This is a genomic window from Sphingobium sp. CECT 9361 (assembly GCF_918741285.1).
In the GTDB taxonomy this organism is placed as follows: Bacteria; Pseudomonadota; Alphaproteobacteria; order Sphingomonadales; family Sphingomonadaceae; genus Sphingobium.
The window spans coordinates 1,084,180-1,127,786 of sequence record NZ_CAKKNC010000001.1 but is presented as its reverse complement, the minus strand read 5'-3'; the positions used below and the strand labels follow the sequence as shown (position 1 = coordinate 1,127,786).

Below are 43,607 nucleotides of genomic sequence, written 5' to 3'. Positions count from 1 at the left end.
GCCTTGGCGGGCAATTTTTTCAAGGAGGGTTGGGGCTTCATCTTCGTTCCTTCGTCACTACGACGAAGCCCCAACCCTCCTTAAATCACAACCTCAAATCTGTGCCATTGGTGCTGACGGGGAACAACCGACTTCGAGCCGCTTTGGCCGGAGCGCATAATCATCATAGCCATCGGAGTTGACCGGCAGCAGATCGCGATCTTCGGCATAAAGCAGGAACAGCAACCGATAGAGCAGGACCAGCGAGGCGTCGCGCACTTCCTCCAGCGGCGTCTGCGGCGAGGCCCCCGCAACCGCAGTGGTCAGTGCCGGGAAGATTTCGTCGAAAACGAGCTTGGACAGCGACTTGGCAACGCGCTCTTCATAGAACGCAGCTTCAGCCCGTGCGCGTTCGTGGAAGGAGCGGCCATCGGCACCGGTCTTGGCGAACGCGGTGCGCGAGAACACTGCCGCGAAGACGCGCAGGGCATGGTCGCGCGCAATGTTATCGATACTTGTTTGGTCGCGGACATCGAGCGCAAGTGCGCCAGCGAGATCGACCTCCAGAAACTCTTCACTGACTGAACGCGCGCCCGCCCAGTAAAGCCGCCAGCGTGAGCCATTGGTGAGGATGCCCCAACGCAAACCATGCTCGCTGTTGTCACCGATGCGACGGAGATAGCGCAGCATCTGGGTGGAGGGCGCGACCGCATCTTCGCGTCCCACCGCACGATCCAGCGGCCTTGCCCAGCGCTTGCTCTCGACAACCGCAGCGCCATGTTCGTAGCGACGCCATTCCTCTGGCTGGGCGTTGGCGCGATCCTTGGCGCCATCGTCAATGAACAACAGACCATCGGGAACGTCGAGTCTGCCACCAGCAGAGAGATTCTGTTGTCTCAGGCTCTCCGACCAACCCAATTCGGCAAGAATTGGCCAGATGAAATCATCTTCCGTCTGGCTTTCGTTCGGCGATGATTCTCGCGGGAACCGGTCCGCGATGGCGATCAGGGCAGATCGAAGCGCACCAACATCAACCGCCCGGTATTCGGTCGATTGCCGGATGGCTTCTTCAAGATAATCAGTCGTTAGGAACGATCCGGCGAACAATTGCATTGGTATCGACTAGCAGCCAATTTCGTGTGGTTCCACGAAAGGTTTTCCACCAGTGCGCCTATGAGCTGCTTTCGGCTTCGAACGCCCGCTTGCCCTTGCGCTTCCACAGCACCAGCGCCTGCTCCCGTTCCTCGCCACGCAGCTTGGCAGCAACCGTGAGGAACGCGCCGTAGATCGTGGCTCGATCATCGTCGGCGAGTTCGACCAGCCCGGCCTTCACCACCAGGCCGCCCAGTTCGATCAGTTGTCGCGTGCGTTCGCGTCGTTTGACTTGCCATTCGCGCATATCGGTTCGCGCCCTTCGTGCCTCAAGCCGATGCCGAGCCGCCGTCAAGCGGGAGAGCGCCATTCGGCTGGCCTTGAGTTCCGTCGCCACGCTTGCGCGCCTTGCCCTGAAAGAAGGCCGTGCCCCGCTTGCGCCACGCCTCCTTCCTTTGAGCGTCACTGGTTTCAGCAATGACCAGCAGCGCACCGGCCAGCGTTTCCGCGTCGGTGGCATCGGCTCCCGTGGCGATCACCAGTTCGCCGAGTTGCTGCACGCGGCGTTCCTTCAGTTGCTTAGCCTTGTCGGCAAGCGCCTTCAGCTCCGAATCAAAGTCACGTGGTTTACGCATCGAAGTTCTCCATTGAGAGGTGATGCGCTGATGATAATATCGATGCTCTCCCAATGCTGTAGAGTCGTCGAGACGGCCTGATACTGGATAGTCCCGAGCAGGATTTTATCATGGGAGGGCGCGCTTATACGTCGTGCCGACGTGGCGCTCATGGCGTAGATGGATTGCCGTCATGGCGATCTTCCACCTTTCCGTTAAAGTCATCAGCCGGTCGAGCGGGCGCAGCGCCGTGGCCGCAGCAGCTTATCGCGGAGCCGAGCGTTTGCACGACGAACGGCTCGACCGCGACCATGACTTCACCAACAAGGACGGCGTCGTCCATTCCGAAGTGCTGCTGCCGGAAGGCGCGCCGGAGGAATTCGCCGACCGCGAAAAGCTCTGGAACACGGTCGAGGCCGCCGAGAAGCGCAAGGACGCGCAGCTTGCCCGCGAGGTTGAATTCGCCATTCCGCGGGAGCTGACCAGGGAACAGGGCATCGAGTTGGCGCGCGAATTCGCCGAGGCCGAATTTGTCGAAAAGGGCATGATCGCCGACCTCAATGTCCATTGGGACATTGGCGCGGACGGCCAGCCAAAGCCGCACGCCCATGTCATGCTCACCATGCGCGAGGTTGGCAAAGACGGGTTCGGCGCGAAGGTGCGCGAGTGGAACAAGGCCGAACTGGTCGAGCAATGGCGCGAACGCTGGGCCGAGCATGTGAACCAGCGCCTGGCAGAACTCGATATCGACGCGCGGATCGATCATCGCAGCCTTGAGGCACAAGGCATTGCGCTGGAGCCGCAGGACAAGATTGGCCCCGCCGCATCACGCATGGGCGTGCGCGGACTTGAGGCCGAACGGATCAAAGAACATCGCGCTGTCGCGCAGCGCAATGGCGAGCGGATCATCGCCAATCCCGCTGTAGCGCTCGACGCGATCACCCACACCCAGGCCACGTTCACGAACCGCGACCTTGCCATGTTCGTGCACCGTCACAGCGACGGAAAGGAGCAGTTCGATCTGGCCATGAGCGCGGTTCGCGGATCATCCGACCTTGTCGCACTGGGCAAGGACGGACACGGCGAAGAGCGGTTCACATCGCGCCAGATGATTGAGACCGAGCAGCGGCTTGGCCGCGCTTCGGAATTGCTGGCAGAGCACGAGCGACATGGCGTCAAAGGCAATGGCAAGGAAGGAGCGCTGGCGCGGGCAGCGGAGCGCGGCCTTGCGCTTTCCGGCGAGCAACGCGCAGCATTCGAGCATGTCACCGATGGGCGCGGCCTCAGTGTCATTGTCGGCTATGCCGGGACCGGCAAGAGTGCGATGCTGGGCGTCGCGCGCGAGGCTTGGGAAAGCGCTGGCTATACCGTTCGCGGTGTCGCCCTTTCCGGCATTGCCGCCGAGGGGCTGGAGCATGGTTCAGGCATTGCATCGCGCACCATCGCGAGCCTTGAACACCAGTGGGGCCAAGGCCGCGAATTGCTCACGTCGCGCGACGTGCTGGTCATCGACGAGGCAGGCATGGTCGGCACGCGCCAGATGGAGCGCGTGCTCTCCCATGCCGCCGATGCAGGCGCGAAGGTTGTCCTGGTTGGCGACCCGCAGCAGCTTCAGGCCATCGAAGCCGGAGCGGCCTTTCGTGCGATCCACGAACGGCGCGGCGGCGTCGAAATCAGCGAGGTACGCCGCCAGCACGAAGGCTGGCAGAAGGATGCCACCCGGCATCTCGCTACCGGGCGCACAGGCCTTGCCATTCAGGCCTATGGCGAACGGGGTATGGTCAACGCCGCCGAGACGCGGGAGGATGCACGCGGCGAACTGATCGAGCGTTGGGACCGCGACCGGCAGGCCAACCCTGACGATACGCGCATCATCCTCACCCACACCAATGACGAGGTGCGCGAACTCAATGACGCCGCGCGCGGAAAACTGCGCGCCAGTGGCGAGCTGGGCGACGACGTGACCATCCGCGCCGAACGGGGCGAGCGTCAGTTCGCCAGCGGCGACCGCATCATGTTCCTGCGCAATGAGCGGGGTCTGGGCGTCAAGAATGGCACCCTTGGCACCGTCGAACAGGTGACGCCGCAACGCATGGCCGTGCGCACCGACGATGGTCGCAGTGTCGCCTTCGACACCAAGGATTATGCGAACATCGATCACGGCTACGCCGCAACGATCCACAAGGCGCAGGGCATGACCGTGGACCGCGCCCATGTGCTGGCGACGCCGGGCATGGACAGCCATAGTGCCTATGTCGCGATGTCTCGCCACCGTGACGGCCTTGCCCTGCATTATGGCCGCGACGACTTCGCCGATCAGTCGAAACTTGTCCGCACTCTGAGCCGCGAGCGCGGCAAGGATATGGCCAGCGACTACAAGCCAGAGCAGCGGTTCGCCGAGCGGCGCGGCATTACCTTCCGCGAACGTATCGTGGAAATGGCCCGTCAGTTGCCGGAGCGCGCTAAGTCGATCTTCGACGGTTTCCGCCCGCAGGCCAACCGGCTCGAAGCGCTGCCGACCGATCAGGCTGGCCTTCCAAATCAGCGCCGCGCCGTCGAACGCTATGCCCGTGCCGCCGCAGACATCGGGCAGATGCGCGAACAGGGATTGCCGGTCCTGCCCCACCAGCGCGACGCGCTGGAGAAGGCCGGGAAGGCACTCGACGCGATCCGGCCCCATGGTACAGCCGACCTTGCCAGCGCCTTGCAGCGCCACCCCTCGCTCGCCCGAGATGCCGCCGATGGTCGCAGTCAGGGAGCGATGCGGGCGATGCAGCTTGAAGCAGAAATCCGCGTCGATCCCGCGCAGCGCGCCGACCGCTTTGTCAGCGACTGGCAGCGGCTGGGGCAAGCACGGCAAGCGATGCAGCGCGATGGCGACACCAATGGCGCGCAGAGGCTCACCAACCGCATGACGGACATGGCGAAGGGGCTGGAGCGCGACGCGCAGGTCGAATCCCTGCTGCGCGGTCGCACCCGCGAGCTTGGCATCAAGACAGAACTCGGTCGCGATCTGGCCCGCGACCTTGCCGCTTCCATCTCGATGGAGCGGAGCCGGTCAATCGGCATGGGCCTGTAGGAGAAGCGTAATGGATACCGATGATGATGACGTAGAATTGACCTTGGACCTTGAGCCGGAGCCGGACCCCGTTCCCGACGCGCCCGTTCCGGAGGCCGCAGGCGACCCCGCCGCCGAGGCGTTTGCCCGCCTTGAAGGTGAATTGGCTTTGATGCGCCGTGCGGTTCAGCACCTTGCCGCCGAGCGCGCCGACATTGTTATTCCCGACTACGGCGCGACTCTCACCGACATGGCCAAGCGAATGGGCGCGATCAGCGAGAGCCTGAAGGGCATGGCGCGCCATCCCGCATTGCAGATGACCCCTGACAGCATTGGCAATCAGATCGCCGCCGCAGCCGAAGCCGCGCGACGCAGCGATCAGGACAGGATAAGCCAGGCTCGGAGCGACTTGAACCAAGCTACGCAGGAAATGCGCAACGTCACGGCTCATGCGCGCACTGCCGCCGAGCAGCGGCAGCAGCTCTACCAGGTGGCAGGCGGAGCCTTGCTTGCAGGCATCCTGCTTTGGTCCTTTCTTCCTGGCACCATTGCCCGTGTCATGCCGGAAAGCTGGCACTGGCCCGAGCGCATGGCAGCGCGGATGGTTGGCGCATCCTCCCGCTGGGACGCGGGTGCACAGCTGATGCAGAGCGACAGCCCCGAGGCATGGAATGCGCTGGTACGGGCCGCTGACATCCAGCGCGACAACCGCGATGCCATTGACGCTTGCCGGAAGACCGCTGCAACGTCGCAACAGCCAGTGCGATGCACCGTCAAGATTCGTCAAAGCAGTCAAGAAGGGGAAACAGCCGCAACGCAGGTGGAGGCCGCGACACGATCCCAGAAAGGGGCATAACAGCCCATTCCGACCTGCACAAAATGTGGGAACGAATGTGGTTTCGATTTTCCGGAAAAGTCATTTTATCGTTTGAAAACAAAGCAATAAATGACTTGAATGGTAGCGGAGGAGGGACTTGAACCCCCGACACGCGGATTATGATTCCGCTGCTCTAACCAGCTGAGCTACTCCGCCCCGAAATCCGCTTAAAAAGCAGGCCGCGATGGGCAACCGGGCCGCCATTGGCGTCACGGTGAGGCGGCGCTATACGCAGCCTTGTGATGGCGGTCAACCGCTCGTGTAAACATGTCGTGTCACCCCTTAAAGATCGCCGGGACTTGCCTTGCGCATTCTGGCGCGCCAAGGACGGCAGCAACTTGAAAATCACAGGGGCATAGGTGACGGATGAGCTATTATGACGTTCTGATCGTAGGCGCGGGCCATGCGGGCGCACAGGCCGCAATCCAGCTTCGCCAGATGGGGTTCGAAGGCTCCGTCGGCATGCTGGGCGATGAGCATGAGCCGCCCTATGAACGCCCCCCCTTGTCCAAGGAATATCTGGCAGGCGACAAGCCGTTCGAGCGCATTCTTATCCGCCCGCACAGCTTCTGGGGCGAGCGCAATATCGACCTGCTCCTTGGCCAGCGCGTCAAGAAAGTCGATGCCATGGCAAAGATCGTCACCGTCGGCGACGACAGCGAATTTTCCTATGGGCAGATGATCTGGGCGACCGGCGGCACCCCTCGCCTCCTGTCCTGCGCAGGCAGCGATGCCAGCGGCATCCATTGCGTGCGCCGCCGCGACGATGTTGATGCGATCATGGCCCGCCTGCCCGACGTCAATCATGTCGTCGTCATCGGTGGCGGCTATATCGGGCTGGAAGCAGCCGCCGTGCTGACCAAGCTGGGCAAGTCCGTCACATTGCTCGAAGCCCTGGACCGCGTGCTGGCACGTGTCGCCGGCGAAGAACTCTCCCGCTTTTACGAAGCCGAACATCGCGCGCATGGCGTCGATCTGCGCACGAGCACGATGGTCGATTGCATCGAAACCGATGGCGGGCGCGCAACGGGCGTGAAGCTGGCCGATGGCACGATCATCGCGGCGGACATGGTGATCGTCGGCATCGGCATCATTCCGGAAACCGGCCCGCTGATCGCAGCGGGTGCGACCGGTGGCAATGGCGTGGACGTCGATGCGTTCTGCCGCACCAGCCTGCCTGATATCTATGCCGTGGGCGATTGCGCCTCGCACGCCAATGGCTTTGCCAGCGGCGCGCAGATCCGCCTCGAATCGGTTCAGAACGCCAACGATCAGGCAAAGGTCGCCGTGCAGCACATCATGGGTCAGGAAAATGCCTATGACGCCGTGCCGTGGTTCTGGTCCAACCAATATGATCTCAAGCTGCAGACGGTGGGCCTGTCCACCGGCTATGACAGCACCATCCTGCGCGGCGATCCGGCGACACGCAGCTTCTCGGTTCTGTATCTGAAGGCTGGCAAGCTGATCGCGCTCGATTGCGTCAACATGGTGAAGGATTATGTGCAGGGCCGCGCCCATGTCGTGTCCGGCGCGGTGCTGGATCAAGCGCAACTGGCCGACGCCAGTGTGCCGCTGAAGGAAGTCGGGCTGGCCTGAGACGGGTCAGCCGCGAAAACGGTAAGCGCGGATGGCCTCCCACGGGCCACCGCGATACCACCACGCGGCCAGCCCGCTGATAGCGAAAGGCCGGGGCTGAAACGCAGCCTTCAGCGCAATGAACAGCGCACGCGAGTCCTCCGGCGACACCTTGTTCTGGATCGTGACGTGCAAGCGTGGCGGCGCGCTGTCCTGCGGCGTCAGCAGCCCGTGAAACGCCTCCGCCAGATCGCGCCGCATCTCCGCCAGCGCCGGACATTCGATCCGATAGGCCACCCCCCGCCCCAGATGCAGCACATCCGATAAAGTCGCGCTCGGCGGCGGCCCCGCACAAAGCATCTTCAACCGCTCACACAATTCCCCCTCCACCGACGGCGGCAAATGGTGGAACAGCGTGATATGCGCAGACAAAACATTACGCTCCGGCGGGAAATGCGCGCGCCGCAATCCATCGACCCATGCAAAGTCCGCGTCCCCCATCGTCGCTGTCACGATGATCGGCGCAGCCTGCGCCATCAGGCGCTTGACCCTTTTTTCAGCGCCTCCGCCAGCGATACCGTCGCACTCCCGCGCCGCGCGGGCTTGGGCTGCGTCGCATCGGGCTTCCAACCCGAAAGATAGGCTATCGCGAAACGCTCGGTCGTCTTGCCATCAGGATCGGCGGCCTGCGCGAATATCTCGGCCGCCCGCCCCAGCACCGCACGGCTCAACATCGGCGGGCGAGAGCGCAGCATGTTGGACGCCCCCATCCCGCGCAGATCGCCCAGCAACCCAAACAGGCTACCATAACGCACGTTCAGCACATCCCCGTCGGCGACCGGCATCGCCAACCCCGCACGGCTCAACAGGTCGCCCGCCGCCCGCACATCGATCTGCGGATGGATATGCTGCCCCACCCGGTCGCCTTCCGCCGCCAGCAAAGTCGCGCGCAACACGGGCAACGACCCCGCTCCCGCAAATGCCGCCAGCAGCAGCCCGTCCGGCCGCAATATCCGGCGCATCAGCACCAGCGCACCGGGCAAGTCGTTCACACTGTCCAGCGTCCCACACGCCACGATCAGGTCGAAACTATCGTCAGCAAACGGCAATGCGTCCTCATCCGCCTGCACCCCGCCGCAGGCCGCTGCATTGACATAGCCCGGATCGGTGCAGACCACCCGCTTGCCCATCGCCGACAATTGCGCCGCCAGATAAGGCGAAGGACAGCCGACCACCAGCACATCGGCCAGATCGCGCTTCACGTCCGCCAGCCGGTCGATCAGTTCGTCCGCCATGTGCCGATAGAGGAAATCATGCGCGGCAAAATCCCGCGCTGCCCGGTCCCGCCGGATCGCGCGCAGGCGATGGTCGAAAATCTCCGGGGCTTGGGGCGAGTCGGACATAGCTTTTAGAATACCGTAGAAAAAGGAGGCGGCGCGCCTTGTGCTACGCGCCACGTCGGGGAACAAGGGGCTATGCGCGCGCTGTTCCGTTTCGTCCCTTCCCCCGTCCGGCACCTGACGCGCATCGCCGTCGATTATGCGCTGCCCCCGCGCTGCCCCGGTTGCGGCGTCATCGTGGAGGACGATCATCGGTTCTGCCTTTCCTGTTGGCAGGGGATGACCTTCCTCGGCTCGCCCTGCTGCGACTGCTGCGGCATCCCCTTCCCCTTCGACATGGGGCCGGATGCGCTCTGCGGTGCCTGCCTTGCCGATCCACCGGAAATCGACCGCGCCCGTGCCGTGCTGGCTTATGGCGACGTTGCCCGCACCATCGCGCTCAAACTCAAATATGGGCGGCGCATCGGCCTTGCGCGTCTGATCGCGGCGCAGATGGTGCGCCATGTGCCGGAGGGGGATCGGGACACTATGCTTATCGTCCCCGTGCCGCTGCATCGCTGGCGCCTGTGGTGGCGCGGCTTCAACCAGTCGGCGATCATCGCGGACCATCTCGCCCGGTTGAGCGGCATTGCGGTGGACAACGAAATCCTCATCCGCACCCGCCGCACACCCCCGTTGCGCGGCATGGGACCAAAAGCGCGGCGGAAGGCGGTGCGCGGTGCGTTTCGTTTGTCGGGCGCAAACCCCAACCCGCTGAAGGGCCGCAACGTCATCCTGATCGACGATATCCACACCAGCGGTGCAACCGCCGATGCCTGCGCAGCGGCATTGCGGAAAGGCGGCGCGCTATCCGTTACCCTTTTATGCTGGGCGCGCGTTATGCCCGAAACAACGGAGCAGGCCGATTGACAAACGACGCTCCGCTGCCAATCTCTACACAAAGGAGTTTCCCGTTTAATGGCGCACGTTGAAATTTATACAAAGGCGTTCTGCGGCTATTGCGCGCGCGCGAAGTCATTGCTGAATGACAAGGGTGTGGCGTTCGAGGAATTTGACATCACCATGGGCGGGCCAAAGCGGGCCGAAATGCTGGAACGGAGCAATGGCGGCGTAACTGTGCCGCAGATTTTCATCGACGGTAGCCATATCGGCGGCAGCGACGATCTGGGACGCCTCAACCGCGAAGGCAAGCTGGACGCGCTGCTGGGCCTTTGACCGTCATGCGCGCTGCGCTTTTTCAGATGACCAGCGGGATCGATCCGTCGGCCAATGCCGACGCGATCGTCGATGCGGTGTGGCGCGCCAAGGCGCTGGGCGCAGACATGCTGTTCACGCCCGAAATGGCGGGCTATCTCGACCGGGATCGCAAGCGCGCGGCGGATCGTGTCACCAACGAAGTCAACAATCTGGTGCTGACGCGTGTCCGCGAAGCCGCGGCCAAATCGGGCATCTGGGTCCATCTGGGATCGCTGGCCTGTTCCGACGAACGCGAAGATGGCCGGTGGAGCAATCGCTCCTTCATGATCGACGACAGCGGTATGATCCGCGCGCGCTATGACAAGATGCACCTGTTCGACGTCGATCTTCCAACAGGAGAAAGTTGGCGAGAATCAAGTACTTATGCCCCAGGCGAGACCGTGGTAGCCGTCGATACGCCATTTGCGCGTGTCGGCTTATCGGTCTGCTACGACCTGCGCTTCCCGGACCTCTACCGCGCCCTGACCAATGCCGGGGCCACTATCCTGCTCGTCCCCGCCGCCTTCACCGTCCCCACCGGCGAAGCGCACTGGCACACCCTCCTGCGCGCCCGCGCCATCGAAGCCGGCGCCTTCGTCATCGCCTGCGCGCAGGTCGGCCAGCACGCAGATGGACGCACGACCTACGGCCACAGTCTGGTCGTCGACCCGTGGGGCACGACCCTGCTCGATATGGGCGATGTTAGAGAAGTTACGGTCGTCGACATCGACCTTGATCAGGTCGCCGCCGTCCGCGCCCGCATCCCCGCCATCGCCAACCGCCGCCCCGTTCCTCCGGTAGTGACCATCACATGATCGTATTCGACCTCAAATGCAGCCGCCACGGCCACCCCTTCGAAGCATGGTTCGGCTCCAGCGCCGATTATGAGGATCAGCGCACCCGTGGCTTGCTAACCTGCCCTATCTGTGGCGACCCGGACATCGACAAGGCGCTGATGGCGCCCGCCATCCCCGCCAAGTCAAACCGCCGCAGCGATACACCCGCCCTCTCTTCCGTCGCCATGGCGCAAGGCCCGCAAGCTGTGGAGGCCGCCAAGGCCCGCGCCGTCATCGAACAGCTCGCCAAGGCGCAAAGCGAAGCGCTCAAGGATTCGCAATGGGTCGGTCGCCAATTCGCCGATGTGGCGCGCGCCATGCACTATGGTGAGCAGGATCACGCCAGCGTCCACGGCGAAGTCGCCCCTGAAGAAGCCAAGGCGCTGATGGAAGAAGGCGTCCCCGTCGCCCCCCTGCCCTTCCCGGTCATCCCGCCCAAGGCGCAGAACTGACCACCCTGCCTCCCGCCCTGTAAACGTAACAAATTGTTACCTCGCCGTTATAAAGTATAGCGGCGCCGGCTTACCGCATCCAAAACTGTTTTTCGGTGTTATGCGTCCGCCATCTCGGGAGATAAGAGTGATAGTCGATGCCGTTCCACGCATCAGCCATATCGTGCGCGATGTCTGGAAACCCCTGCTGGTTCTCGCGATCTGGGATGTCGCGGTGACCGTCGTTTATTACGTCCTGCCGTTCAAGGCACCTGCACTGCCGCTCACCATCTTCGGTACGGCGCTCGCACTGTTCCTGGGTTTTCGCGACAATTCCGCCTATCAGCGCTGGTGGGAAGGGCGCGTGCTGTGGGGCGCGATGATCAATGCCTCGCGCAGCCTCGCCCGCGCCGCCAACAACTTCCTGCATCGGGAAGAAGCAACCAGCCTGCGCCGCTCCATCGTGCTGCGTCAGGTTGCCTATGTGAACGCCCTGCGCTGTCAGTTGCGCCGCCAACCATGCGATGAGGAAGTGTTGCGCTTTCTGTCGAGAGGCGAAGCGGAGCCTACCCTGGCCCGCGCCAATCCCTCCAACGGCCTGCTCGACGGCACCGGCCATCGCATATCGGAGGCACAGCGCGCCGGGTGGATCGACACCATTCAGCAGACGCAGATGGAACAGGTACTGATCGACATCGCCAATGCACAGGGCGGGATGGAGCGGCTGAAGAACACCCCGCTACCCAATCAATATCGTTTCTTTCCCTATTTCTTCACTCACCTGTTCTGCATCCTGCTGCCCATCGGTCTGGTGGAGACGCTGGGCTTTGCGACGCCGCTCGGCTCGACCGTCGCAGGCCTCATGTTTCTGGCGGTGCTGCGGATCGGCGACGATCTGGTCGATCCCTTCGCCAACACTGTGCACGACGTACCCTTGAGCGCGATGTGCCGCACGATCGAGATCGACTTGCTGCAGGGCATCGGCGAAACCCCGCTTGCCCCAGTCAAACCTGTTAATGGCGTGCTGTGGTAGATGATCCCGCACAGCACACTGTCCTACGCCCCCTTCACCCCTTAAAGGAGATTATTATGCCCACTTCCGGCCAGCCCACCCCTGACGAAGCCCTGCAACGCCTCAAGGACGGCAACGCTGCTTTCATGGCGGACAAGCCTGTCGAAGCGGACGTGTCCCGTGATCGCCGCCTCGAATTGGCGCAGGGTCAGCAGCCTTTCGCCACGCTCGTCGGCTGCTCGGATTCGCGCGTCGGCCCGGAACAGCTTTTCGGCGCAGGTCTGGGCGAACTCTTCATCGTCCGCACCGCAGGTAACAACGTCGACACTGCCGGTATGGGCTCGATCGAATATTCGGTCATGGCGCTCGGCGTGCCGCTGATCGTCGTGCTGGGTCATGAAAAATGCGGCGCGGTTGCCGCCGCGACTGACATCGTGACGAAAGACGCGCGTTTCCCCGGCAGCATCGGCCGCATGGTCGAACCTATCCTCCCAGCCGTCATGGCCGCCCAGCGTGCCCATCCCGACGGCGACCTCGTCGAGCACGCGGTTGAGGAAAACGTCCGCCGCATGGTAGAACGGCTGCAGGAATATTCCGAACCGATGCTGCTGGAACCGCAACAACGCGGTGAACTCAAAGTCGTCGGCGCCGTCTACAGCCTCTCCACCGGCGAAGTCCGCTGGCTGTAACTAAACGAATGGGGCGGCGGGTCGGGTTAAGCATCTGACCCGCCACTCGGTCAGAGCAGGAAGTCCGATGCACTCAAAGTCGGTTTGTTAGACAGCAGCGCAATCTGGATCTGCGCCTCACCGCCAACGCCATCGGGATCATAATAGAGTATCCCGGTCGCCTTGTTATAAATGACATGATGATCCGCCGTCGCCGCCTTCGTCCCCGCGTTGAAATATGCGGCAGGCAACCTTGTGGGAAATTCTACGTCGCCAAGGCCAGTGAAAACCTCATGTGGCAGGAACATTTGATCTCCGCCTACCCCGAAATCGGTGATCGTATCCCGCTCCGCCGATGATTGCAGGGCTTCGAAGTAAAATGTGTCGAAGCCATTGCCGCCAGTAAGCGTATCAGCATCCTCGCCACCAAATATCGTATCGTGCCCATCGCCACCTGAAATATTATCGCGCCCGGTATATCCAAACAGCAAGTTCGATCCTGCATTGCCAACGATCATATTGGCGAGACCATTGCCGGCTCCGGAAATGTCGTCAGCGCCCGTCAGCCGAAGGATCTCAAGGTTGTAGAATAGAAACGTACCGACGCTGGCGAAAACCGTATCCGTGCCTTCCCCATCTTCTTCGATCAGCGATGTGGGGTTAGTATCGATATCAACAAAATAATGGTCGTTACCCGCGCCGCCATGCAACTCGTCGTTACCTAAAGACGCATACAGCTTGTCCTGGCCCTCGCCCCCGAACAGCCGGTCGTTGCCGATCCCGCCTTTCAGGATGTCGCTGCCGCTGGTGCCGATTAACGTGAAATCCTCGAAACCGCTGAACTGGCCGGTTCCCAGTTTGAGCGACCCATCAGCGCCCCATACGACTTTGGCGGAGGCTCCGGCACTCATCTGGAGCGTCAAACGGTCGTTCCCCTCGCCCCCCAGCATGGTCAAGACCGTGCCCGTGAACAAAGGTGCCGTATCGACCGAAACGAAGTCGTCGGACTTACTGAGGGTCAGATACAGTTTTTCGATATTGCGTACGCCATTGCCGCCTACTCTGCCCTGCAACCCGCCCAGACCGTCCGCAACCAGATCGCTGTAACGATCGGCATACACTCCGCTCAGGTTGACGCTGGCAAAGTCGATGCCCGCGCCGCCATCGATCGACATGCCCCGTGGCCGGGTGAGGCGGAACACATCCGCGCCTGCCCCGGAATTGATCGCACCGTTCCACCCTTCGTTCATAGTGATCGTGTCCGCGCCCGATCCCAGCACGGCGTTCACGACTTCAACATTCTTTGCCGTCACCACGCCCGCAATGGACGCAGTGGCTTTCAAGCGGTCATGCACCAGCGCATAGGACGCGATGCTACCGCCCATTTCGATAGACAGCGTGTCCCAATCGTCGCCCCCGTCCACGATATCCTGTCCGCCATGCACGATGATGGTGTCGTTGTGCGCGCCGGTTGCGATGGCGCTTGTTCCCACGCCGACGGACACGATGTCAGATCGCGCACCGGTCGTGATCGTATTGATACCGCCACCGACATACAGCTGAAACGCTTCGAAATTGGTCAGCGTCAGACCAAGATTTTGCGTAACCGCGCCGGTCGCATCCACCTTGAAAGACACGTTGTCGAACGTGGGAGCGTCGAACTTGAAGCTGTCGATACCCAATCCGCCGTCGACAGAAACGACCTTTCCGTTAAACGGCTTCAGGGCCGTAAACTCGAATTGGTTGGTGCCGTTATCCAGCCGCAAATCCAGTGCTTCGATCCGTCGAAAACTGACGAAATCACTGGCCAACGGAAAACCGATGGTGCCGCTCAACGCATCGTCCATCGTGATCCAGGAATAGGATGTCGGCCGCAGTGCGGAATAATCGACGATCAGCTTGTCGTAACCGCCTGCGCCATCCACCTCGTCCGAAAAGCCGGTCAGCGCGTTGAGTATGTCGTCCTGCTCGGTTCCGACAAGTCTGTCGCTGCGTATAGTCCCGGTAATGATGGCCATGACAATCCCCCCTGATCGCGTATCGTCTAGCAACGGCCCGGTGATTGTAAAAGCCTGATTAACCGCCTTTTTCGGAAGGGAGGGAAAATTGCCGGACGCACGATCTGTCGCACGTCCGGCCCGCCATTATTCCGCAGGCATCCGGTGGAGCGCACACAGCTTGTTCCCGGCAGGATCGCGCAGATACGCCAGGTAGAGCTTGCCCATCGAGCCTTCGCGCACCCCCGGCGGATCTTCGCAGGCGGTGCCGCCATTTGCCACGCCTGCCGCGTGCCATGCATCGGCCTGTTCGGGGGACTCCATCGCAAAGCCGATGGTGGCTCCGTTGCCGTAACAGGCCGGTTCCCCGTTGATGGGCTTGGTTACCATAAAGACGCCCGTCGGGGTCATCCAGATTAACCGACCCTTGGGGTCTTGTTGACCGGATTTGGCGCCCAGCACGCCCAGTGTCGCGTCATAAAACCTCTTGGATGCGTCCAGATCGTCCGAACCCAGCATGATATGGCTAAACATAGATTTTTCCTACTTTCGCTTTGTGAATTACAGGACCAACTCAGGCTGCGTTGCCATCGCTTCGATCAGGGGTCTTTCCTCCTCCAGGACCGATGCGAACGCCGGCCGAGTCTTCAGCATATTCAACCACCGGCACAGTCGCGGATGAGTCGCGCTATCCATCGGCGGACAGCAATAGGCCAGGTTGATCAGGGGCGAGGCGACGGCAATGTCCGCAAGGGTCAGCCGGTCCTCGATCAGAAAGCCGCTGTCTGGCAGCACGCCCTCGATATAATCGAGCAGGCGCGGCAACTCGTTGCGCTCGGCTGCGTCGGCGGCAGCCAGATCGCCCGAAATCTTCATAAACTTGGGGGCCACTATCCTGTTGAAGAATATCTTTCCGCCTGTCGCAAACAATACCGTATCCGCGAATTCATCGAACCAGACCGCCCGCGCTCGCGCCTTTGCTTCCGTCGGGATCAGGTTCGGCTCAGGATACAGCGTTTCAAGATAATGGACGATCGCACTGCTGTCGCTGATCGAAAAATCGCCATCGACCAGTGCGGGAAACTTGCCGAAGGGAGACGCCTTGGCGAATTCTTCGCCGCCAATACCCAACCCGGCGGGTCGCAGCTCAAAATCGATGCCCTTTTCCTCTAAATAGAACAGCACCTTGCGTACGAACGGCGACGGCCGCATGCCATAAAGGATCATCGTCTCTCTCCCTGAGATTCCCTGGTCGGATGGTGCAATTCTATTCATTGCGTTGCAAAACACAACCAATATTGCCGGTGAAACGATCGCCGCCATCCGCGACAGACACAAAAAAGGGGGCGGCAAGGGACCGCCCCCTTTTCTAAAGATCAGTTACGCAGGCGCTGTCAGAAACCTACGCGCAACTGAACCCGTGCCGAACGTGGTGCCTGGAAAACCAGTGGCGAACGGTAATTTGGGTTGACGTTGCCGCCGTCGTCTTCGCCGAATTCGTCGAAGTCGAGCGCCGACTTGGAATTGAACACGTTGAACACATCGAAGCGAATGCTGGCGTCGAAATCACCCGGCACCTGGAACGCGGCGGTCAGGTTGACCTCCTTGCGCCAGTCGCTCTTGAACACGGTACCGCGTGGCACCAGAGCACCCCCGCAGAAGTTACCGGCTGCGCCATAATCCGCCGCAAACTGATCGACCGATGTCGGCACGACGCCGATGCAGCCGAACTTCTTGGGCGACTGGATGAACGCATTCACACCCAACGTAACAATGTCGTTCACCTGATAAGACCCATAGACCTTGAACGAGTGACGACGATGGCCCGGCAGATAGCCGTAGGAGCCAAGCGTCAGGCCCGGCTGGTCGAAGTCCTGCGTGGCGCCGGTATCGGCCTGCCCCACATCGGATTTTGCGCCCCCTTCGTAGTTACCCTTCAGGCTCGCCCAGGTATAGGAGCCCGACAGACTCCACTTGCCGTCGAACTCCCGATCGAAGGTGAAGGTAACTGCCTTGTACGTGCGCTTCGCCTTGGGATAGCCGAGTTGCTCGGCGGTGAAGTCCACTACCGGCGTCGTGCCATCGGGCAGGCCCAGCAACTGGATGCTGGCATCCTTGCCGGGATTGACGAGCACATACTGGCTGAAGCCGGTATAGATCTGCCCGCAATCGTCGGCGCTGAAACCCTGCGACGTGCAATAGGCCAGAGCCGCCTGGTCGATCGCGACGTCTTCCAGCACTTCGCCCAGCTTGCGATAGGTGAAGTTGAGGCCCAGCTTGATCCGCGGCCCGAACCGCCTTTCCACGCCGAAGCTGTATTCATCCAGCGATTGCGGCTTCAGGCCTTGAGCGATGAAGGCCGTGGGATCGGTAATTTCCCCGTTGCCAGTGACCACACAGTTGGCAACACCTGTATCTGGACATGGGCGCGCATTGGCGACGCTCAGCACCGGTGCGCCCAGTATCGGCGTGCCATCCGCGTTCACACCGTCGAGCACGTTAAACCGCGTGTAGTCCAGTTCGCGCCCTGCCCCGCGAATATTGGTGTTGGCGGCGATGGGTACGAAATACCGGGAGAAGGTGCCGAATATCTTGGTCCGTCCGTCACCTGCCGGATCGAAGGTAAAGCCCAGACGCGGTCCCCACTGATCACCCGACTCGTAGAACGCGTTGCCGGCGGCGTCCTTGTTGGTGAACCGGTCGTTGCGGATACCCAGTTGCAGCGTCAGTCGGTCGTCGAACAAGGACCAGCTATCCTGCAGATAGAAGGCTTCGTTGCGGGTGCCGAAAGACCCGCCATTCTCGAACGTCCGGGTCTGAACATACTCGGTGCCTACGGGCAGGCCAGTACGGTCCGTCGCACTGGTGACACGCAAATAGGTCGATGTGCCACCGCCGAGACTTGCCGAAATCTGCTTCGCCGTCAGGTCTTCGCGGTCATAGCCACCGCGAATATGGTGCGACCCGAACAGGTTGAAGTACAGATCGACGTCCGCACGATAGAATTCGCGCTTGTCGTCATTGGTCACGACCGACCCAACCGGATTGCCGATTTCGCTCGCGGTGCCGCTGCGCTGATCGATGATCCGCGGATTGACGGTATCGAGCGGCAGCGTGCCTGCACGGTTCTTGTTGACGCCATAGGCAGCCGACAGCGTGACCCAGGGGGCAAAGGTGCCGGTGTAGCGACCGACATAGTTCTCGCCACCCGCACGGATACGGCTGCCGCCTACGGAAGCGCCCCGCTCATTCGTGTCGGAATTATAGATGGTCGTGTTGGTGTTGGTGATCTGGGTCGTATTGAAATAGGTGCCTTCCAGGCGATGCCCATCGGTTATGATCGCGTCGATCTTGCCGCCGTAAAACGGGCTGGTCGTCCGCTGCCGCGTGGACCGGTTGCCCGCCGCGAACAGGTTGCCGTCATCATCGACGGCGCCGGTCGTCCCGTTTTCGACGGTCGAATCGCGGAAATTGTACAGGCCATAGAAGAACAAACGATCCTTGATGATCGGGCCGCTCAACTGGAATACCGTGTCCGTGCGATTGGTGTAGTCGCCGTCATTGTCCGCCTGATAACTGTTGGGCGCATCGTCTGTCAGCGAATTGGGTTCCCAGTTGAAGAGGACGCTGCCGTGAAACTCGTTGGTGCCGCGCTTGGTGGTTGCGTTGACTACACCGCCGGTCGCCCGACCGAATTCCGCCTGGAAGCCGCCGGTCTTCACTTCGACCGTTTCGTAGAAATCGAACGGCACCGACACCGGCGCAAATCCCTGCCGGAATTCAGTGATGTTGAGGCCGTTCACATAATAGGCGTTTTCGGTGAAGGACGAGCCGCTGATGCTCGACTGATTGGCAAAGGCGCTGTTCGACCCTGAACTGCCCTGTGTCGTGCCCGGTGCGAGCAGGATGACCTGATTAAGCGAGCGAGAGACTGGAATCCGTTTCGACAATTCTCCCAGATCGATCACTGCGCCAGTTGTGGTCCGATCGAAATCGGCAACCTGGACGCGTGCGCCCGTCACAACGATGGCATCGCCTCCATCAGCGGCCGCAGCATTGCCCGCCGGGCCATTAAGGCGGAAAGTGTTGCCGCCGCCGCCTGCCGATAAGGTGACGGCCGGATCGGTGAAAGGTGCTTGGCCGGGAGCAGTAATCGTGAAGCTATAGCTGCCCGGCGGCAGAGCCGGAATGCGGTAAGACCCGGTATCGTCCGTGGTTGCCGTGCGCTTGAAACCTTGCGCATTCGACGTGATTTCGACCGTCGCGCCACCGATGCCATTGCCCTGTGCGTCGACCACGCGGCCCGACGCGGACACGTTGGTATAATCCTGCGCAAATGCCGCCGTCGGCATCGTGGTGGACAGCAGGGTGCCGCCGCCCAACACCATCATCGCCTGAAGCACCGAACCGGTGCGCAGGAGGTTGCGGCGCATGTTGTGAATTTTCGTCATTGTCCCTCGCATGAAATGCGGGGTGGCCTTTGCGACCAACCCTGTTGTTTCAGTGTTCAGGAAGGGGCCGACACCCCGCATATTCCCGAACGCCATGCGCAGGACCGTCGCGATAAAGCGTTCGAGGGAAATGATATTACGGTAAATGTTACGCCGGGTTTTGCGCAACATGTTGCTTATTTATGACAGGTGAAATCGCTTGGAAACATTCCAGCGCAGGCCAGAATATCCGGACGACTGCGCATCAACCTTCAACCATTGCTAATCATCGGCGTAGCTTTGCATCGTCGGCCGACCGTCTAAAAACCGAGGAACATAGAACGCGGCTTTAACGTCTTATTGGGGTCGGAGGTCGTGATGCCCTGCCTCCGACCCCTTGCCTCGTTTCAGGTCAGACGGATCGTCAATTCGACTTCGTCGCCAAACGGAATGGACATATATCCGCTCTGGGGCGCCCTCACGCGCTCCAGATAGGCAGGGCAGTGATCGGCATTATCGGCCACGATCAGGGCGCCGGGGCGCAGCCGGACCTCCACCCGGTCGAGTATGTCGGAATATAGCGCTTTCGCCCCGTCAAGCAGAAGTAGGTCTATGCTCTCGGGCAGATCGGTAGCAAGGGTCTCCAGCGCATCGCCCTCTCGAAACTCGACGAGGTCGTCCAGCCCGGCGGCGATGAGATTGTCCCTGGCGCGTGCCAGCTTTTCGGGTTCGAATTCGCTCGTGATGAGCCGCCCGCCACCATTGTCACGCAGGGCTGCCGCAAGATGGATGGTGGAGATGCCGAACGATGTCCCGAACTCGACGATTGAGCTGGCACCTGCAATGCGGGCGAGCATGTAGAGGAGCCTCCCTGTTTCCCGCGACACGGGAAGCGCGAAGTCCTTAAGCGCGCCATAAAAGGCGCGATATTCGGTGCGGCTCTGCATTAGCCGCGCGCTTTCCTCCGCAGAGACATTCGCGAACGCGAGACTGGTCTGGGGACTGGTCGCATCGGCTTCTTCGAAAAGCCGGTCGAGGAGGGGGACGACGGGGATTTCGGTCAGGGTGGACATAGACAACTCCATTTAAGGTGCGGCGTTCTTGCGCGGCTCCAGAAATACGAATAGTTCGTCATATTTGCTATTCGCATTGGCGGGAGCAAGCATGACAGAAGCCCGAAAACCCCTGATTTCCTCACGCAAACAGCCCAAGCAGGCGCGCTCTTCAGGGCTGGTCACTGCGGTTCTCGAAGCGGCTGTTCAGGTTTTGATGAAGGAAGGCGCACAGCGATTTACGATGGCTCGGGTCGCGGAGCGAGCCGGGGTGAGCGTGGGTTCGCTCTATCAATATTTCCCGAACAAGGCGGCTATCCTCTTCCGCCTGCAAAGCGACGAATGGCGTCAGACTAGCAACCTGCTGCGGGCCATTCTCGAAGACAAGCAAAGGCCGCCACGGGAAAGGCTGCGCATTCTGACGCACGCTTTCTTGCGGTCAGAGTGTGAAGAGGCAGCGGTACGCGGCGCGCTGAACGATGCGGCCCCTCTCTATCGCGACGCGCCAGAAGCGATAGCAGCAAAAACGTCCGCCCACGCGGCAATTTCGCAGTTTATGGAGGAAGTATTGCCACACAGATCAGATGCTCAACGGGCGCTGGTCGCCGATCTTTTGAAGACGACATTGAGCCAGGTGGGAAAGCACTTTTCCGAAACGCCGCGCGCCGACGCCGAAATCGACGCCTATTCGGATGCAATGGCGGATATGTTGAGCGCCTATCTGACGGTATTGTGCTGATAAGTCGCACACGGTATGCGGCTCACCCCTGCGCCGGGCCCGATGGCAGCACGGGCGAAGCGACAGCCTCTCGCTGTCGCCACGCCCCCTCAAAATTGCGCCCATGCCACGCAAAAATCGCATGGGCACGCAGGAAGAATGGTGACAGCGCTATCGCAGCCACCGGCTATGCTGGCCCGACAGCGCGTATTACAGCGCAAACCCTACGCCGATGGTAACGCGAGCGTCATCGTTGCCGCGGCCCCAACGGCCACGGCCAGACACGTAACCCGAAACCGGGCCGTCGCCCATCGCAATGCGTAGTTCGGCGAAGGCCGTATCGCGCTCGGTATCGCCCAAAGAGAGCAATGCCGAACCCATGCTGTGCTCCGCACTGGCAAGGCGCACCGCTGCGCTTTTGTCGCCACTTTCCTGTTCGAAGCTATAGCCGCCGCGGATCGCCGGGTGGATCGCGCCGATATCGACGCTCAGTTCGCCGCCCATGCTGATCGTAGCTTTCTTGAAGCTGCGATCGGCGTAAACGATGTTGGAAACCGACGCGCCGCTTTCGGTGTAGCCGTCCAGGTCGAGGTCGGTGTAATCCACAGCGGCAAATGGCGTGACGCCGACACGGCCCACGGGAAAACGCCAACCGATTTCTCCGCTCACGGCCCAGCCTTCACCCTTGGTCTTGCCAGTTGCCGTTTGACCGTAGGCCGAGGCACGCCCGATCTCCCTGAACTTCACGTCGCCGAGCCACGCCGCCGAGATTTGCGCATAGATGCCCATCGGCAACGACGCGCCAGCATAAGCGCCGACCGTCCATGCATCCGCGTCCAGTGGTGCGCCATAGGCCAGTTTGCCGTCCATTTTGCGGTAGCCGCCCATGACGCCAACACGGACGCCAGTGCCCAGCGGCACATCTAAACCCAGCGTAGTCCCCATGGTATCGACGTCGAGTCCCGTCAGCGGGCTGGCACCAGCACCGATCTTGCTCCAGTCCCCGTCCATCCAGAGCTGCGCCCGGGGGCGGACCCCCTCCGGCGCCCCTACGCTGCGCTGTGCATTGAGAAAGCGCATTGCTGGCTGCGTCGCGGTCATGCCCAGGCCGTTCATCGCCATGCGCGTGCCATAGAGGACGTCCGGCGCCATCGCGTTCATCGCTGCAAGCGCCTGCGGATCTACATAGGTAGGCAGCGTCAGCCGATAGACCAGCAGGATGCTGTCATTGTTCCCCGTGCCATCCAGCGCACCGGAAGCGGAGGACACGCCGTTGAAGCGGATGTTGGTCCCCTGGAAGTCATTGTCATTGCCAACGAACAGAAAGAAGTCCTGCGGCGCATTTTCTTCCAGCACGGGCGCCAGCGCCATCGCTTCCCACTTTTCGCCGATCGTGGTCGCATTGGTACGGGGGAGCCGAGTTATATTCATGCCGACGCGCGCAAGCTGCGTCGGGTTCAACATGTTGACCAGTTCGACTTGCTGAACCGGCACGATGGCGGGGATCAGAACGCCGTTACTGGCTATCGGGGTGGTGCCGGTTTCATATGGCGTTCCGGCGAGGTTGGTGGCCCCGGTCGTATCGACCAGGAGGACGCTCTTGAACAGCGGCGTGGTGCTCGTGCTCGCGTTGGCGGCGACACCGCGGCCCAGACTGTCGCGGGCAAGCACAAGAAACTGGTTATCATTCAGCGCCAGCATTTCCGATTGAGCAGCCGTACGATCGGGTGCGCCGCCCGACCCGTTGTTGTTCAGAACCGGCAATTGCAGCACATAATGTCCGACCGGGTTGGTCGGGATGGCGTTTGCGCTGATATCGTAAACCAGAATGCGCGTATTGCTGCGTGTCTGCTGATTGGCGCCATTGGTATCCTGCACCGTCGCCGACTGCAGGATGGTCACCAACTTCTTGTTGTCCGGCGTGATCGCCATCGCCTCCAGGCCCTGGTTATTGCGGCGGCCGGTCTGGCCAGGCGTGGTGCTGTTGAAGTTGATCGCCCCGTTAGTGCGCGGCAACAGCGCAGGTACCGTTTGAATGGCGCCGATCTGCTTCCCGGTCGCGTCGAAATAATAGAGCCCCGCTGCATATTCATCGGAAACGTAGAAAGTCCCGTCCGGCCGGAAAGCAATGGCCTCTGCGTCCAGGCTGATGTGGCCGGCAGCCGTGCCATCTGTCGCGCTGGGATAGACGATGCCCGCCCGGGTAACGGTTTTCGCACCGGGATCGCGGCCGGTCATTTCGATCCCGTCCGTGTCCTTTAAGGTGAAGCCGCCGGTCGGGGTGATCGTCAATTGGCTTTGCGACGAAGGCAATTGCGGCAGGATCGCGGTGCCGTTCAGCGGCGTAAAGGCAATATCATGGGTGTGAACGCGATTGCGATAATCGATCGCGCCATCGAACGGGCCGCGGTCGGGCAAGGTTGCGATGCTGCTCGTATAGCTCCCGTTGGAATTACGCCGCCAGGTCGACAGGTTCATGGCCATGCCCGAAAAGCTGCCAAGGGTTTCATTGCGGAAGTCGAGCGCATTCGCGTCCAGCCGACCGGCACCGGTCAGCCCCTTGTTGGTGAATGTCTTCCCACCGAGCGTGACGCTGCTTGCGCCTTCCACATTCGTGACGTTGGCCGTTCGGATTTGCGCAGACTGCGCAAAAGCTTGGCTCGCTGTAAACAGCATACCGGTCGCTACCGCCGCACCACATACGGTCGAATAAAAGCCCCAAATCTTCATGATACCCCCCACCACGAAACGTGATGGACGTGCTGCTAAGTGACGGATGTTACGGTTTCAGGGCAGTATGATGAAAGTTCGATGATGATGCTCTGCCTTCGAACAGGCATGAAAATCATAGCAGGCGAAATCAACGGCCTAGGCGAATTTATAAATCAACTTGCGAACGTGGCCAAATCGATAAGGACAGGTCGAGAAGAGGCTTAAGACGCGCGCTATCCCATGTGACGTCCTCTTCCTCAGTCCGCGAACCTCAAAGCGCTCAACGTGGGGCTGGAACAGCACTGCTGGGCATTGTGGACTTGGGAATTGGCCTGATCGCGTTGATCCGTATCAGTCGTCCGACACGGTGCTCGTCAAGATCGAGGCCGACCGCTGGGCTTGATAGGGCGCGCCCCCTCAAAGGGCGATTTATCCCTCCGCCGCCATCTTGTATTTCAATCCCAAAGCCTGCGACAAATTCTTCAGCCGCCGTTCCACCGCTTCGCCGTACAGGTCCGCGTGTCGCGCAGGCAGAACCAGGGTCAGCGTTTCGCTATCCGCGTCCAGCCGACCGCCCAGTAGCGGCCCTTCGACCCCACCCGAAAGCCGCTGACCCAGCCTGATAGCCATGCCCCACAACGCCGCCCGCCGTAGCGCGTCCGGCGCCGCCAGCCGCGTCAGTTCTTCCGGCACCTGCGTCCCGCCGCCGAAATTGCTGTGGAGCGCCTGCGCCAGCATTGCCCGACCTTCGACATCGATACCGACCCAGTTGCCATGCAGCGCGATTTCCACGCCCCGCTGCGACCGGAAATCGGGGTTTGCGCGCCATCCGACATCGGCCAGCAGGCACGCCGCGCGCCGTATTCGCCGCCACTTCGCGCCATCCTCCAGAAACAATGGTGCGATCCAATTTTCGATCAGGTCGCCATGCCCCGTAAAGCGCCCCTGCGCTTCGCCCTCGGCTTCAACCGCGACCAGCAGCGGGTCTTCGTCGCGCACAGCCTTGGGCAGTTTCTCGAAAAGCAGGCCTTCGCGCAGCCCATAGGCTGACACTACCAACGTGCTGCTCTTTAACTGCCGCACCATCACGGACAGCAACGCCGCTGCTCCCGGCAAAGTGGGAATGCGCGTCCCGGTCAGTCCCGGTATGTCCTTCAGCGTCTCGCGCTGCATATGGCTCACTACGCGCACCAGACGCGCTGCCCGATCCGCGGGCATCTCATAATGGTGGATCACCGGCAGCGCGAATTGGTTGAGGTGCATGTCCAGCCGTGCCAGCGACCGCCATGATCCGCCCACGAGGTAGAAGGGTAGACCCGGCTCGATCTTGTCCCACCCGGATTTCTTCAGCAGCTTTTTAACGTAACGATCCAGCGCGCCCTGCCCCTTGGCCCGCACTTCTGGCAAGCGCAGCACACCCAGCGGCAGCGAAGTAATCTCATGCACTTCGCCATCGCGAATGCGTACCAGCTCCAGACTTCCGCCGCCCAGATCGCCGACGATACCATTGGCGCCAGGGATGGCCGACAACACGCCATAGCCGGAAGCCGCACCTTCCTGCGCACCGCTCAGCAGTTCGACCTTCAGGCCCAACGCAGAAGCCCGACGGATCAGTTCCCCGCCATTGTCCGCATCACGCACCGCCGCGGTTGCAACGCATCGCAAAGACGCAACGCCCATTTCCTCGCACAGATGCCGGTACCGGGCCAGCGCAGCCAGACTGCGCTTCATGGCACCCGGCTCGATCATGCCGGTCTTGCCCAGCGAGGCCCCCAGCCCCGCCATGACCTTCTCGTTAAACAGGATAAACGGAATGCGCCGCGGGCCATCGTACACCACAAGGCGCACGCTGTTCGATCCGATGTCGATAATCGCCGACCGCGTTTCGATCGACGTGGCCGTATCTCCGCGCGTCGCGGCCGCACGGATCAGGTTAAGCATCGATGCCATGGATCAGCTACGCCGACGCAAGCTGAGGGTTGGAACCGCATCGCTGCTCTGCATGGCAGCACCGCGCCCGGACAGCGAAGGATTGGTCATGAAATAGCGATGCAGGTTGAATGGACGTTCGCCCGGCTCCAGCCTGTGATAGCGTCCATCGCTATCCAGTTCCCAGCTTTGTTCATTGTCGATCAGGTTCGCGACCATCACCTGATCGAGAATCTGATCGTGCACCGTCTCATTCTCCAACGGCAGCATATACTCGACACGCCGATCAAAATTGCGCGGCATCCAGTCCGCCGAGCTGATGAATACCCGTGCGCCGTTATTGGGCAGCGGCTTGCCGTTACCGAACACCGTGATGCGGCTATGTTCCAGGAAGCGCCCGACGACCGACTTAACGCGAATATTCTCCGACAGTCCGGGCACACCGGGGCGCAGGCAACATATGCCGCGCACGACGAGTTCCACCTGCACGCCTGCATTGCTGGCGGCGTAGAGCTTCTCAATAATCGCAGGATCGACGAGAGAGTTCATCTTCGCCCATATCGTACCCGGACGCCCTTCGCGTACATGCACGATTTCCGCGTCGATCAGATCGCACAACTTTCCGCGCAGATCGCGCGGCGACATGATGAGACGCTCCAGATGCTGCGGCTCGACATAGCCGGTGATGTAATTGAACAGCGACGCTGCATCGCGCCCCACCCGCGGGTCGGCGGTGAAGAAGCTGAGGTCGGTATAAATCCGCGCAGTTACCGGATGATAATTGCCCGTGCCGAAATGGCAGTAGGTACGGAACTGCTCGCCTTCGCGCCGCACGACCATCGAAATCTTGGCATGCGTCTTCCAATCGATGAAGCCGTAGACGACCTGCACTCCAGCCCGTTCCAGCGCGCTGGCCCACAACAGGTTCTGCTCCTCATCGAATCGCGCCTTCAATTCGACGACGGCCGTGACGGACTTTCCCGCTTCTGCAGCGTCGATCAGCGCACGGATGACAGCGGATTGCTTGCCCGCGCGATACAGTGTCTGCTTGATCGCCACGACATCGGGATCATCCGCTGCTTGTTTCAGGAACGCGACCACCACGTCGAAACTCTCATAGGGGTGGTGGATGACGATGTCCTTGGCCCGAATCGCGGCAAAGCAATCCCCGCCATATTCACGGATTCGCTCCGGGAAGCGCGGCGCATAAGGCTCGAACTTCAGATCGGGGCGATCTTCGTCCACGATCCCCGAAAGATCGCCGATCCCCACGAACCCGTCGATCTCCGCGATGATCGATTCGTGCCCCTGCAACATATCCTGCAGCATGTCCTCGACCGCCGCAGGAATGCCTGCCTCGACTTCCAGCCGTATCACGCGACCGCGACGACGCCTTTTGATAGCGCTGCGGAAATAGCGGACGAGGTCTTCGGCTTCTTCCTCGATCTCGATGTCGCTGTCGCGGATGATGCGGAAGACACCGCTATGCTTCACGCGATAGCCAGGGAACAACTTGTCGCAGAAGCGACGAATCACCGCCTCCAGCGCCATGTACCGCGCCGGTTCGCCAGGCACGCGCACAAACCGCGCGAGCGTCGCCGGTATCATCACCAGTTCGCGGATCGGCTGTTTGTCCGAAAGGCGCACCAGATCGAAAACGATCGACAAACCCTGATTGGGGATGAACGGAAAGGGATGCGCAGGGTCCAGCGCCTGCGGGGTCAGAATCGGGAAAATTTGCGTGAGGAAATGGTTGGACAGCCAGCTATCGGCCTTTTCGCCCAAGCTGACATCGCTTGCCGCGACTTCGATCCCGACAGCCGACAATTCTTCATGCAGTATATGCCAGACGCGCTGCTGCGCGGTCATCAGGCGATCTGTCTCCTGCGCGATTGCCGTCAGTTGCTGCGCGGGTGTCAGGCCGTCCGCAGAGCGCAGATCGACATCCTGCAGCTGCTGCCCCTTCAAGCCGGCAACGCGAACGGAGAAGAACTCATCCAGATTCGCACCCGAAATCGACAGGAACCGCAACCGCTCCAGCAGAGGATGCGCGGGGTTCATGGCCTCTTCCAGGACTCGCTGGTTGAAGCTGAGCCAGCTCAATTCACGGTTAAAGTATCTCTCTGGCGCTGCGGCCAAAGTTGCGGACGGATCGACTTCGGCCAAGGAGGCTTCCTTTTGGGTCACTGCGATATCTGGTTTCACGAGGCTCTCCGCAACTATGGTTCCGGGTCGGACCAGACTATAGGCAGAAAACCTGCGCTTTGCAGGGTCTCTTTAGCGAATGGCACGGAAATCTTTCGTCCGTGTGAAAGGGACGCAGCATGAAGGCACGCGATCACTTCGGTAATGGCAGCATAGCTGCGCTCAATCCGACGATGCAGCCAGTCGGGCAGATCCGGCGACCACAAGGCGGCACCACGCGCAAGCCCACTCTCGATCAACGCACGGACAAGGGCATCGTCGGGCTCCTCGATCCGTACATGCGGCACGGCGGCCAGACGAGAGCGCAAGTCCGGCAAAGCCACCGTCCATCGCTGCGGAGCAGCATCGGCAATCATCAGCAAGGGCCGTCGATCCAGTTGCGCCCGGTTCCAGGCGTGGAATAAAATCTCGTCCCCTGCCCTTTCCGCGTCATCGATCACATTGCCGCCGGACAGCCGCACAAACTGCCGTCCCAGCGTCGATCGACCGGATCGGGGCGGGCCGGAAAGCACACTCACCTGCACAGGCCAGTCGTGCCATCCCTCCAGATGACGCACCGCACGCGCGTTTGCGTCGCTCACGATAAAGCCATCATCCGCCGAAGCGTTCTGGTCACTCCAATCGAAAGGCAGGCTGATCTGGCTCATTGCCCCGTAGCCGGGGCCGCTCCCCGACGGCTGATCCGCAACGTATTGCCCGACGCGGACACCGTGTATCCACGCGACTGAAGCGCCGCGCGAAGGGCGTCTGCCGTGCCATCATATGTCACCGCCATGACGGACGTCCCGCCAAGCGCAAGGCTGGTGGTCGCTGCCGAACGGACGCCGGGGATACCGCGCAGTGCGGTCTCGCTCTGACTTACGGAAGTGGCACTCGGCGTGTCGTACTGGATCGAGAAACTCGCGGTCGTTGCAGTCGTCGCCGGAACGTCGATCACATCCACCGGCGCATCGCTGGCATTCTCGATGGCCAGAGCGTCCTCGTCTACCGGCTCCTCAATGATCAGCGACGGATCGGGTCGCAACGTGCCTTCCAGCAACGCTTGCGTATAAAGGCCATCGATCCGCTGGATGGCCTGATCGATCATCTGCGGGACCGCCGCTTCGTTCGAGGCGCGCAGAGAAAAGCCGCCGATCAGCGCATTGTCCGGCCCGTAGCGCGCAGTAAACCGCCCGGTGACTGGCCCGCCCGGCCATGCCCGTTCCAGCCGCGCAATGGGCACGACGACATCCGCCGCGCCATATTGATCCAGCAATACACGCCACCAGTTACGGCTGCGACGTCCGGCCTGCGCAGCGTTCAGCAGCAACGGATCGGCGGCATTGCCCGCAACGCGCACATAATCGATGGCACTGTCGCCCGTGCGAAAACGTGCCCAGCCCTTCTGCCATTCGTTAATCGTCTCATAGGAGGTCGCCGTGCCGCCTTCCCAAAGGATGGGAATCACCAACAACGGCGGGGAACGCATGGAGCGGCTCTGCACGCCCAGTATCTGCCCGGTCCGCGCACGGTCGAACAGCACGCCCAGCGTCGCGACATAGCGGGTCGGGCCAGCCTGTTCTGACTGTATCTCGATACCCGACACAATGGCTTCAAGCTGAGAATCGGAAAGCCCCGGTGCCGTTGTCCCGCCATTGGTGCGGTTCCACAGCATCTTCCACGCCAACCGCTGCGCCTGCCGCCAGCCAGCATAGCGTGCCGCTTCGGCATTGGCGGCAGCAACGTCGACCTTCACGCCACTCACTTCGAAATCGCCGCCGCTGGCGATGGGCGGAACGCCTCTCTCGCCTTCGATTTGCGCGACCAATATCGCTGCGGCGAGCCCAAGCAGCAGCAGGATTACGATATGCAATGGGCGAATTTGGGGCATGGTCAGGGTCACGGCGCCCTTTTGACGGCATTTGCCGACGAAGCCAAGAGCCAAGTCCCTTGATAAAATCGCCCAAATGACTAGGCGCTTGTCCACATGAGCGACGACACATCCTATAGCTATGCCCAGGCGGGCGTCGATATTGCCGCTGGCAATGCCCTTGTCCGCGCAATCGCGCCGCTGGCCAAGGCGACACGCCGCCCCGGCGCAGATGCCGAGCTTGGCGGGTTTGGCGGTTTCTTCGACCTTAAGGCCGCGGGCTATACCGATCCGCTGTTGGTCGCAGCCAATGATGGGGTCGGCACGAAGCTGAAACTCGCCATCGATCATAATCGCCACGACGGCGTAGGCATCGATCTCGTCGCCATGTGCGCCAACGATCTGATTGTGCAAGGCGCCGAGCCGCTGTTCTTTCTGGATTATTACGCCACCGGCAAGCTGGAAAGCGGCGTTGCCGAGCGCGTCATTGCAGGCATCGCGGAAGGCTGCCGGATTGCAGGCTGCGCGCTGATTGGCGGCGAAACGGCTGAAATGCCCGGCATGTATGCACCGGGCGATTATGATCTGGCAGGGTTCTGCGTTGGCGCAGTGGAACGGTCGCAGGCGCTTACCGGATCGCGGGTCGCTCCCGGCAACGTTCTGCTAGGCCTGGCGTCGTCCGGCGTTCATTCCAACGGTTTCTCCCTCGTCCGCCGCCTCGCCGCTGACAAGGGGTGGAAGCTGGATCGTCCGTCGCTGTTCGACAATGAAGTGCTGTTGATCGACGCGCTGATGGCGCCGACCCGCATCTACGTCAAATCCTTGCTGCCTTTGGTGCGCAGCGGAAAAATCCATGCGCTTGCCCATATTACCGGCGGCGGCCTTCTGGAAAACATCCCCCGCGTTCTGCCCGAAGGCAGCCATGCCGTTGTCGATGCCGATGCGTGGGAACAGCCGCGGTTGATGGCCTATCTGCAGGCCCAGGGGCATATCGAGCCGGAAGAGATGGCGCGCACGTTCAACTGCGGCATCGGTATGGTGCTGGCAGTCGACGAATCGGAAGTTGCCGGGGTGACCGCAGCGCTGACCGAAGCGGGCGAAACCGTGTACCGCATCGGGCAAGTCGAAGCAGGCGAAAAGGGCTGCACTGTTCGGGGTTCTGTAGAAACATGGAGCGCCAAAACGGCATGGGTCGCAACGCATAAGGGATGATGACTGTCCGCCCGCATGCCGTATGTTGGTGAAGTCATGAGAGGCGTTTCCCGGATGACCAAAGCCAAAGTCGCCATTCTGATTTCCGGTCGCGGATCGAACATGATGGCGCTGCTCTATGCCGCCAAATTGCCGGACTGTCCGTACGAAGTCGTCCTCGTGGCATCAAACGATCCGGACGCCCCTGGCCTTGCGCTGGCCGCTGCGGAAGGCGTCCCGACCTTCGGACGTAGTCACAAGGGGCTGGATCGCACCAGCTTTGACGCAATCATCGATGCACAACTCAAAGAGTCCGGAGCCGACTATGTCGCGCTCGCAGGCTACATGCGTATCCTGTCCACCGAGTTTGTTCAGAAGTGGGAAGGTCGGATGCTCAACATTCACCCTTCCTTGCTGCCGAAATACAAGGGGCTAGATACGCATGCGCGCGCTATCGCTGCAGGGGACAGCCACGGCGGCTGTTCCGTCCATCTCGTCACCGCCGAATTGGACGATGGCCCGGTCCTCGGCCAGTTGCGCATCGCCATTCTGCCGGAAGAAACCGCAGAAAACCTCGCAAATCGCGTGGTCTTTGCCGAACATCAACTTTACGCCCGCGTTCTGGCCGACTTCGTAAGTCGCGAACGCAACCCCGAATGGCTATTGGGCAAAGTGCGGGAACTGGCGCTTGCCCTACCCGAAGCGAACGAAAAAACTTCGCATGGCAGCCCCGGCTTCTTCGTCGAGGGCGGCAAGTTCTTCGCATACTTCAGCTACGACCATCATCATGACGGCATTATCGGATTGCTCGTCAAATCGAGCGGGGTGGAAGAGCAGGCCATGCTGATCGAGCGCGATCCCGATCTCTATTATCGCCCTGCCTATCTTGGCCCATCCGGCTGGATCGGCATCGATCTGGGGAGTGGCAGTATGGATTGGGAGCATATCGGCGAATGGCTGCGCAAAAGCTGGCGCTTGTCAGCGCCCAAGCGCTTGACCAAAATGCTGGATATCGCCGACCAATTCTAAGCCAAAGGCCGCGCCATCACCTTGTCGTAAAAGGTTTGGGCACCAACCGTAAATCGCCGGTCGCCAATCATGTCGAAACCCATCTTGCGGTAGAACGCGATGGCGCGGTGGTTTTCACCATATACACCCAGCAACATGCGCTGCTTTCCCATCGCTGTCGCGGCTTCAACAGCACGTCCGACCATCTGTTTAGCCAAACCACCGCCATGATAGCGTGAGAAGATATAGATGCGCTTGAGTTCGACATCCCCCGCAACCGCAAGGTCGATGTCAGGCGTCGTCAATACCTGATAACCGATTGGCGCCTGGGTGCCGGGCAATTCCGCCAGCCAGCATCGCGTATCAGGATCGCCGAGCAGCGTTTCATAATAAGCGACGCCATGCGGCCCCTGCGCATGCGCAAGGAGATTCGCAGCATCGATGCTGTCACCGAATGTCTCAAGAAAAGTAGCGCCGCCGATGAGCGAGAGAATCGCGGCATCGGCGGCGTCACATGCCCTTATGCAGGGCGCAGTTTCGACTACGTCGCGCAAATCAGCCGACGATTTCTTCCGGCTTGAAGAAATACGCGATTTCGGTCGCGGCATTTTCTTCGCTGTCCGAACCGTGGACGGAATTGGCTTCGATCGATTCGGCCAGTTCCTTGCGGATCGTGCCCGCATCGGCATTGGCAGGGTTGGTTGCGCCCATGATGTCGCGGTTGCGCTTCACGGCGTCTTCGCCTTCCAGAACCTGTACGACCACAGGACCGGAAATCATGAAGGACACCAGATCGGCGAAGAAAGGACGTTCGCTGTGAACGGCATAGAAGCCTTCAGCCTGTTCCTTGGTCATCTGGATGCGCTTTGACGCGACGACGCGCAAACCGGCGTCTTCCAGCATCTTGGTGACGGCACCGGTCAGGTTGCGGCGCGTTGCGTCCGGCTTGATGATCGAGAAAGTGCGGGTCGCGGCCATGGCGATAAAACTCCGAAGATATATGGGGATTGGGTGGGCGCGCTTTAGCGGCGCAATGCGAATGTCGCAAGGTTGTTAAACGTCATGCATCCTGCAACCATTTGCCGCCCTCCTGCCGGAAGAAACGCGCTTCCACGCCTTCCCGCCCACGAAGCGCACGCCAGCTTTGCCGTGCACCGTCGATGGTCAAATGATCGAAGAAGTAAAAAGCACGGTCGAAGCCCAGAACTTCCTCGCGCCAGGTTCCGTCAGCCAGCGCAACAAAGCGCGCCTGATTGGTTGGTTCGCAGATCTCGGAAAGCAGGATTGGCTGTAGCGCGTCATTGCTTTCGTCGGCTTCAGCATGCGCTAGGAAGCTCGCCGGATCTGCTCTCCAAAGCCCTTGCGAGATTGCTTCCCTTCGCTCAGCCTCTGCCGCAACCACCAGCAGCCGTTCACCGGTGGCAAGCACCTTCGCCGCAATCGCGGGAAGCACCTTGTCCACCGGATCGCGGCTCAACTGATAGAAGTCGACTTGCATTACATCTCGAACTTGTCGGCCACCAGACGATCCAGCAGGCGCACCCCATAGCCGGTCGCGCCCTTGTCGCACACCGGGCCGGGCTTGTCCGCCCACACCATCCCGGCAATGTCGAGATGCGCCCATTTCACGCCTTCGTCCACAAAGCGCTTGATGAACTGCGCCGCGGTGATGGACCCGGCAAAACGCGGTCCGATATTCTTCATGTCGGCAATCGGGCTGTCGATCAGCTTGTTGTAAGCATCGGACAACGGGAAGCGCCAGAGCGTCTCGCCTGCGGCTTTGCCTGCCGCGATCAGATCGTCGGCCAGACCGTCGTCATTGGCAAACAGCCCGCCGTTCTGATCGCCCAGCGCGATCATCATTGCACCCGTCAGCGTGGCGAGATCCACGATGACATCGGGCGCGAACTGCTTCTGGGTCCAGGTGATCACATCGCAAAGGACCAAACGTCCTTCTGCGTCCGTATTCAGAACTTCGATGGTCTGCCCCGACATAGATGTGACGATGTCACCGGGCCGCTGCGCGTTACCGTCGGGCATATTCTCCACAAGACCGCAGATCCCGACCACATGCGCCTTCGCCTTGCGGCCCGCCAGAGCCTTCATCGCACCCGCAACAGCGCCAGCGCCGCCCATGTCCCATTTCATGTCTTCCATGCCGGGGCCAGGCTTGATGGAGATACCGCCGGAGTCGAACGTCACGCCCTTGCCGACGAAAGCAACCGGCTTGGCTTGTGCGCCGTTCGTCCCGTCCCAGCGCATGGCGATGATGCGCGGCTTGCGCGCCGACCCCTGCGCTACGCCCAGCAGGGAACCCATGCCCAGTTCGGTCATCTGCGCTTCGTCCAGCACCGTGATCTCGACGCCCAGCTCGGTCAGATGCTGGCATCGTTCCACGAAGCTTTCGGGATAAAGGATATTGGCCGGTTCCGACACCAACTCGCGCGTGAAGGCCACGCCATCGGCCACGGCGGACAGTGCCGCCCATTCCGCTTCGCCAACGCCGTTCACGACGGTGATCGCCGTAAGAGTAGGCTTGGCCTTTTCCGGAAGGCGCGTGCGGTAGGTGTCGATCCGCCACCCGCGCAAGCGCGCACCGAAAGCCAAACGTGATGCTGCGGCAGCGCTGGCGGCCATCGGGAATTCTACTGCCGCATGCGTCGCGCCCGAAGTGGCCAGTCGCGCCGTCAACGCGCCACCCGCCTTCTCGATGTCAGCATCGCTGCCATTGCCGGTGCCAAGAAGGACAACCCGGACAGTCTGGCCCGCCTCTTCGACGAAACTCTCGAAGGTTGTCCCCGCATCGCCTGAAAACCGTGCAGCACGCGCGCCATCGACCAGCGTCCGCGATGCCGCAACGCCTACAGAGGTAAGCCCGTCCTTGGGAACGGCAAACACCAGCGTGTCGGCATTTGTGGGGCGGGACGGGCTGATCTTGATGTCCATCAGGGTCATTCTTTCCATGAGCAAACAGGGGTGCCAACAACCCGATATGGGATATTCTGGCAAAGGGATAGGATGGTGAGATAGTGCGCGCCGGTCGCTGTGGCAAAGCGCTTCATGTAATTTTCCGTTTCTCGATAGTCGTCATGACGATTGCGGGCGGCGCGAAGCAATGCAATAGGCGTCAGTGCATCACACTGAAAGTGCGTCCGTACCCTTCATGAACAGCCGTAATCGCCTCTCCGGTCCGTCAGTAGCGACGCATAGTGTGACCTGGGCTCTGGCCCTTCCCACCTTATTCTTGGCTGTCGGCGCGACGCCTGCGGCAGGGCAGATATTGAACGAGCCTCCCAAATCACTGGCTGCCGCCGACACGCCGACGCCTGCAACGGATGAGGAAATCGCATTTTCGGCAGACAAGCTGGAATATGATTCCGACGCGGACATCGTTACCGCCAGCGGCAATGTGCAGATGGTGCGGCAAGGCAACCGCCTGCGCGCCGATGGCGTGACATGGGAACGCAAAAGCGGCAAGGTCGTCGCCAATGGCAATGTGTCGATCACCGATCCCGAAGGCAACATCGCCTATGGCGACAAGGTCGATGTAACCGACACGCTTAAGGACGGCCTCGTCGAGAACATGCTGCTGGTGCTGGACAGCGGCGGGCGGCTTGCCGCAGCCAAAGCGTCACGGGTGAATGGCGTCTACACCCTAAACCGCGCAGCCTATACCGGTTGCTCCGTCGAAGACAGCGCGGGCTGCCCGAAAGAGCCGACGTGGCAGATCAAAGCGGTCAAGGTGGTCTATGATCCCGTCCGTCAGCGTGTTTCCTATACCAATGCAAAGATCGAACTGTTCGGCTTGCCGCTGATCCCGTTGCCCGGGCTTTCCCACCCAGTCGGCGAAGGCGGCGGCAATGGATTGCTTGTCCCGGACCTGCGCTACGATCGGGTCAACGGCTTGGAAGCCGCCATTCCCTATTATATTCGCATCGCGCCGAATCGCGACCTCACAATCACCCCGCGTGTGTTTTCCGAAGCGCTTCCAATGGTGGCAGCCAATTATCGCGCACTGCTGGACAATGGCGCGTATCAGATCACCGGATATGCCACCTATGGCTCGCGCCTGCCAGCGTCGAACACAGATCCTACGGTAAATTCCCAAAAGGGTTTCCGTGGCTATCTGGACGCCAGCGGTCGGCTGCAACTGGACCCCGAATGGAGCGTCAGCGGATCGATCCGTACTGCTACCGACCGTACCTTCCTGCGGCGCTACGACATCAGCCGCGACGATCGTCTACGCTCGACCCTTCAGGCCGAGCGCATTGATGCGAACAGCTATTTCTCGCTGTCAGGCTGGGCGACACAAACGCTGCGCGCCAACGACGATCAGGGCCAGGTTCCGGTCGCCTTGCCGATTGTCGACTATCGCCTGCGTCTGACCGACCCGGTTCTGGGTGGGCGTATTCAACTGCAAGCCAATTCCCTCGCAATAACACGGACCGAGGGGCAGGATACACAACGCGCATTCGTCGGGGCAGAGTGGAGTTTGCGCAAGCTCAGCGGGCTGGGTCAGGAAGTGACTTTCACCGGTTACTTGCGTGGCGACGTCTATCACAGCGATCAAAATAATCTTACCGAGACGGTCAGCTATCGCGGCAATAGTGGCTGGGAAACGCGCGGCATTGCTGCGGCAGCCGTCGACATCCGCTGGCCCTTCATCGGCGCGGCGTTTGGCGGCACGCAGCGCATTACACCTCGCGTCCAAATCGTGGCCGCGCCACGTCTCGCCAATCTGTCTGTCCCGAACGAGGATGCACGCGCCGTCGATCTGGAAGACAGCAATCTTTTCTCGCTCAATCGTTTCCCCGGATACGATCGGTTCGAGGATTCCACGCGAATCACTTACGGCTTCGAATATCAGCTCGACAGGAAGAACCTCTCGATCAGCACTGTGATAGGCCAGAGCTACCGCCTGGATCGTCGGCCTAATCTCTTCCCCGATGGCACCGGCCTATCGGAGCGCGTCTCGGACGTAGTCGGCCGCACGACGGTAAAGTTCACCGATTTCGTTCGCTTCGTTCATCGCTATCGACTGGATAAGGACAGTCTGGGCATTCGCCGAAACGAACTGGACGCCACAGTCGGCACGGACAAGACCTATGCGACCGTCGGATACCTCCGCCTTAACCGCAATGCGTCCGCCGCGCTTGAAGATTTGCAGGATCGCGAGGAAGTCCGTTTAGGTGGCAGGGTACAGGTGACTCGCTTCTGGTCGCTATTCGGATCGACTGTGATCGATCTAACGGATGCGCGGGAGGATCCCATTTCGATTTCGGATGGGTATCAGCCGCTGCGGCATAGGGTCGGCGTTTCTTATGCCGACGACTGTCTGGAGTTCGGCCTGACCTGGCGCCGCGACTATCGCACGACCGGCGACGCGAAGCAGGGCAACACTTTCCTCCTGCGGCTGGCTTTTCGCAATCTTGGGATATAAAGGGTTGAGGTGAATTTTGCGCGATGGGCATATCCTGTCCGTCAGCGATTTCGCTCAGGCCGGGTTAAGACGTAGATTGTCATAAGGTGCATCCCGGCATCTGCGGGTACGAGTTGGAGAGTATATTTCGCCGATGATAGGTTCTATTTCTGCCGCGCGTCGGCCCCGATTTGCCGCTCTACGGGCTTCCTTGCTAGCGATGGCCATGCTGTCCGTGGGGGTGTCTTCATTGGCACAGACGGTTCCCGATGAAGGTAGCGCGCCTTCCTCCGCCCTCGACCTGCCGAAGAACATGACGATTTTCGGCAAGGGCGACCCGAACGTCCGTAAGGCGACTGCAATCGTCAACGGTTCGATTATCACAGGAACCGATATCGATCAGCGCCTCGCGCTTATAATCACCGCTAACGGCGGAAAGGTTGCGGACGAGGAAAAAGAACGTCTTCGCGTGCAGGTTCTGCGCAACCTTATCGACGAAACGCTGCAGATCCAAGAAGCCGCTGCCAACAGCATCAAGGTCGATCCGGCTGAAGTCGAACAAAGCTACGAGCGCGTGGCTGCCAATTTCCGCAAAAGCCCGAAAGACTTCGAAGCCTATCTGCGTCAACAGGGCAGTTCGTCCGCGAGCATCAAGCGCCAGATTGAAGGCGAATTGGCCTGGAACCGCCTGCTGCGACGCAATGTGCAGCCGTTCGTCAACGTTGGCGAGGACGAAGTGAAATCCGTCGTTGACCGGCTAAATGCGGCAAAGGGTACGGACGAATTCCGGATCGGCGAAATCTACCTGTCTGCCACACCGGAAAATGCCGCGCAGATCTCAGCCAACGCACGCAACATCATCGATCAGATTCGTAAGGGCGGCTCCTTCGCTGCCTATGCGCGCCAGTTTTCCGAAGCCTCCACGGCGGCGGTAGGCGGCGATCTGGGTTGGGTCCGCCCTGCGCAGTTGCCCGACGAACTTGCCACGGCTGCAACCGAGATGGAAGTGGGGCAAATCGCCGGACCTATCTCCGTGCCGGGCGGCGTATCGCTGTTGTACGTCATGGACAAGCGCAAGGTTCTGACCGCCGATCCAAGAGATGCGCTATTGAGCCTCAAGCAGCTCTCAATCGCATTTCCGAAGGGAACGACGAAGGAGCAGGCCACGGATCGTGCAGCCAGCTTTGCGTCTCAGACCAAGGCAATTCAGGGTTGCGGTGCGGCCAATGACGTTGGCGCAAAACTGGGCGCCGATGTCGTGGACAACGACAATGTCAAAATCCGCGATTTGCCTGGGCCGCTGCAGGAAATGCTGCTGGGCTTGCAGATCGGCCAGTCCACGCCGCCCTTCGGTTCGGTAGAAGACGGCGTGCGCGTTCTCGTGCTGTGCGGTCGCGACGACGCAGCCGCTGCTGGTGCTCCTTCTTCTGAACAAATTCAGGCTCAGATGGAGGAAGAGCGCGTGAATAAGCGCGCGCGTATCTATCTGCGCGATCTTCGCCGCGATGCGGTGATCGACTATAACTGATGAGTGAGGGCGAGGCACTGTCCGACCTTTCGTCCTCACCGATTGCCCCCTTTGCCATTTCGCTGGGCGACCCGGCGGGCATTGGGGCGGAAATAGTCGCTAAGGCATGGGGCATGCGCGAAGCGCGGAACCTGTCGTGCTTCTTCGCCGTCGGCGATCCTGCGGCAATAAAAGCCGTTTGGGGCGGCCCGATGCGCGAAATCGAGGGGCCGGAGGAAGCGCATGCGGCCTTCCCCAACGCGCTGCCATGTTTGCGCGTAGCCAACGCAGGTTCCATCGTGCCGGGTGAAGCCAGCTCCGATGGCGCCCGCGCTGCTCTACAGGCGCTCGAATGTGCTGTCGGCCTTGCCCGTTCAGGGTCTGCGGCTGGAATAATCACGGCCCCCGTCGGCAAGACGCAACTTTATGGTGTCGGCTTTTCGCATCCCGGCCAGACAGAATTCATCGCCGAACGCTGTGGCGTATCGCATGACAATGCGGTGATGATGCTCGCAGGACCATCGTTGCGGGTGGTGCCGATAACCATTCACCTGGCATTAGCCGACGTACCACGCGCACTGACAATCGATCTCATCCGTGCGCGCACCATCGCCACCGCGAAGGGTCTGCAGCGCAATTTCGGCATAGCCAAGCCCCGCCTCGTAATGACCGGCCTCAACCCGCATGCCGGAGAAAACGGCGCATTGGGGCGGGAAGAGATCGATGTGATCGCCCCGGCCATCGCCTCGCTGCGGGCGGATGGGATCGATGTGACCGGCCCCCATGCTGCCGATGCCCTGTTTCACAGCCGCGCGCGCAAGACCTATGACGTGTGCATGTGCATGTATCACGATCAGGCACTTATCCCGGTCAAGACGCTGCATTTCGACGAAGGCGTAAACATGACGCTGGGCCTGCCGATCATCCGGACATCGCCCGATCATGGCACGGCATTCGGTATTGCCGGAACCAACAGCGCCAATCCCGGCGCGATGATCGCCGCGATCCGCATGGCGGGGGAAGCGGCAAACCATCGTCGCGCCGCCGATTCCGCCGCTCTTGCCTCTGCTGAGGCCTGATGTCCCTGCCGAAGCTACCGCCTCTGCGGGAAGTTATTGCCGCGCACGGGCTTCAGGCAAGCAAAGCGCTCGGGCAGAACTTTCTGCTCGACGAGCAATTGCTCGACCGCATAGCTGCTATTCCTGGACCGCTGCAGAACGCGACGGCCTATGAAGTCGGCCCCGGCCCCGGCGGCCTAACCCGCGCCTTGTTACGCACGGGCGCGCGCGTGGTTGCAGTAGAGCGCGACCGCAGATGCCTGCCGGCCCTGGCCGAACTGGACGCCGCTTTTCCCGATCGGCTTACCGTAATCGAAGGCGATGCCATGGCCGTGGACGCGCGTAGCGTGGCGGGCGAAGGCGCGCATATCGTGGCCAACCTTCCCTATAATGTCGGCACGGCATTGCTTGTCGGCTGGCTATCGGCGGACTGGCAACCGTGGTGGGCATCGCTGACGCTCATGTTTCAGCACGAGGTTGCCGAGCGGATCGTGGCTCAGCCCAACAGCGATCATTACGGTCGTCTTGCGGTCCTCAGCCAATGGCGGTCGACGCCGCGCATTGCGATGAAGGTGCACCGCAGTGCCTTCACGCCTCCGCCCAAGGTGATGTCCGCGGTCGTTCACATCGAACCTGCCCCGCAGCCGGAGGGAGTCGATTTCAAACATCTGGAGCGCCTGACCGCTGCGGCGTTCGGTCAGCGTCGCAAGATGTTGCGGCAAAGCCTGAAAGGACTTCCGGGCGGTCTTGCCGCGCTGGAATCCGCAGGGATCGACTCGCAACGTCGGGCCGAGACATTGACGATTGCAGAATTTGTAACGGTTGCGCGCATTTTAAGCCAGTAAGCGAACGCACGCTCACTGCCCCAGGCAGGATTTTAGGGTTGCTTGGTTGGAACGACCGTCGGTGTCGGCACAACATCCTTGGCCGTCAGCACCGTCGGCGGCACACCTTTGTCGATGGTAGCCGCAAGCTGCGTTGCCGCTGCGCAGCCATCTTTACAGAGGTTTTTCACCTGCGCCAGATTTTCGCGCGCCTTGGCTATGGCACCCTTTTCCACCATCGCCTGCCCCTGCCCCGCAAGGGCATGAACATCGGTCGGATCGAGCAGCAATGCCTCGCGATAATAGCGGATCGCCTTCCCCTGCAGACCTTGCGCACGCGCGACCTTCCCCAGACCTAAATAGGCACCACGGTTACGGGGATCGATAGCGAGTGCTGTTTCCATTGCATCGGTAGCACCGGAAAGATCGCCTGCCTGCTGCGCGGCCTCCCCCTTTTTCAGCCATTCAAGCGACACGGGGTCGATCTGCGCATCCGGCCGCTGGCTGATCCCGACACTCGACACAGTGGCGAGCAGGACAGCAAGGGCAACAGTGGCAGGGGTGAAACGCATGATAGTCTCCAGCATCGATTCCGCCGGATTTTCACCGTTTCGCGCGTGTTTGTCCATTAAGACTTTTCCAGCACCGCCAGGAAAAAACCATCCGTGCCATCATGATGCGGCGTTAGCAACTGTCCCATGCCCCAGACCCGCCCGACCGCGCCGCCAACCGGCACGGCCGTCCATCCGGGATGCCGCTTCAAAAAGGCATCCACCTGATTGCGGCCTTCGCGATCGGTAAGAGCGCACACAGCGTACACGAGACGACCGCCGTCGCGCACCAGCGGCGCAGCGATATCGAGAATGCGGGCCTGCTCCACCGTCAGCCGCGTCAGCCGGTCGGGCGTCAGGCGCCAGCGCGCTTCGGGATTGCGCCGCCATGTGCCTGTGCCGGAACATGGCGCATCCACGAGCACGATGTCCGCCTTGCCCTCATAGCTGCCCAGCGCAGCGCCTTCACGTCCCTGATCGAGCAGCAGGGTTTCGATGAAGCCCGCCCCCGCCCGTTCGGCGCGCGGTGTCAGGCGCTGAAGCCGCGACCGCACCGTATCGGCCGCTATCAGTGTGCCCTGCCCCTCCATCGCGGCGGCAAGGGCCAAGGTCTTGCCCCCCGCACCCGCGCATAGATCGATGACAGTCATGCCCGGCTGCGCACCGCAGGTCGCGGCAATGATCTGGCTACCGGCGTCCTGTACTTCGACCAGACCCTGATCCCATGCATCGCTTTTTTCGAGCGGGTAGCCTTCCGGCAGACGCAGTGCGTCGGGCAGCGAATCGATGACAGTCGCATCGGACAGCATCCCCGCCACCTCGTCGCGCGTCGCCTTCAGCCTGTTCACGCGCACATCGAGCGGAGCGCGTGCCAACAGCGCCGTGCGCTCCCGCGCATCGATCAAGTCAGACAGCAGCGGCGCGATCCAACGTGGGACGAGGCGACCGTTCGTCGGCTTTTCGCCTTCGACAATGGCGGCAGGGCCGTGAGGCGATCCGTCGAAATGCGCGGCAAGATCGGGTTGATCCTGCAAGAGACCCAGCATCGCCGCACGCCCGCTTTCGGGGCGCTCGCCCGCACGACGAATGGCATCGTACACCAGATCGCGGACAGCGCGCCGGTCCTTCGACCCGGCATAGCGCCGCGTCTTGAAATATCGGGCTATCAGCGTGTCGGCGGCGGGACCGCCATCGCGAGCGGACAGCACCACTTCGTCGAGCAGGTCGATTGCGGCCTGCACCCGCGCTGCGGGAATCATTTACCGCGTCGGATAATTGGGGGCTTCGCGTGTGATGGTAACGTCATGAACATGGCTTTCGGAAAGGCCCGCATTGGTAATCTGCACGAAGCGGGCGCGCTCGCGAAGATCGGGAAGAGTCCGGCTGCCGGTATAGCCCATCGCTGCCTTTACCCCGCCGACAAGCTGGTGAATGACATCCTTGGCCGGTCCCTTGAACGGCACCTGACCTTCGATACCTTCGGGCACCAGCTTCATCTGGTCCTTGATATCCTGCTGGAAATAGCGGTCGGCGCTGCCACGCGCCATCGCGCCGACGCTGCCCATCCCGCGATAGCTCTTGTACGCACGGCCCTGATACAGGAATGTCTCGCCAGGCGCTTCCTCGGTCCCGGCCAGCAGCGAACCGACCATGACGCAGCTTGCTCCCGCCGCCAGCGCCTTGGCCAAGTCGCCGCTGGTACGCAGACCGCCGTCGGCGATGACCGGAATACCCGATTTGAACGCCTCTTCAGCAGAGTCCATGACCGCGGTGAGCTGGGGCACGCCCACGCCGGCAACGACACGCGTCGTACAAATCGACCCCGGCCCGATACCCACCTTCACACAATCCGCGCCCGCATCGATCAGTGCGCGCGTCGCTTCGGCCGTAGCTACGTTGCCCGCCACGACCTGCACCGAATTGGAAAGGCGCTTGATGCGTTCGACAGCAGCGGACACTTGCTTGCTATGGCCATGCGCCGTGTCCAGCACGATCAGATCGCATTCCGCGTCGATCAATGCTTCGGTGCGTTCAAAGCCCGTATCCCCCACAGTGGTTGCGGCGGCAACACGCAGCCGACCCGTGCCATCCTTGGTCGCTTGGGGATAATTGACAGCCTTTTCCATATCCTTGACGGTAATCAGACCCACACAGTGATAGGCCTCATCCACGACAAGCAGCTTTTCGATACGGCGCTGATGTAACAGCCGCCGCGCATCGTCCTGCGTCACGCCAGCAGGCACTACCGCCAGATTATCCTTGGTCATCAGTTCGCTGACCGGCTGCTTGGGATTTTCCGCAAAGCGCGTGTCGCGATGGGTCAGGATACCGACCAGCTTGCCGGACGCTTCCACCACGGGAATCCCGGAAATCCGGTGGCGTGTCATCAGCATCTGCGCATCAGCCAGGGTCGCATCGGGCGTGATCGTGATCGGATTG

General features: G+C 61.2%; 38 protein-coding genes and 1 tRNA gene (1 of these 39 running past the window's edge). 16 read left to right on the top strand and 23 right to left on the bottom strand.

Annotated features, from left to right (window positions below):
- Positions 1 to 93: 93 nt before the first annotated feature.
- Genes LQ220_RS05220 through LQ220_RS05210 form a run of 3 tightly spaced genes read right to left on the bottom strand, consistent with a single transcriptional unit; the run spans position 94 to position 1,706 of the window.
- Positions 94 to 1,092, bottom strand: a complete 999-nt coding sequence (locus LQ220_RS05220; protein WP_230187195.1) for a hypothetical protein — start codon at positions 1,090 to 1,092, stop codon at positions 94 to 96.
- Between the two features lie 58 nt (positions 1,093 to 1,150).
- Positions 1,151 to 1,378 (bottom strand): conjugal transfer protein TraD, encoded by a 228-nt coding sequence (locus LQ220_RS05215; RefSeq protein ID WP_230187194.1) that lies wholly within the window; start codon positions 1,376 to 1,378, stop codon positions 1,151 to 1,153.
- A gap of 22 nt (positions 1,379 to 1,400) precedes the next feature.
- Positions 1,401 to 1,706, bottom strand: a complete 306-nt coding sequence (locus LQ220_RS05210; protein ID WP_230187193.1) for a conjugal transfer protein TraD — start codon at positions 1,704 to 1,706, stop codon at positions 1,401 to 1,403.
- Between the two features lie 172 nt (positions 1,707 to 1,878).
- On the opposite strand from LQ220_RS05210, the gene traA reads away from it, so the two are divergent.
- Both traA and LQ220_RS05200 read left to right on the top strand, forming a co-directional pair.
- Positions 1,879 to 4,764: a Ti-type conjugative transfer relaxase TraA gene (gene traA, locus LQ220_RS05205; RefSeq protein WP_230187192.1), complete on the top strand. Its 2,886-nt coding sequence runs from the start codon at positions 1,879 to 1,881 to the stop codon at positions 4,762 to 4,764.
- A 10-nt stretch (positions 4,765 to 4,774) separates the two neighbouring features.
- Positions 4,775 to 5,599 carry a DUF6118 family protein gene (locus LQ220_RS05200; RefSeq protein WP_230187191.1) on the top strand — a complete coding sequence of 275 codons (825 nt, stop codon included), beginning with the start codon at positions 4,775 to 4,777 and terminating at the stop codon, positions 5,597 to 5,599.
- A gap of 100 nt (positions 5,600 to 5,699) precedes the next feature.
- On the opposite strand, the gene LQ220_RS05195 is transcribed toward LQ220_RS05200, so the two are convergent.
- Positions 5,700 to 5,776 (bottom strand) — tRNA-Met (locus LQ220_RS05195).
- A 210-nt stretch (positions 5,777 to 5,986) separates the two neighbouring features.
- Between LQ220_RS05195 and LQ220_RS05190 the strand changes: the two genes are divergently transcribed.
- Positions 5,987 to 7,216 (top strand): FAD-dependent oxidoreductase, encoded by a 1,230-nt coding sequence (locus tag LQ220_RS05190; protein ID WP_230187190.1) that lies wholly within the window; start codon positions 5,987 to 5,989, stop codon positions 7,214 to 7,216.
- Between the two features lie 6 nt (positions 7,217 to 7,222).
- On the opposite strand, the gene LQ220_RS05185 is transcribed toward LQ220_RS05190, so the two are convergent.
- Entirely contained in the window at positions 7,223 to 7,732 is a 510-nt protein-coding gene (locus LQ220_RS05185; protein WP_230187189.1) for a 2'-5' RNA ligase family protein, read from the bottom strand.
- On the bottom strand, positions 7,732 to 8,598 hold the full coding sequence (locus LQ220_RS05180; RefSeq protein ID WP_230187188.1) for a class I SAM-dependent methyltransferase: 867 nt from the start codon (positions 8,596 to 8,598) through the stop codon (positions 7,732 to 7,734). Before LQ220_RS05180 ends, LQ220_RS05185 begins: the two co-directional genes overlap by 1 nt.
- Positions 8,599 to 8,670: 72 nt before the next feature.
- Between LQ220_RS05180 and LQ220_RS05175 the strand changes: the two genes are divergently transcribed.
- From LQ220_RS05175 to LQ220_RS05150, 6 genes are all read left to right on the top strand, one after another.
- Positions 8,671 to 9,444 carry a ComF family protein gene (locus LQ220_RS05175; protein WP_230187187.1) on the top strand — a complete coding sequence of 258 codons (774 nt, stop codon included), beginning with the start codon at positions 8,671 to 8,673 and terminating at the stop codon, positions 9,442 to 9,444.
- A 48-nt stretch (positions 9,445 to 9,492) separates the two neighbouring features.
- Complete coding sequence (grxC, locus tag LQ220_RS05170; RefSeq protein WP_230187186.1) at positions 9,493 to 9,750, top strand: glutaredoxin 3; 258 nt, start codon at positions 9,493 to 9,495, stop codon at positions 9,748 to 9,750.
- Positions 9,751 to 9,755: 5 nt separating this feature from the next.
- A complete protein-coding gene (locus LQ220_RS05165) occupies positions 9,756 to 10,586 on the top strand; it encodes a carbon-nitrogen hydrolase family protein (protein WP_230187185.1) in 831 nt (276 codons plus the stop codon).
- Positions 10,583 to 11,059: a DUF1178 family protein gene (locus LQ220_RS05160; protein WP_230187184.1), complete on the top strand. Its 477-nt coding sequence runs from the start codon at positions 10,583 to 10,585 to the stop codon at positions 11,057 to 11,059. The genes LQ220_RS05165 and LQ220_RS05160 overlap by 4 nt, the downstream gene beginning before the upstream one ends.
- A 127-nt stretch (positions 11,060 to 11,186) precedes the next feature.
- A complete protein-coding gene (locus tag LQ220_RS05155; protein WP_230187183.1) occupies positions 11,187 to 12,071 on the top strand; it encodes a bestrophin family ion channel in 885 nt (294 codons plus the stop codon).
- 56 nt (positions 12,072 to 12,127) lie between these two features.
- The gene (locus LQ220_RS05150) at positions 12,128 to 12,739 is read left to right on the top strand and encodes a carbonic anhydrase (protein WP_230187182.1); all 612 of its coding nucleotides are present in this window, start codon (positions 12,128 to 12,130) and stop codon (positions 12,737 to 12,739) included.
- A gap of 50 nt (positions 12,740 to 12,789) precedes the next feature.
- Here LQ220_RS05150 and LQ220_RS05145 read toward each other — a convergent pair whose 3' ends face one another.
- The 5 genes from LQ220_RS05145 to LQ220_RS05125 form a co-directional block, all read right to left on the bottom strand.
- A complete protein-coding gene (locus LQ220_RS05145) occupies positions 12,790 to 14,736 on the bottom strand; it encodes a calcium-binding protein (protein WP_230187181.1) in 1,947 nt (648 codons plus the stop codon).
- Between the two features lie 126 nt (positions 14,737 to 14,862).
- A complete protein-coding gene (locus tag LQ220_RS05140; protein WP_230187180.1) occupies positions 14,863 to 15,249 on the bottom strand; it encodes a VOC family protein in 387 nt (128 codons plus the stop codon).
- A gap of 27 nt (positions 15,250 to 15,276) precedes the next feature.
- Entirely contained in the window at positions 15,277 to 15,942 is a 666-nt protein-coding gene (locus LQ220_RS05135; protein WP_230187179.1) for a glutathione S-transferase family protein, read from the bottom strand.
- 167 nt (positions 15,943 to 16,109) lie between these two features.
- Positions 16,110 to 19,166 carry a carboxypeptidase regulatory-like domain-containing protein gene (locus LQ220_RS05130; protein ID WP_230187178.1) on the bottom strand — a complete coding sequence of 1,019 codons (3,057 nt, stop codon included), beginning with the start codon at positions 19,164 to 19,166 and terminating at the stop codon, positions 16,110 to 16,112.
- Positions 19,167 to 19,552: 386 nt separating this feature from the next.
- The gene (locus LQ220_RS05125; RefSeq protein ID WP_230187177.1) at positions 19,553 to 20,218 is read right to left on the bottom strand and encodes an O-methyltransferase; all 666 of its coding nucleotides are present in this window, start codon (positions 20,216 to 20,218) and stop codon (positions 19,553 to 19,555) included.
- A gap of 91 nt (positions 20,219 to 20,309) precedes the next feature.
- Between LQ220_RS05125 and LQ220_RS05120 the strand changes: the two genes are divergently transcribed.
- Entirely contained in the window at positions 20,310 to 20,936 is a 627-nt protein-coding gene (locus LQ220_RS05120; RefSeq protein WP_230187176.1) for a TetR family transcriptional regulator, read from the top strand.
- A gap of 189 nt (positions 20,937 to 21,125) precedes the next feature.
- Here the strand turns inward: LQ220_RS05120 and LQ220_RS05115 are convergent, their stop codons facing one another.
- The 5 genes from LQ220_RS05115 to LQ220_RS05095 form a co-directional block, all read right to left on the bottom strand.
- Positions 21,126 to 23,645 carry an esterase-like activity of phytase family protein gene (locus LQ220_RS05115; protein WP_230187175.1) on the bottom strand — a complete coding sequence of 840 codons (2,520 nt, stop codon included), beginning with the start codon at positions 23,643 to 23,645 and terminating at the stop codon, positions 21,126 to 21,128.
- Between the two features lie 411 nt (positions 23,646 to 24,056).
- Positions 24,057 to 25,577, bottom strand: coding sequence for a Ppx/GppA family phosphatase (locus tag LQ220_RS05110; RefSeq protein ID WP_230187174.1), 1,521 nt, complete (start codon positions 25,575 to 25,577; stop codon positions 24,057 to 24,059).
- A gap of 3 nt (positions 25,578 to 25,580) precedes the next feature.
- Complete coding sequence (locus tag LQ220_RS05105; RefSeq protein WP_230187270.1) at positions 25,581 to 27,722, bottom strand: RNA degradosome polyphosphate kinase; 2,142 nt, start codon at positions 27,720 to 27,722, stop codon at positions 25,581 to 25,583.
- Positions 27,723 to 27,775: 53 nt separating this feature from the next.
- The gene (locus LQ220_RS05100) at positions 27,776 to 28,408 is read right to left on the bottom strand and encodes a chromosomal replication initiator DnaA (protein ID WP_230187173.1); all 633 of its coding nucleotides are present in this window, start codon (positions 28,406 to 28,408) and stop codon (positions 27,776 to 27,778) included.
- Positions 28,405 to 29,631 carry a heavy-metal-associated domain-containing protein gene (locus LQ220_RS05095; RefSeq protein ID WP_230187172.1) on the bottom strand — a complete coding sequence of 409 codons (1,227 nt, stop codon included), beginning with the start codon at positions 29,629 to 29,631 and terminating at the stop codon, positions 28,405 to 28,407. The genes LQ220_RS05100 and LQ220_RS05095 overlap by 4 nt, the downstream gene beginning before the upstream one ends.
- 96 nt (positions 29,632 to 29,727) lie before the next feature.
- Between LQ220_RS05095 and purM the strand changes: the two genes are divergently transcribed.
- The gene (gene purM / locus LQ220_RS05090; protein ID WP_230187171.1) at positions 29,728 to 30,822 is read left to right on the top strand and encodes a phosphoribosylformylglycinamidine cyclo-ligase; all 1,095 of its coding nucleotides are present in this window, start codon (positions 29,728 to 29,730) and stop codon (positions 30,820 to 30,822) included.
- A 54-nt stretch (positions 30,823 to 30,876) separates the two neighbouring features.
- Positions 30,877 to 31,830 carry a phosphoribosylglycinamide formyltransferase gene (purN, locus tag LQ220_RS05085; RefSeq protein ID WP_230187170.1) on the top strand — a complete coding sequence of 318 codons (954 nt, stop codon included), beginning with the start codon at positions 30,877 to 30,879 and terminating at the stop codon, positions 31,828 to 31,830.
- On the opposite strand, the gene LQ220_RS05080 is transcribed toward purN, so the two are convergent.
- The 4 genes from LQ220_RS05080 to LQ220_RS05065 form a co-directional block, all read right to left on the bottom strand.
- Complete coding sequence (locus tag LQ220_RS05080) at positions 31,827 to 32,363, bottom strand: GNAT family N-acetyltransferase (RefSeq protein WP_230187169.1); 537 nt, start codon at positions 32,361 to 32,363, stop codon at positions 31,827 to 31,829. The genes purN and LQ220_RS05080 overlap by 4 nt on opposite strands.
- Before the next feature lies 1 nt (position 32,364).
- Positions 32,365 to 32,787: a nucleoside-diphosphate kinase gene (ndk, locus tag LQ220_RS05075; protein ID WP_230187168.1), complete on the bottom strand. Its 423-nt coding sequence runs from the start codon at positions 32,785 to 32,787 to the stop codon at positions 32,365 to 32,367.
- An 82-nt stretch (positions 32,788 to 32,869) separates the two neighbouring features.
- On the bottom strand, positions 32,870 to 33,307 hold the full coding sequence (locus tag LQ220_RS05070) for a DNA polymerase III subunit chi (protein WP_230187167.1): 438 nt from the start codon (positions 33,305 to 33,307) through the stop codon (positions 32,870 to 32,872).
- A complete protein-coding gene (locus LQ220_RS05065) occupies positions 33,307 to 34,755 on the bottom strand; it encodes a leucyl aminopeptidase (protein WP_230187269.1) in 1,449 nt (482 codons plus the stop codon). Before LQ220_RS05065 ends, LQ220_RS05070 begins: the two co-directional genes overlap by 1 nt.
- A gap of 184 nt (positions 34,756 to 34,939) precedes the next feature.
- Between LQ220_RS05065 and lptD the strand changes: the two genes are divergently transcribed.
- The 4 genes from lptD to rsmA all read left to right on the top strand — a co-directional run bounded on the left by lptD (position 34,940) and on the right by rsmA (position 40,638).
- Positions 34,940 to 37,249, top strand: a complete 2,310-nt coding sequence (lptD, locus tag LQ220_RS05060; protein WP_230187166.1) for an LPS assembly protein LptD — start codon at positions 34,940 to 34,942, stop codon at positions 37,247 to 37,249.
- 133 nt (positions 37,250 to 37,382) lie between these two features.
- Positions 37,383 to 38,756, top strand: coding sequence for a peptidylprolyl isomerase (locus LQ220_RS05055; protein ID WP_230187165.1), 1,374 nt, complete (start codon positions 37,383 to 37,385; stop codon positions 38,754 to 38,756).
- The gene (gene pdxA, locus LQ220_RS05050; RefSeq protein ID WP_230187164.1) at positions 38,756 to 39,814 is read left to right on the top strand and encodes a 4-hydroxythreonine-4-phosphate dehydrogenase PdxA; all 1,059 of its coding nucleotides are present in this window, start codon (positions 38,756 to 38,758) and stop codon (positions 39,812 to 39,814) included. Before LQ220_RS05055 ends, pdxA begins: the two co-directional genes overlap by 1 nt.
- Positions 39,814 to 40,638, top strand: coding sequence for a 16S rRNA (adenine(1518)-N(6)/adenine(1519)-N(6))-dimethyltransferase RsmA (gene rsmA, locus LQ220_RS05045; RefSeq protein WP_230187163.1), 825 nt, complete (start codon positions 39,814 to 39,816; stop codon positions 40,636 to 40,638). The genes pdxA and rsmA overlap by 1 nt, the downstream gene beginning before the upstream one ends.
- Positions 40,639 to 40,670: 32 nt before the next feature.
- Here the strand turns inward: rsmA and LQ220_RS05040 are convergent, their stop codons facing one another.
- The 3 genes in view from LQ220_RS05040 to guaB are tightly spaced (at most 56 nt apart) and all read right to left on the bottom strand, a layout consistent with a single transcriptional unit that may run on beyond the window.
- Positions 40,671 to 41,189, bottom strand: a complete 519-nt coding sequence (locus tag LQ220_RS05040; protein ID WP_230187162.1) for a tetratricopeptide repeat protein — start codon at positions 41,187 to 41,189, stop codon at positions 40,671 to 40,673.
- A 56-nt stretch (positions 41,190 to 41,245) separates the two neighbouring features.
- Positions 41,246 to 42,427 (bottom strand): RsmB/NOP family class I SAM-dependent RNA methyltransferase, encoded by a 1,182-nt coding sequence (locus tag LQ220_RS05035; protein WP_230187161.1) that lies wholly within the window; start codon positions 42,425 to 42,427, stop codon positions 41,246 to 41,248.
- A protein-coding gene (guaB, locus tag LQ220_RS05030) for an IMP dehydrogenase (protein WP_230187160.1) crosses the window boundary here: on the bottom strand, positions 42,428 to 43,607 show its 3' portion. The gene runs 278 nt beyond the window's last position; the window shows 1,180 of its 1,458 coding nt (coding positions 279-1,458); its start codon lies beyond the right edge, outside the window; it ends in the stop codon at positions 42,428 to 42,430.

What these genes read in the sequence shown, in the direction of transcription:
- purM (WP_230187171.1), top strand. Translation starts at nt 29,728, where the DNA reads ATGAGCGACGACACATCCTATAGCTATGCCCAGGCGGGCGTCGATATT.
- LQ220_RS05115 (WP_230187175.1), bottom strand. Translation starts at nt 23,645, where the DNA reads ATGAAGATTTGGGGCTTTTATTCGACCGTATGTGGTGCGGCGGTAGCG.
- traA (WP_230187192.1), top strand. Translation starts at nt 1,879, where the DNA reads ATGGCGATCTTCCACCTTTCCGTTAAAGTCATCAGCCGGTCGAGCGGG.
- LQ220_RS05200 (WP_230187191.1), top strand. Translation starts at nt 4,775, where the DNA reads ATGGATACCGATGATGATGACGTAGAATTGACCTTGGACCTTGAGCCG.
- purN (WP_230187170.1), top strand. Translation starts at nt 30,877, where the DNA reads ATGACCAAAGCCAAAGTCGCCATTCTGATTTCCGGTCGCGGATCGAAC.
- LQ220_RS05180 (WP_230187188.1), bottom strand. Translation starts at nt 8,598, where the DNA reads ATGTCCGACTCGCCCCAAGCCCCGGAGATTTTCGACCATCGCCTGCGC.
- LQ220_RS05065 (WP_230187269.1), bottom strand. Translation starts at nt 34,755, where the DNA reads ATGGACATCAAGATCAGCCCGTCCCGCCCCACAAATGCCGACACGCTG.
- LQ220_RS05185 (WP_230187189.1), bottom strand. Translation starts at nt 7,732, where the DNA reads ATGGCGCAGGCTGCGCCGATCATCGTGACAGCGACGATGGGGGACGCG.
- LQ220_RS05150 (WP_230187182.1), top strand. Translation starts at nt 12,128, where the DNA reads ATGCCCACTTCCGGCCAGCCCACCCCTGACGAAGCCCTGCAACGCCTC.
- LQ220_RS05125 (WP_230187177.1), bottom strand. Translation starts at nt 20,218, where the DNA reads ATGTCCACCCTGACCGAAATCCCCGTCGTCCCCCTCCTCGACCGGCTT.
- LQ220_RS05160 (WP_230187184.1), top strand. Translation starts at nt 10,583, where the DNA reads ATGATCGTATTCGACCTCAAATGCAGCCGCCACGGCCACCCCTTCGAA.
- LQ220_RS05120 (WP_230187176.1), top strand. Translation starts at nt 20,310, where the DNA reads ATGACAGAAGCCCGAAAACCCCTGATTTCCTCACGCAAACAGCCCAAG.
- LQ220_RS05220 (WP_230187195.1), bottom strand. Translation starts at nt 1,092, where the DNA reads ATGCAATTGTTCGCCGGATCGTTCCTAACGACTGATTATCTTGAAGAA.
- LQ220_RS05165 (WP_230187185.1), top strand. Translation starts at nt 9,756, where the DNA reads ATGCGCGCTGCGCTTTTTCAGATGACCAGCGGGATCGATCCGTCGGCC.
- LQ220_RS05190 (WP_230187190.1), top strand. Translation starts at nt 5,987, where the DNA reads ATGAGCTATTATGACGTTCTGATCGTAGGCGCGGGCCATGCGGGCGCA.
- LQ220_RS05100 (WP_230187173.1), bottom strand. Translation starts at nt 28,408, where the DNA reads ATGAGCCAGATCAGCCTGCCTTTCGATTGGAGTGACCAGAACGCTTCG.
- LQ220_RS05095 (WP_230187172.1), bottom strand. Translation starts at nt 29,631, where the DNA reads ATGCCCCAAATTCGCCCATTGCATATCGTAATCCTGCTGCTGCTTGGG.
- rsmA (WP_230187163.1), top strand. Translation starts at nt 39,814, where the DNA reads ATGTCCCTGCCGAAGCTACCGCCTCTGCGGGAAGTTATTGCCGCGCAC.
- LQ220_RS05175 (WP_230187187.1), top strand. Translation starts at nt 8,671, where the DNA reads ATGCGCGCGCTGTTCCGTTTCGTCCCTTCCCCCGTCCGGCACCTGACG.
- LQ220_RS05130 (WP_230187178.1), bottom strand. Translation starts at nt 19,166, where the DNA reads ATGACGAAAATTCACAACATGCGCCGCAACCTCCTGCGCACCGGTTCG.
- LQ220_RS05135 (WP_230187179.1), bottom strand. Translation starts at nt 15,942, where the DNA reads ATGATCCTTTATGGCATGCGGCCGTCGCCGTTCGTACGCAAGGTGCTG.
- LQ220_RS05110 (WP_230187174.1), bottom strand. Translation starts at nt 25,577, where the DNA reads ATGGCATCGATGCTTAACCTGATCCGTGCGGCCGCGACGCGCGGAGAT.
- pdxA (WP_230187164.1), top strand. Translation starts at nt 38,756, where the DNA reads ATGAGTGAGGGCGAGGCACTGTCCGACCTTTCGTCCTCACCGATTGCC.
- LQ220_RS05070 (WP_230187167.1), bottom strand. Translation starts at nt 33,307, where the DNA reads ATGCAAGTCGACTTCTATCAGTTGAGCCGCGATCCGGTGGACAAGGTG.
- LQ220_RS05145 (WP_230187181.1), bottom strand. Translation starts at nt 14,736, where the DNA reads ATGGCCATCATTACCGGGACTATACGCAGCGACAGACTTGTCGGAACC.
- ndk (WP_230187168.1), bottom strand. Translation starts at nt 32,787, where the DNA reads ATGGCCGCGACCCGCACTTTCTCGATCATCAAGCCGGACGCAACGCGC.
- LQ220_RS05055 (WP_230187165.1), top strand. Translation starts at nt 37,383, where the DNA reads ATGATAGGTTCTATTTCTGCCGCGCGTCGGCCCCGATTTGCCGCTCTA.
- LQ220_RS05140 (WP_230187180.1), bottom strand. Translation starts at nt 15,249, where the DNA reads ATGTTTAGCCATATCATGCTGGGTTCGGACGATCTGGACGCATCCAAG.
- grxC (WP_230187186.1), top strand. Translation starts at nt 9,493, where the DNA reads ATGGCGCACGTTGAAATTTATACAAAGGCGTTCTGCGGCTATTGCGCG.
- LQ220_RS05210 (WP_230187193.1), bottom strand. Translation starts at nt 1,706, where the DNA reads ATGCGTAAACCACGTGACTTTGATTCGGAGCTGAAGGCGCTTGCCGAC.
- LQ220_RS05035 (WP_230187161.1), bottom strand. Translation starts at nt 42,427, where the DNA reads ATGATTCCCGCAGCGCGGGTGCAGGCCGCAATCGACCTGCTCGACGAA.
- LQ220_RS05215 (WP_230187194.1), bottom strand. Translation starts at nt 1,378, where the DNA reads ATGCGCGAATGGCAAGTCAAACGACGCGAACGCACGCGACAACTGATC.
- LQ220_RS05040 (WP_230187162.1), bottom strand. Translation starts at nt 41,189, where the DNA reads ATGCGTTTCACCCCTGCCACTGTTGCCCTTGCTGTCCTGCTCGCCACT.